This is a genomic window from Pseudomonas auratipiscis (genome assembly GCF_036324085.1).
GTDB classification, from domain to species: domain Bacteria; phylum Pseudomonadota; class Gammaproteobacteria; order Pseudomonadales; family Pseudomonadaceae; genus Aquipseudomonas; species Aquipseudomonas auratipiscis.
The window spans coordinates 57,672-115,342 of sequence record NZ_JAZDCU010000010.1 but is presented as its reverse complement, the minus strand read 5'-3'; the positions used below and the strand labels follow the sequence as shown (position 1 = coordinate 115,342).

The window sequence follows — 57,671 nt, the reverse complement described above, 5'->3', positions numbered from 1 at the left end:
CCGACTGTGCCTTGCGCTGCACGCGCGCTACCGCTGAAAACGATCGTTGCTCGGCCACCGCGACAAACAATCGAAGCTGCTCCAGATTCCACTGCTGCGCCATGCAACCTATCTCCAATAAAGATAGGTAATGACTTTACCCCATTCAGGCTTGCTCTAGAATGCTCAGCCAGATCAGAGGAACATCACATGAATGCCTACACCTACCTGGCTATCGCCATCTGCGCCGAAGTCATCGCCACCGCCTCGATGAAGGCCGTAAAAGGGCTGAGCACTCCCCTGCCCTTGTTGCTGATGGTGTGTGGCTATGCCGTGGCGTTCTGGATGTTGACCCTGGTGGTACGCAGCATTCCGGTGGGCATCGCCTATGCCATCTGGTCGGGACTGGGCATTGTGTTGATCAGCATCGCCGCGCTGGTGATCTATGGTCAGAAACTCGACATCCCAGCGATGCTCGGCATGGCCATGATCGTGGGCGGCGTGGTGGTGATCCAGGTGTTCTCGAAAACCGCCGGGCATTGATTCTCCTCACAGGCTGTATACTGGGCTTCTGTCCAAGCTTGTGAGGTGCATGCATGCCATCCGTTATTTCCACCGACGTCTTGATCGTCGGCGCAGGGGTCGCAGGCCTCTGGCTCAATGCTCGCCTGCGTCGCCTGGGCTATTCGACGGTTGTGGTGGAACGTGCCAGCCTCGGTGGCGAGCAGACCCTCAAATCCCAAGGGATCATTCATGGCGGCGCCAAGTATGCCCTGCATGGTGCGTTGACGGGCGCCTCCGAAGCCATTGCCGACATGCCGCGACGCTGGAGCGAAGCCCTGGCAGGCAACGGTGAACTGGACCTCAGCGGCGTGCGCCTGCTGTCCGACGCCCATTACCTATGGTCACCCGGCACCCTTGCCGGCAACCTGACCAGCTTCTTCGCCAGCAAGGCAGTGCGTGGACGGGTCGACCAGGTCAAGGGCGAGCAATTGCCAGCGGCCCTGCAGGACCGCGCATTCAAGGGCAAGGTCTATCGCCTGGCAGAACTCGTGGTTGATGTGCCGAGCCTGCTCAGCCGACTCGCCGAGCTTGCCGGAGACAGCCTGCTTGCCGGGCAGCAGATCGAGCCGCTGCAGGAAAATGGTGTTCTGCTTGGCTTGCGTGTCGATGGCCGCGAGATCCGCGCCCAGCGCATCGTGCTCAGCGCTGGCGCCGGCAATGCCGGTCTGCTCGAAAGCATCGGCCTGACCCAACCCGCCATGCAACGCCGCCCACTGCACATGGTCATGGCCAAGGGTGCCAGCCTCAAGCCCTTGTATGCCCATTGCCTGGGCGGTGGCCCCAAGCCACGCATCACGGTTACCAGCCATCCCGCAGCCGATGGTCAGTGGGTCTGGTACCTGGGTGGCGACCTGGCCGAAGCAGATGGCGTGGCCCGCGAGCCAGAGGCGCAGATTGCGGCCGCAAAAAAAGAAGTCGCCAGCCTCCTGCCCTGGGTCGACTTGAGCCAGGTGCGCTGGGCTACCGTGCGCATCGACCGCGCCGAGCCTGCCCAATCTGGTCTGGTACGCCCGGACAACGCCTTCCTCGCCGAGCAGGACCGCCTGCTGGTTGGTTGGCCGACCAAACTGGCACTGGCACCGGATTTCGCCGACCGAGTGCTGACCAGCCTCGAGCGCGACGGCATCAAGCCGTGCGCTCAGCCCGCTGCGCTGGACCTACCTAAACCACCGCTGGCGGTGCCAATCTGGGAGCAACTGCTGCCATGAGCCTGCCGACTCTTCACGATCTGCACCGCCCCTTGGGCAGTACCGGCTTGCGCGTATCACCGCTGGGCCTGGGTACGGTCAAGCTGGGGCGCGATCAAGGCGTCAAGTACCCTAACGGCTTTACCATTCCGGACGACGACCAAGCGCGCCTGCTGTTGGCCCAGGCCCGCGAGTTGGGCATCAACCTGATCGACACGGCCCCTGCCTATGGCCGCAGCGAAGAGCGTCTTGGCCCGCTGTTGCGCGGCCAGCGCGAACAGTGGGTAATCGTCAGCAAGGTCGGTGAAGAATTCGACGAGGGTCAGTCACGTTTCGACTTCAGCGCCAGCCACACACGCTTCTCCATTGAACGCAGCCTCCAGCGCCTGGAAACCGACCACATCGACCTGGTGCTGGTCCACTCCGATGGCAATGACCTGCATATCCTTGAGCACGAAGAGGTGTACCAGACCCTCGAAGCGCTGAAGCAGGAAGGCAAGATTGGCGGCTATGGTCTTTCCGGCAAGACGGTGGAGGGCGGCCTGAAGGCACTTGAACGCGGCGACTGCGCCATGGTCACCTACAATCTGAACGAACAGGCAGAACGCCCGGTGCTCGACTATGCCGCTGCGCATGGCAAAGCCATCCTGGTAAAAAAAGCCCTCGCCAGTGGCCATGTATGCCTGAGCCCCGGGGTGGACCCGGTGCGCGCCAGCTTCGAACTGCTATTTGGCCACCCTGGTGTCAGCAGTGCTATCGTCGGCACTATCAACCCTGTGCACCTGGCCCATAACGTAGCGACTGTTGCTGCTGTATTGAATCGCTGACGCCAACGCCGCCGTCGCGGCCGACCCCAACGCAAGAAGGAGCCGACATGCCGCGAACGTTGATCCGCAAGAATCCGAGCAACTTCAAAACCCTGCCGCTGCACGTCGAGGCCAGTCCAGAGGGGCTGAGCTACCAAAGCATCGGCATGCCGCTGAACTTCGCCCAGACCCAGCAACGGCGCAAACAGATCCACCTGGCCGACAACCAGCGTTTTGCTGTCGAGTTAGCCAACCTGGGGGTTTCCGTGCGCCTGACCCTGCACTGGCAGAACCGCGATTACTGGGTACTGGTACGCCAGCGCCGCCAGGATCGGGGTGATGTCGTTCTCAAGCTGATTTCTGGCTATGTGCCGGCCCAGGAGTTGAACCTGCCGCTGCACACCGCCATCCAGGAGGTTGCTGAAGAATGCTTGCTGGAAACCCCGGAAGGCTGGCTGGGTGGCCGTTTCAACGAGACCTGGCTGCCAGCGCCCTATGCTGACGCCCTGCATTATCGCGAGGCGCTGCCGTTCATCCTGACGCCGCACTCCGGCGCGGCAAGGCCTGTGCATTGCGCCAACCTGCAACTGCTGGAGCGGCCGCGCGCATACGTGCACTTGCCCACCGCGTCGTTACAGTTGATCTATGACTTGCGCTTGCAGGTGCCGCGCGAAGCCAAATCCTTGAGCCTGTTTCATGTCGATGAACGCCTTGAGGGCGATCAGCTAGTCGCCCGTCTCAACCGTTCACGTCCAGACTTGTACCTGATGCCACTGGAGGACGGACGCCCACGCGCTGAACTGTACACCTTGAAAAAAGACCGCTTGCTGCCCGCCAGCACGCGCGGCATGTACCTCGCCGAGAGTTTTGCCCGGCAGGAAGGTTGGCTGGTCAGGGATGAGCGAATTCGCTGGAAGGATTGGGTCAGCCAGCAAGGCCTGACGGTGCCAAAGCCCGACAGCGGATTGCAACGGCTGACGGGCAAGGCGAGGGAATTGTTGCAACTGGCGCGCGGGGGGCTTGGCAAGTAACGGTTCTGGTCAGAATCCGTTACTTTTTTGTGAGAGAAGCGCTGCGGCCTAGTTCTTACGAATTTTCTCGACGATGGCCGTGGTCGAACTGTTCTCAACCAAGCCCAGCACCTTCACGGTACCGCCATAGGCATTGACGATATCGGCACCCACCACCTGGTCGATCCCGTAGTCGCCACCCTTGACCAGCACATCTGGCTTGACCTGGCTGAGCAGGTTTTCCGGGGTACCTTCAGGGAAGCTGATGACCCAGTCCACAGCACCCAGGCCAGCCAGTACGGCCATGCGCCGATCAACACTGTTGATTGGACGCCCAGGGCCCTTCAGACGGCTTACCGAAGCATCGTCGTTGACCGCAACGATCAGTCGATCACCCTGGGCCCGCGCCTGCTCCAGGTAAGTCACATGACCGGCGTGAAGGATATCGAAGCAACCATTGGTGAAGACGATCTTCTCTTTGTGCGCGCGGGCATCGTCTATGGCCAACAGAAGCTGGTCGAGACTCAACACACCACGCTCGGAACCTTCTTCACGCTGAATGGCGCGACGCAGCTCAGGTGCACTGATTGCAGCCGTACCGAGTTTGCCAACCACGATACCGGCGGCCAGGTTGGCCAAACCCACGGCATGGGGCAGTTCTTCACCGGCAGCAATAGCAGCAGCCAGGGTCGAGATCACGGTATCCCCGGCACCGGTGACGTCGAAGACTTCACGGGCACGGGCTGGCAGGTGCAAGGCTGGATGCTCGGGACGCAACAGCGTCATGCCGTGCTCGCCACGGGTCACCAACAGGGCACCCAGGTCGAGCTCGCGCATTAGTTGGCCACCCTTGGCCACCAGTTCCGCTTCATCGGCGCAACGACCGACGATGGTTTCGAATTCGCTGAGGTTCGGGGTGATCAGGCTCGCACCGCGATAGATCGAGAAATCCTTGCCCTTGGGATCGGCCAACACCGGAATCCCTCGGGCCCGGGCTGCCTCGATCAAGCTTTGATGGTTTTTCAGCGCGCCTTTACCGTAGTCCGACAGCACCAACACCTTCACGCCATCGAGCAGGCTATCGACTTCGGCGCCCAGCGACAGCGGGTCGGTGGCGAAAGGCTCTTCGAAATCGATGCGCAGCAGTTGCTGATGCCGGCTCATGACCCGCAGTTTGACGATGGTCGGCTGGTGCGCGATGCGCTGGAAAATCGAGCGTACACCTGCAGCTTGCAGGCTATTGGCGAGGCTGTCGGCAGCCTCGTCCTGACCGGTAACCCCGACCAGTGCTGCTGGAGCACCCAGGGCGGCGATGTTCAACGCAACGTTGGCCGCACCACCAGGACGGTCCTCGATCTGTTCGACCTTGACCACCGGTACCGGCGCTTCAGGCGAAATCCTAGAGGTACCGCCATGCCAGTAGCGGTCGAGCATAACATCGCCCACTACCAGTACCGGGGCTTGATCGAAACGCGGCATGGACAACTTCATGGGCAACCCATATATACAAAATTAACAGGGGCAGGATATTAGCACAGGCAAGGCAAAGGCTTGATTACCGCCTTTCTGACAAGCTATTGCAGGAAGTCTGCCGGAACCCGGGGCGGGTTCCGGCAACAGGCTCAGGTAATATCAGCCTTGACCGGCTCGTCCAGCCCCATGGCATGCAGCCGGGCATAGTAGCCATTGGCGGCCAGCAGCTCGGAATGAGTCCCACGCTCGACCAGCTTGCCCTGGTCCATGACCAGAATCATGTCGGCCTTTTCAATGGTCGATAAGCGGTGTGCGATGACCAGTGTAGTCCGGCCTTTCATTACATGATCGAGCGCAGCCTGAATATGCCGCTCCGACTCTGTATCGAGCGCTGAGGTGGCCTCGTCGAGAATCAGCAGCGGCGCATTCTTGAGCAAGGCACGGGCAATCGCCAGGCGCTGGCGCTGGCCACCGGAAAGCAGTACACCGTTCTCACCGACCTGGGTATCGAAGCCCTGCGGCAACTGGTCGACGAATTCCTTGGCATAGGCATCAGCGGCGGCAGCCTCGATATCGGCACGCGGCGCACCGGCCAGGTCGCCATAAGCAATGTTATTGGCCACGGTGTCGTTGAACAGGGTCACATGCTGGGTCACCTGCGAAACATGGCGACGCAGGTTACGCAGGCGGTAATCCTCGATTTCAACGCCATCCAGAAGGATCTGCCCCTGGTCATGGTGGTAGAAGCGTGGAATCAACCCTGCCAGAGTGGACTTGCCACTCCCCGAACGGCCGACCAGTGCAATCATCTGCCCCGGTTCTGCAGTAAAGGAAATGTCGGTCAGTACCTGACGTTCCGTACCTGGATAAGTGAAGCTCAAGTTACGCACTTCAAGGCGCCCCTCTACGCGCTCCAGCTCTACCGTTCCGTTATCGATTTCCGGGCTTTCGTCCAACTGTTCGAAGATACTTTCGGCGCCGGCCAGACCCTTCTGGATAGTCGAGCTGACTTCCGACAGCTGTCGAATCGGCTTGGGCAACAGACCCGCGGCAGTAATGTACGCAACCAGATCACCCGCCGTGGCATCGCCACGCAGGAACAGCACCAGGAACATCAGTGCCGCCATCGCGGTATAAATCACCAACTGCAGCATCGGGGTATAAACCGCCCCGGTCTTGGTCATGCGCAATTGTTTGTCGGTATTGCTCTGACTGGCGTTGGCAAACCGCTGCTGCTCGTAGTTTTCACCACCGAAACTGCGTACCACACGATAACCCTGGATGGTTTCGGACGCGACATGCGTCACGTCACCCATCGCCACCTGGATCTTCTTGCTCTGCTTGCGGAATTTCTTGCTCGCACTGCCGACCATCACGGCAATGATTGGCAGGATTGCCAACATCACCAGGGTAAGCTTCCAGTTCATCCACAGCAGGTAAATGAACAGGAAGACCACGGTCAGGCCTTCGCGAATCACGACCTTGATAGCGTCAGTGGCAGCACCCGTGACCATGGTCACGTTGAAGGTGATGCGCGAGATCAGGTGGCCAGAGTTATGGTTGTCGAAGTAACGGTTGGGCAGCACCAGCAACTTGTTGAACAACTCGACCCGCAGGTCATGCACCAGCCCCAACGAGACCTTGGCCAGAAAGTAGTTACCCAGGAACGAACCCAGCCCCTGCCAGGCCGCGATCAATACGATCAGCAGCGGCACCGCCTGCAGTAACTGCAGGTCGCGTAGGTAAGGAACATTGGGAAACAATACCGCCTGAGGATTGCTCAGGCCGTCGACGAAGTACTTGAGAATCCCAGCCAGCATGGGCTGGGTCGAGGCAAAGATGACGAAACCGAGGATACTCAGCGCAAAAATGCCGATGTACGGTTTCACATAGCTCAGAAGCCGGAAGTAGATTTTCAGGCTGGAGCTGCTCTGCTGCTCCGCGTTTAGCGGTGTTTCGGCCATCATCGAGCTCGCTGTTCAGATTGAACCGGAAATTTTATCACAGCCCGGTCAACGGGCATGCATCCTGGCCATATCAGAGGGAAACAGGCGACAACCAAGGCCTGAGCCTTGCTTGCATCACCCGCATCCTCGTCGTTTCCATAACACCGGCATGGTACATCCGGAAAAATTTCGGCATTATTGCCGGTCCTTTTGCTAGCCCGTTGGCAAGGCCATTCTCCATGCAATGTTCCCGTCTACACCAGGTCGACCTCGACAAACTCATCCTTGGCGCCCAGGTGCTCGAGGCTGATAGCTACGGCGCCAAAGTGTACCTGCTTAACGACGGCAACATTCTTAAGCTTTTCAGGCGCAAGCGCTTGATTTCATCTGCCTTGCTGCGGCCCTACTCCCAACGCTTCATCGACAACGCAGTGCAGTTGGAGAAAAAGGGTATCCCTACGCTGAAGGTTTTGAAGTATTACAAACTGGACGCACCCGGAATGACGGCAGTGCTGTACCACCCGCTGCCTGGTGAAACCCTTAGCCAGTTGTCTCGCAAAGCCGGATTCAGTTGGCAGGAGCGCCTTCCGGAGCTGGTCGGCCTGGTGCGTAAACTGCACCAGTCGGGGATCTACTTCCGCTCGTTGCACCTGGGCAATATTGTCGTGACGCCAGAGCAGGAGCTGGGCCTGATCGATGTCGCCGACATGCGCTTCATGCGAGCGCCGCTTTCCAGCCGCATGGTCAGGCGCAACGTACAACACTTCGCCCGCTACATTGCCCGCGAACGCCTTGAAGATCAGTTCCCACTGGCAGAACTGGAACGCGCCTTACTGGGCTGAGACCCAGGGGTCAATGTGCGAAAAAGCCGACGCCCACGCCCAGAATCACCCCGACTACCAAGGTCAGGAAAAGCTTGATCCGATCACGTTTGCGGCGCTGTTTTTTACGCCGACGCTCCTCGGGCAAACCGATATGCGCGCCAAATCCAGTGTGCAGCACCGCATCGGCCTCCAGGCTGACCGCAGTGAGATTCAGCTCCGCGTAGCGTTTCGATATTGCCTTCTCGCCAGAGTAGGCAGTAAACGGGGCGCAACGCTGATAATCGCTCAACCGGCGCAAACCTGGGTTCAACGAGAAGCTTTGCCACTCCGGCTTATCCGACAACATGGGATAACAGGCAACACCGGCAATGAACTGACGCTCCCCCAGATGCAGATAAGGGCTGTGTATTTTCAAGTCGTGCGCATAGCTGCGCAGCCAGACCTGCAGCAAGTGCGGGCTGACTTCGAGAATGTTGCGAGAATCCTCGACAAATCCTGGGCGATAAAACTCCCAATCATCTTCACAGTGGAAGATGTAGTGGGTTTTCACCTGTTCATAAGCAAGGTCGATCGACGCCAATTGCCCCAACTTGGGACGATTGACGAACACTTTGCAGTGCGGTTTCCAGTGCTCGGGAATAGCCTGATGGACCGCGTCATCTCCCGAGTCTTCGGTGATGAACACTTCGCGGATCGGTGCAGTATTGAAGCGATCGAAACTCTCAAGCGTAAGCTTGAGCAGATCGAAGCGCCCGCAACTGGTAACCACCAGGGTTACATCACTGTTGTCACTGAATCGCACCGGATTGTCTCCATCTTCTGTATTCGATTGCTCAAGACCACATCCCGCGTACGGGACAGACGGCTTAGATGCCCAGTCTCAAACGCAAGCGCTGCCAACCGGTCAAGGCTGGACGGGAACGCAGAGGTGGCTGCATTTTTTCAACGATACTACGGCCCACTTGGGCGAAACTGAACTGCGAAACGGCAAGATCACGACCGTTTATGCCAATACGTTCAACCAGCGCGGGGTCAGCGCGCAATACTTTCAGCTTTTCCTGCAATGTTGCAATGCTGTCATACAGCACAACGTTGTGCATATCTTGCAGACCCAAGGCGCGATTCTCTGCTTCACCTTGGTCAAACGCCAGCAAAACACAACCACAGGCCATTGCCTCGAAGTTCTTGATCATGTACTCGCCCATGCCGACATCGGCACTGACGAAGAAGCGAATACGGTTCAGCGTGTCGCAGTACTCTTCACCGGACTTGGTCCGGGTAACCAACAGGTTCTCGACCTGGGCAAGCTCGTCGAGCAATGCTTTGCGCCCACTGTAGGCAACGCTATTGGTGCTGCCGACAAATGCCAGTTCGATGTCGCGTTCGCGGCCCTGATCGGCGAGCAGTTGCTGATCGTAGCCTTTGGGGACGAACTCGGCGTCGAAGCCTTCCTGGCGAAGGCGTTCACTGACCATGTAACCAGAGCTGATCACTCGCACCCACGGCATCTGGCGATAATGCGCACTGAACTTGCCGGTGTACTTGCACGGGATATAGTTCTGGTAGGCGTCGTGCTCGAGGATGACCAGATTCGGCACCGTTTGAATGAAGCCGACCTGACGGATCTCTTGCTTGAAGCGCAAGAAGAACACGATCCGATCATACTTTTCGACGTCGACTTCGCGACGGAAATAGCTGCGCAGGTTGCGCTGATCGGCACTGCTCAACCAGCGCAGATCACATTCGCAATGGGCTGCAACACCGTCATACAGACGGTCCAGAATTGCCCGTTGTTCTTTCTGCACCAGAAATAGAACTTTCATTGTTTTCCTTGCGGTCTTTGCTCGACCGCTAACAGTCATGCGCCGGTATTAGAGATCACGACGCCAGAACAATTCATGTCGACGCACCGCTTTGCGGAAAAACTCGTTTTCTCCATACGGTGATGCGCGACGTCCAGCCAACCAACGTTGCAGCAGGCGGCGAATACGACGCTTGAATGGGGCGGGCGGTTGCAGGTCATGCATCATGCCAAGCGCCATCGCCTTGTCACGCTGGGTCGCCAGGTCCAGCGTCAGGCTGTACGGAGACCATCCTTCGCCGCCCTCAAGTTGTGGCGGCAACGCAACACCGGCGCCACTGTCACCCATCGGCCAGCGGTCGTTGTCGTGCAGGTGATTGGCATAGCCCAGAATGGTTTCCGGCTGCCACTCCAACCCCTGCAACGCTTCGAGCACAGCGGCCTGGGCGCAGATATGATCGGGATGCGGGTCAAGAACCGGATGTGGCATCACCAGAACCTGGGGACGCGCCTTGAGCAGCAAGGCGCGCAAATCGGCCAATAAGTTGTTCCAGGTAGGCGCGCCATTCTCATCTGCCGGTAACATCATGCTGTTGAACTGCCGGAACAACCGGATATCGTCCAGCCCCGCCTCGCGTGAAGGCACTACCTGATCCGGCGCTGCTTGCATGGCAGGGAGCTGCAAGCAGAAATAGCCCAGTTGCACGCACTGCGATTCCGGCACACCCGCCCAGCGTGGCACAGCAATACTGTCCCAGGCACGCAGACGGCCCTTCAAGCGAGCAGCCTCGGCCTGAGCCAAGCCCATTTGTTGATAATGCTCTGCCTCGATTTCACCGGCAGTCAGCGTCACCACCCAGGTTTCCTCGGCCTGGCTATAAAGGCCAAAAGCAGCGAGTTCGGCATCATCGGCGTGCGGGGCGATAACCATCACCCGCTTCATGCGCAGATCATTACCCGGAACAACCCACAATTGCCCTTCACCAGCCAAGCGACAATGGCGTCCACGCAAACGCAGGCGCCCTGCCGCCAGTGGCTCGCCAAGACCGGTCAAATTCAGGTAACGAAGACCGGCCACACCCCGTTCAAAGGTTTGGCAATCGACGTCATCTACGACCACAGCAGGATCGAGGAAGCGGCCAAGCCAGCGGCTTTTCAAGCGCAATGCCAGGACCAGGGTTTCGTCACCGACCAGTTGCAAGGGCGTTTGCACCTGCACAACGCCGTCCACCAACGCCACCGGCTGCGCCGCACATGCCTGGGGAAACTGATATTGATAGTCTTCACCGGGCGAGTAGAACAAATGGTCGGCAAACCAGGCCTCGTGTGCAGCCCACAGCAACGGCAGCAGCAACAGCGGCAACCACCAATGCACGAAAATACCCAAGGCCAGCAACACCACCAGGCCGACCAGCAGCCCCAGCCGCTTGTTGCGCCGGTGCTGGCGGAGCAGCTGTTGCTTGCGGCTCACACCTGAAATACCGGCACGGGGTTGCACCAGCGATCCTTGTACTCGCGATCAGCGCGACCAAAGGAAAAGCGCAGTGGCTTGTTGCGTGCCCGTGCATCCTCCCAGGCTGCCTGGGTGTTGAGGAAACTCAACACGCTTCCCGGGCTGAAGGCCTTGGTTTGCGGGTCAACGCCACCATTGATGTACTCGACGCTGATCCACTCGGGCGCTTCCACCCGGTAAACCAGTTGAATGGCAATGGCCGCACCGTCAAGAAACAGCACCGAACCCACCAACAATTCGCGCAAGCGTTCGATCACTTCATGCATGCGCTCAGCACCGGTCGCCGGGAACTCCCAGCGGCGCTGGAACAGGTCGCAATAGATGGCCGCCAGCTCAGTGCTGGTAAAATCGCTGACCGGGCGCACCTGGCCACCCGCCTCTTCCAGCAAACGCAACTCGCGGCGCTGGTTGTAGCGGAATTTCTTCGACAGGTCCTCAGGCGTACGCGCCATTGCCAATGCTTCGGCCTGGGGCTTGAGGTTGGCGAAACGGCCCCGATTGAGCTCGGACAGATAACGTCCGGCATGGCGCAGGGGCGCCTGAGCGTCGGCGGCTGCCGGCAGGATCAGCTCGGCATTGCCCAAGTCGTACAGGCCTTTTTTGCCCTGACGCTTGAGCACGTCCTTGGACAGCGCCAGATGGCGCCCCCAGGTGGGAATCGCCGCCTTGAGCTCGCCATTGTGCGACCAGCCCAGATAGCGCACCGGGATCTGCGCAAGATCAGCCAGTTGTTCGATCACCAGCGGATGCGTGGCGACACTGCCGCCAAATTTTTCCCATGCCTGCGCATAGGCCGCCGCATCGATTGGCGCCCAGCCTCGCTCGCGCCAGCCTTGAATATGATTGAGCATCAAGCCTCCGCTGTTAGCGCACGGACGTGGGGCAATTGCCAGAAGGCCTCGCGCACTGCCGAGTCGGAGAAACGCTCACGCAGGCGCTGGAGCATGCGCTCGGCACACTCCCGACGCTGGTCTTCGTCCAGCGCAGCCAGATGCTGCAGACCCTGCCCCAGATGCTCGGCGTCGCCGAGCGGAAAGAGGATGCCGACGCCCTCGACCACTTCCACCGCACCACCGCAAGCTGTCGCCAGAAGCGGCACTCCGGCCACCATCGCCTCAAGCAGAACCATACCGAATGGTTCGTGATCAGAGCTCAGGGCAAAGGCATCAAAGGCGCGAAAATAGCGACGCGCATCAGGTACCTGACCGAGAAAATCCACCTGCGCCGCAATACCCAGCTCGGCGGCCAGATCCTTGAGCGATTGCTCAAGACGGCCCTTCCCGAGAATGGCCAGACGCGCGCCCGCCGGCAGCCCTGGCAATGCCTGGGAGAAGCCGCGCAACAAGGTAGCCTGGTCTTTGTCCGGGTGCAGTCGACCGACATTGCCGACAATCCATGCCTGCGGCTCCAGCCCCAGCACCTCACGGGCCTGCGCAGCGGATACCTGGATGGCCTGCAGCGCTTCAACGTCGATACGGTTGTAGAGGGTCTGGATACGCTCGACCGGCCATTTCGGCAGACACTTGCGCATATCGTCACGTACCGCGTCGGAAACGCCCAGCAAACTCAGGCGCCGACGGAACAGATTGGCAAACAACTGGCGACTGGAACGCTGATAGTCGCCAAACGCATGGTGCACACCAATCACCGGCAGGCGACTGGCAAGCAGGGTGATATAAATCGGCTTGAAGCGGTGGGCGATGCAGAAACTGAAGTCACGCGTGGCCACGATCCGTCGTAGTGCACGGATCGCCCCCAGCTTGAGGCCTCTGATGGCCTTGGAGCTGAATTCCAGGAAGATCACTTCGTCCGAGGCACAGCCAGCAGCGACCTGAGGGTCGGCAGCGCCGGTAAGAAACACCGTGGTGACCTTATAGCCGCTACCGCTGAACAGGCTGGCGTACTGCCGCGCACAGTCCAAGAACGGACCGTCATAGCCGTGGCAGAACTGCAGAACGCGCTTGTCAGCCTTGGACGTCATAACTGTTCGCGCCGTCCTTGACTACCAGGATGTCTTCCATGATCAGGTATTGCAGATCCGAGCCGAAGAACATGTTCAGCGCGTCGGTCGGCGAACAGATCATCGGTTCACCACGACGATTGAGCGACGTGTTCAACGAAACACCGTTGCCGGTGAGGTTTTCCAAGGCCTTCATCATGTCGTAGTAGCGCGGGTTGTATTCGCGCTTGAGCACCTGGGCACGTGAAGTGCCGTCCTCGTGAACGACCTCGGGTACGCGGGTTTTCCACTCTTCGGAAACTTCGAAGGTGAAGGTCATGAAGGGTGCCGGATGATCGATCTTGATCATTTGCGGTGCAACCGTGTCGAGCATCGACGGGCAGAAAGGCCTCCAGCGCTCGCGGAACTTGATTTGATGGTTGATGCGGTCGGCAACGCCGGCAACGCTTGGGCAACCAATGATCGAGCGGCCGCCCAGAGCACGCGGACCAAATTCCATGCGCCCCTGGAACCAGGCCACCGGATTGCCGTCGACCATGATCTTGGCGATCTGCTCAGGCATGTTGTCGAGCTTGCGCCATTTCGGCTGGCTCGGGTGACGGGCACACGCCGCGATCACGTCTTCGTTGGAGTATTCAGGGCCGAGGTAGACGTGCTCCATCTTCTCGACCGGCACGCCACGGGCGTGGGAAACGTAGGCTGCCGCACCGACCGCAGTACCAGCGTCGCCGGAGGCCGGCTGGACGAACAGTTCCTTGAGATCGGGACGGGCGATGATTTTCTGGTTGAGCTTGACGTTCAGCGCGCAACCGCCAGCAAAAGCCAGCTTGCCGGTTTCCTTGAGGATGTCGCCCAGGTAGTGGTCGATCATCTGCAGGGCGATCTTCTCGAATAGCGCCTGCATGCTGGCTGCGTAGTGGATGTAAGGCTCGTCGGCGATGTCGCCTTCGCGCTTGGGACCCAGCCACTCGATCAGCTTCGGTGAGAAGTAGAAGCCTTTGCCCTTCTCTTTGTAACGGCGCAGGCCGATGACGTTGGCGTAGTCGGTGTTGATCACCAACTCGCCGTTCTCGAACGAAGCCAGGCGCGAAAAGTCGTACTTGCTGGCATCGCCATACGGCGCCATGCCCATGACCTTGAACTCGCCATCGAGCATTTCAAAGCCAAGGAACTCGGTGATTGCACCGTACAGGCCACCCAGCGAATCCGGATCGAAGAATTCCTTGATCTTGTGGATCTTGCCGTTTTCGCCATAGCCAAAGAAGGTCGTGGCGTACTCGCCCTTGCCGTCAATGCCGAGGATCGCGGTTTTTTCCTTGAAGCCCGAGCAGTGATAAGCGCTGGAGGCGTGAGCCAGGTGATGCTCGACCGGCTCGATCTTGACCTTTTTCGGGTCAAAACCCAGCTGTTCCAGGCACCAGACGATTTTTTTGCGATAGCGCTTGTAGCGACGGTTGCCCATCAGAATCGCGTCCAGGGCGCGATCCGGGGCGTACCAGTAGCGTTTGGCATAGTGCCAGCGGGCCTTGCCGAACAAGCTGATCGGGGCGAACGGAATGGCCACCACGTCTACGTCGGACGGCTTGATGCCAGCCTGCTCCAGGCAGAACTTCGCCGATTCGTAGGGCATGCGGTTCTTTGCATGTTTGTCGCGCACGAAGCGCTCTTCTTCAGCGGCGGCAATCAGCTTGCCGTCGATGTACAGGGCCGCGGAAGGATCATGGCTAAGGGCGCCGGACAGGCCAAGAATCGTCAATGCCAAGGGTCTAGCCTCTTCAAACTGTAAATATGCGCCCAGGCCCGGTGGGGCGAGCGGCAATGAAAGAGCGGGATTATAACGTAAAGTGCGGGCGCCGGCTGGGCTCACTGCATTTGAGCCGACCGCCATTTCTACTCGGCGATTAGCCAATCCATGCGCCAGCTTCCCTGGGTCTGCGCCAGCACCTGGGACAACCATGGCAGCAAGGCACGCAACTCTTCCTCCAGGCCCCACGGCGGGTTGGCAATGGCCAAGCCCGAGCCGTTCAGGCCCTGCGGGCTGTCCTGGGGATGCACATACAGCTCCACTCGCAGCAACTTCGGTGCGCCGGTGCTGGTCAGGTCCTGATAGAAGCGCACCAGTTGGCGCTGATCCTTGATCGGGTACCAGATCGCTGCGACCGTCTGGCGCATACGACTGATTGCCTCTTTCATGGCAACCGTACAGCGCTTGAGCTCGTCAGCCTGCTCGAACGGCGGATCAATCAGCATCACCGCACGCTTTTCCTGCACCGGCAACAGCGCACGCGGAACGTGCCAGCCCTCACCCAGGTGCACGGCAACGCGCGGATCTTTCTTCATGTTGTCCTTGAGCATGGCCCCGTCTTCAGGGTGCTTCTCGTTGAGCAACACGCGATCCTGCTGGCGCGCCAGGCGCCGGGCCAACTCGGGCGAGCCCGGGTAGTAACGCAGCTCACCGTCAGGGTTCATCTTGCGCAGGATTTTCAGGTAATCCGCGGTAACTTCCGGCAAGTCATCCCGCCCCCAAAGCCGGCCAACACCCTCCAACCACTCCCCGGTGCGCGTCGCCTGGTCGCCCTGCAGGTCGTACAACCCCAGGCCAGCATGAGTATCCAGGTAAGCGAACGGCTGTTCCTTGCGCGTCATCAGCGCAATCAGTCGGGTTAATACCAGGTGTTTGAAGACGTCGGCGTGGTTGCCGGCGTGAAAGGCGTGACGATAGTTCATGGCAACTCCTGCAAGACCGTGCAGTTTACCTTGCAAAACCGCCTTATGGGAGCTGGCTTGCCCAAGGATGCGATCGGCTGAAATGACAACGGCCCGACTACTGATAAGTAGCCGGGCCGTTGTCAGACACCGATCAAACCGCCATTACTTGCCGGCGTGATAGGCCGCGTCGGCATTTTCGAAACGCGTAACCATCGACTTGGATGGGCTGCCGAACTTGCTGAATACGAAGATTGCCAGGCTGGCGAAAATAAAGCCTGGAATGATTTCGTACAGACCCATGGTATCGAATCGTTTCCACAGGATCACAGTCACTGCACCGACCACGATACCGGCCAACGCGCCGTTACGGGTCATGCCTTTCCACAACACCGAGATCAGCACTACCGGACCGAAGGCCGCACCGAAACCAGCCCAGGCGTATGCCACCAGGCCCAGTACACGGTTGTCAGGATCGGCAGCCAGGGCGATGGCGATCAGCGCAACGGCCAGCACCATCAGGCGACCCACCCATACCAGCTCAAGCTGGGAGGCGCTCTTGCGCAGGAAAGTCTTGTAGAAGTCTTCGGTCAGGGCGCTCGAGCACACCAGCAGCTGGCAGCTCAGGGTACTCATTACCGCCGCCAGGATGGCCGACAGCAGTACACCGGCGATCCATGGATTGAACAGGATCTTGGCCAGTTCGATGAACACACGCTCGTGGTTCTCGGTAACCGGGCCTGCAAGCTCCGGGTGCGCCGAGAAGTAGGCGATGCCGAAGAAACCAACAGCGCAGGTACCCGCCAGGCACAGGATCATCCAGGTCATGGAGATGCGACGGGCATTGGCAATGGACTTGACCGAGTCGGCGGCCATGAAGCGCGCCAGAATGTGCGGCTGGCCAAAGTAGCCCAAGCCCCAGCCCATCAGCGAGATGATGCCGATGAAGGTTGCGCCTTTGAACATGTCGAAGTTGCCAGCACCTTTGGCTTCAATGGCCAGGAAGGTGGTGTCGACACCGCCGGTGGCGATCAATACGATCACCGGGGTCAGGATCAGGGCAAAAATCATCAAAGTCGCCTGGACGGTATCGGTCCAGCTTACTGCCAGGAAGCCACCAACGAAGGTGTAGGCGATAGTCGCCGCAGCACCGGCCCACAGCGCGGTTTCATAGGACATGCCGAAGGTGCTCTCGAACAGACGAGCGCCAGCAACGATGCCGGAAGCGCAGTAGATGGTGAAGAACACCAGAATAACGACGGCAGAGATAATGCGCAGCAGACCGCTGTTATCTTCGAAACGGCTGGCGAAGTAATCCGGCAGGGTCAGCGCGTCACCATTGTGCTCAGTCTGTACACGCAGACGACCGGCAACGAACAACCAGTTCAGGTAAGCACCGACGGTCAGGCCGATGGCAATCCAGGCCTCCGACAGACCCGACATATAGATGGCACCCGGCAGACCCATCAACAACCAGCCGCTCATGTCCGAGGCGCCAGCCGAAAGCGCAGTCACCACGCTACCGAGGCTGCGGCCACCGAGAATATAGTCGGACAGGTTGTTGGTGGCACGATAGGCCATGAAGCCGATCATCACCATTGCTGCGATATAGATCACGAACGTGATCGTAATAGGATTGCTAAAACTCATTGTTGCGCCCTGGCGTTTGTTTTTATGTAGTGACAGCCTTCGAGAAGGTTGCACCCAGGCCGCGAATCCTATGCAACAACGCAAAGTAGGTGCAACCTGTTTTTGCGCTGAAGTTGCACCTCGTCGGATTTTTTGCGCTACAACGGCTTTTTGCTCCTTTTTGGAGCAAAAAGCGCAACCAACAGAAGAAATCGCACCATAAACAGCCATTTTGCTCGTGTGGTTTTAATCACCGGACGAGTTGCACTTTTTTCCTACATATTTTGGGTTGCACTAGGTTGCACCCGAATTCGCGCACGGCTAATCTTGGCGCCAGCTTAAGCCACAGCCCTGTGGCAATAATGAGGATAAGAAATGGCGACGACCACCCTTGGGGTCAAACTTGACGACCCAACCCGTGAGCGACTCAAAGCAGCTGCGCAGTCCATTGACCGCACGCCGCATTGGTTGATCAAGCAAGCGATCTTCAATTACCTGGAGAAACTTGAGGGTGGCGCCACCTTGACCGAGCTCAACGGTCAGGCCATTGGTCACGGCGACGAAGCCGGCGAAGTACAGGGCGACCATAGCCACCAGTGCTTCCTCGAGTTCGCCGAAAGCATCTTGCCGCAATCGGTCCTGCGCTCGGCCATCACCGCAGCCTACCGCCGTCCTGAGCCGGAAGTGGTGCCGATGCTGCTCGAACAAGCACGTCTGCCGGTCGCCATGGCTGAAGCCACCAACAAGCTGGCCGCCGGCATCGCTGAAAAGCTGCGTAACCAGAAGAGCGCCGGTGGCCGCGCCGGTATCGTCCAGGGGCTGCTGCAGGAATTCTCCCTGTCGTCGCAGGAAGGCGTTGCACTGATGTGCCTGGCCGAAGCCCTGCTGCGCATCCCCGACAAAGGCACCCGCGACGCCCTGATCCGCGACAAGATCAGCACCGGTAACTGGCAGCCGCACCTGGGCAATAGCCCGTCGCTGTTCGTCAACGCTGCTACCTGGGGCTTGCTGCTGACTGGCAAGCTGGTCTCGACCCACAACGAATCCGGCCTGACCTCCTCGCTGAGCCGCATCATCGGCAAGAGCGGCGAGCCGATGATCCGCAAGGGCGTCGACATGGCCATGCGCCTGATGGGCGAGCAATTCGTTACCGGCGAAACCATTGCCGAAGCCCTGGCCAACGCCAGCAAGTTCGAATCCAAGGGTTTCCGCTACTCCTATGACATGCTCGGTGAAGCGGCACTGACCGAGCACGACGCGCAAAAATACCTGGCCTCCTACGAGCAGGCGATCCACTCGATCGGTAAAGCTTCCCACGGCCGCGGTATCTATGAAGGCCCGGGTATCTCGATCAAGCTCTCGGCGCTGCACCCACGCTACAGCCGCGCCCAGTACGAGCGCGTAATGGAAGAGCTGTACCCACGCCTGCTGTCGCTGACCCTGCTGGCCAAGCAATACGACATCGGCCTGAACATCGACGCTGAGGAAGCTGACCGCCTGGAGCTGTCGCTGGATCTGCTCGAGCGCCTGTGCTTCGAGCCACAGCTGACCGGCTGGAACGGTATCGGCTTCGTGATCCAGGCTTACCAGAAGCGCTGCCCGTACGTGATCGATTACGTCATCGATCTGGCTCGCCGCAGCCGTCATCGCCTGATGATCCGGCTGGTTAAAGGCGCCTACTGGGACAGCGAGATCAAGCGCGCCCAAGTCGAAGGACTGGAAGGCTATCCGGTATACACCCGCAAGGTGTACACCGACGTGTCCTACATTGCCTGCGCGCGCAAATTGCTGTCGGTGCCTGAAGTCATCTATCCGCAGTTCGCCACCCATAACGCCCACACCCTGTCGGCCATCTACCACATTGCCGGTCAGAACTACTATCCAGGCCAGTACGAGTTCCAGTGCCTGCATGGCATGGGTGAGCCGCTGTACGAGCAGGTTGTCGGCAAGGTTGCCGATGGCAAGCTGAACCGCCCGTGCCGCGTGTACGCACCGGTCGGCACGCATGAAACCCTGCTTGCCTACCTGGTTCGTCGCCTGCTGGAAAACGGCGCCAACACCTCGTTCGTCAACCGTATTGCCGACCAGTCGATCTCGATTCAGGAACTGGTTGCCGATCCGGTCGCGACCATCGAGCAAATGGCCACTCAGGAAGGCAATTTCGGTCTGCCGCATCCGCGCATTCCACTGCCGCGCGATCTGTACGGTGCCGAGCGCGCCAACTCCGCCGGCATCGACATGGCCAACGAGCATCGCCTGGCGTCGCTGTCCTGCGCCCTGCTGGCCAGTGCCCACAATGATTGGAAAGCCGCGCCGATGCTTGGCTGCGCTTCCAGCAACGAAGCCGCTGCCCCTGTTCTGAACCCGTCCGATCACCGCGATGTGGTGGGACATGTGCAGGAAGCCACAGTCACTGACGTCGACAACGCCATTCAGTGCGCCCTCAATGCCGCGCCTATCTGGCAGGCCACGCCGCCCGCCGAGCGTGCCGCGATCCTGGAGCGCGCTGCCGACCTGATGGAAGCCGAAATCCAGCCGCTGATGGGCCTGCTCGCTCGTGAAGCGGGCAAGACCTTCGCCAACGCCATCGCCGAAGTCCGTGAAGCGGTCGACTTCCTGCGTTACTACGCCGTACAGGCCCGGAACGACTTCAGCAATGATGCCCACCGCCCACTGGGCCCTGTGGTGTGCATCAGCCCATGGAACTTCCCGCTGGCTATCTTCAGCGGCCAGGTCGCTGCTGCCCTGGCAGCCGGCAACCCGGTATTGGCCAAGCCAGCCGAGCAAACGCCACTGGTAGCAGCCCAGGCTGTACGCCTGCTGCTCGAAGCGGGTATCCCTGAAGGCGTGGTGCAGTTGCTGCCAGGCCGCGGTGAAACCGTCGGCGCCCGCCTGGTGGGTGATGATCGCGTCAAAGGCGTGATGTTCACCGGCTCCACCGAAGTTGCGCGCCTGTTGCAACGCAACATTGCCGGTCGCCTCGACGCTCAAGGCCGTCCAATCCCACTGATCGCTGAAACCGGTGGCCAGAACGCAATGATCGTCGACTCCTCGGCGCTCACCGAACAAGTGGTCATCGACGTAGTGTCCTCGGCCTTCGACAGCGCCGGTCAACGCTGCTCGGCACTGCGCGTGCTGTGCCTGCAGGAAGACTCGGCCGATCGCGTTATCGAGATGCTCAAGGGCGCCATGGCTGAAAGTCGCCTGGGTAACCCAGAGCGCCTGTCCGTGGATATCGGCCCGGTCATCGACGCCGAAGCCAAGGCCGGCATCGAGAAGCACATCCAGGGCATGCGCGACAAAGGTCGCTCGGTGTACCAGGTAGCAATCGCCGACGGCGAAGAGATCAAACGCGGCACCTTTGTAATGCCAACGCTGATCGAACTGGAAAGCTTCGACGAACTGCAACGCGAGATCTTCGGCCCGGTACTGCACGTGGTGCGCTACAACCGCAAGAACCTCGACCAACTGATCGAACAGATCAACGCTTCCGGTTACGGCCTGACCCTGGGTGTTCACACCCGGATCGACGAAACCATCGCCAAGGTCATCGACAACGTCAATGCCGGTAACGTCTACGTCAACCGAAACATCGTCGGTGCCGTGGTCGGCGTCCAACCGTTCGGTGGTGAAGGCCTCTCCGGTACTGGCCCGAAAGCAGGTGGCCCGCTGTACCTGTACCGCCTGCTGTCGACTCGTCCAGCCGATGCGATCGAAAAAACGTTCCAGCGCACTGATGGCGAGCACACCCCTGATACGCGTATGCGTGATGAGCTGAGCAAGCCTCTGCAAGCACTCAAGACCTGGGCGGCTAGCAACCAGCTGAACGAACTCGGCAGCCTCTGCGACCAGTTCGCCCAGCAGTCGCAGAGTGGTATCAGCCGTCTGCTGGCCGGTCCAACCGGTGAGCGCAACAGCTACACCATCCTGCCGCGCGAACACGTGCTGTGCCTGGCCGAGGTCGAGGCCGACCTGCTGACTCAACTGGCTGCGGTCCTGGCCGTTGGCAGCTCGGCGGTATGGCCGGAAGGTGAACTGAGCAAAACCCTGCGCAATCGTCTGCCCAAAGAAGTACAGGCTCGCATCACCTTGGTAGGTGACTGGACCAAGGATGAAGTCGTGTTCGACGCCGTCCTGCACCATGGTCATTCCGATCAGTTGCGCGCAGTCTGCGAGCAAGTGGCCAAACGCGCCGGCGCAATCGTCGGTGTTCACGGCCTGTCGTCGGGTGAAACCTCGATTGCTCTGGAGCGTCTGGTGATCGAGCGCGCGCTGAGCGTCAACACTGCTGCCGCAGGTGGTAACGCAAGCTTGATGACTATCGGCTGATAGTCGGCGGCACCTCTATCGCGGGGCAAGCCTTCTCCCACCGAGCAGTGGGAGCGGGCTTGCCCCGCGGTGCTTTCAAGACCATGGGTTACGGGTTTTAACTCACTATCAACCGCATCAATTTAGCTGTGCAGCTTTCGCCTCCCTGCCTAGACTCGGCCATCCCCGAACAGGAATGCCGTCATGTCCGAGACCCTGCTCTGCGCCCGCAACCTGGCCTTTGAACTCTACGAAGTGCTCGATGCCGAGGCCCTTACCCAACGCCCGCGCTTTGCCGAGCACAATCGCGAGACCTTTGACGCCGCCCTGAACACGGCACGCACCATCGCCGAGAAATACTTCGCGCCGCACAACCGCAAGGGCGACGAACATGAGCCGCGTTTCGAAAATGGCGAAGCGGTGTTGATCCCAGAGGTGAAGCCGGCAGTTGATGCCTTCCTTGAAGCCGGTTTCCTCAATGCCAGCCGCGACTTCCACGCTGGCGGCATGCAGTTACCTACCCTGCTCTCACAAGCCTGCTTTGCCCATTTCCAGGCCGCCAACGCCGGAACAACGGCCTACCCGTTCCTGACCATGGGCGCGGCAAACCTGATCGAAAGCTTTGGTAGCGATGAACAAAAACACCTGTTTCTGCAGCCGATGATCGAAGGTCGCTATTTCGGCACCATGGCCCTGACCGAACCACACGCTGGCTCTTCCCTGGCCGATATCCGCACCCGTGCCGAGCCGGCTGCCGATGGCAGCTATCGACTGCGCGGCAACAAGATCTTTATCTCCGGCGGTGATCACCCACTGTCGGAAAACATCGTGCACATGGTTCTGGCCAAACTGCCTGATGCACCAGCGGGGGTGAAGGGAATTTCCCTATTCATCGTTCCCAAGTTTCTGGTCAATACCGATGGCAGCCTGGGACCTCGCAACGATGTGCTCTTGGCAGGGCTATTCCACAAGATGGGGTGGCGCGGCACGACGTCGACGGCGCTGAATTTCGGCGACAACGGCGAATGCGTTGGCTATCTGGTCGGCAAGCCGCATCAGGGTCTGGCATGCATGTTCCAGATGATGAACGAGGCGCGCATCGGTGTTGGTATGGGCGCGGTGATGCTGGGCTATGCGGGCTATCTGTATTCACTTGAGTACGCACGCCAGCGCCCGCAGGGACGCCTGCCGGACAACAAGGATCCGGCGGCCCCCGCCGTATCGATCATCGGGCACACTGATGTGAAACGCATGTTGCTGACGCAAAAAGCCTATGTTGAAGGCGCCTTCGACCTGGGCCTGTACGCAGCTCGGCTTTTTGATGAAACCCAGAGCGGCGAAACTGAAAGCCTGCGCCAGCAAGCCCATGAGCTGCTTGACCTGCTGACGCCGATTGTCAAATCCTGGCCTTCCGAGTTCTGCCTCAAGGCCAATGAACTGGCGATTCAGATCCTCGGTGGCCATGGCTACACCCGCGAATACCCGGTCGAGCAGTACTACCGCGACAACCGCCTGAACCCTATCCATGAAGGCACCCATGGCATCCAGTCACTCGACCTGTTGGGCCGCAAGCTGGCGCAGAACGACGGCGCTGGTCTCAAGCAACTGGTACGCCTGATAGCCGGCACCTGCAAACGGGCAAGCGGCTATCCCGGCCTGGACCCTCTGCGTACCCCCCTCGAAAAGCTGCAGGTACACCTTCAGAGCGTCACCCTGGGGCTACTCACTGACTTGGCCCAAGGTCAGGTCAGCAGTGCCCTGGCCAACTCGGCGCTGTACCTCAAAGCCTTCGGTCACTGCGTGATTGGTTGGCGCTGGCTGGAACAAGCGATCCATGCCGAGCAAGGACTGGCTGGTGGCCAGCCCGCCGATCGCGACTTCTATCAAGGCAAGCTTCAGGCCGCACGTTATTTCCTGACCTGGGAAGTGCCGGGCTGCCATAATGAGCTGGCATTGCTCGAGGCCCGCGACGACACCTGCCTGAGCATGCGCGACGAGTGGTTCTGAGGGGGAACCACCGTACACACGGAGGTTCTTGCATGTTCGAGATGACCGCATTGTTGCGCCAGCGCTTTGCCGCCCTGCGCAGCGATGCCGAATTTTTTTCCCTGCGCTATGTGCAGCAGTCCCAGCAGCAACTCTCAGTGCGCAAGAATGTCGCCGAGCCGCCGTTCTTCTACCGCGACGAAGGCGTAATGCTCACCGTGCGCATGCAGGGTGTCGAAACCTATGCCGCTACGGCCGACCTGTCGCAGTCCGGCCTGCAGCGGGCCCTGGAGCAAGCGCAAGTGCTGGCCAGGCAGATATCCACGCGCGCCCTGCTCGACCTCAGCGAGCAACCGGTTGCCACTGAACGCAACGATTATTGCTCGCCAAACCTGGAGCAAGCCTTTGCATCTCTGGCCGAGTGCTATGACTTGCTCGCGCGCGAATCGAGCAGCGTGCCCGCCGACAGTCGTCTGGTGAACTGGCAGGCCAGCCTTGGCATCAGCGACGTCGAGCAGATTTACCTGAACAGCGCGGGTGCCGAGCTACGCCAGGCACAACGCTTTGTTTACCCTGGCTTCAGCGTCACGGCTTTCGATGGCCAGGACAGCCAGAGCCGCACCCTGGGCCGGGAGAACTTCGGCCAGCAAGGCGGCCTCGATGTCATCCAACGCTGCGGTTTGATCGGCGCCGGGGCCAAGGTCGCCGACCAGGCCCTGCAGCTGTTGCTTGCGCCGAATACCCCCAGCGGTGTGCGTGACCTGCTGCTGATGCCGGACCAGATGATGCTGCAGATTCACGAATCCATCGGCCACCCGCTGGAAATGGACCGAATCCTCGGTGATGAGCGCAACTACGCCGGCACCAGCTTCGTCAAAGCCAGCGACTTCGGCACCCTGCAGTACGGCTCGAAATTGCTCAACGTCACCTTCGACCCCACTATCAGCGAAGAACTGGCCAGTTACAGCCATGACGATGACGGCAGCGTCGCCGATAAAGCATTCCTGATTCGCGACGGTTTGCTGCTGCGTCCGCTGGGCGGCGCGCTGTCGCAGTTTCGCTCGGGCCTGGACGGTGTCGCCAACAGCCGCGCCTGTGGCTGGAATCGCGCGCCGATTGATCGCATGGCCAATCTCAACATCGAACCCGGCGACCAGAGTCTCGATCAACTGATCCATGGTATCGAGCACGGCATCCTGATGCGCACCAACCGCTCCTGGTCCATCGATGATGCGCGCAACAAGTTCCAGTTCGGCTGCGAATGGGGTCAATTGATCGAGAACGGCGAACTCAAGGGCGTGGTGAAGAACCCCAACTACCGCGGTGTTTCCGCTCGGTTCTGGGGCAACCTTAGTGCGGTTGGCGATGCCAGCACCTTGCAAGTCCTGGGCACACCCAACTGCGGCAAGGGCGAGCCCAACCAGGTGATTCGTGTCGGCCATGCCTCACCCGCGTGTGTGTTCAGCCAGATCGACGTATTCGGAGGGGACGCCTGATGGCTGCCACCGCACAGCAAAGTTTTCAACGCCTGATGTCCAGCCTGCTAGAACAGGTACGCGCACCCGAGCACTTCACCCTCAGCTACAGCGCCGAACAATCGCAGTTCATTCGTTTCAACCATGCCAAAGTTCGCCAGGCGGGCGAGGTACAGCAGGCCAATTGCGTATTGAAACTGGTCAAGGACGGGCGTCAGGCCGAACTGCAATTCACCCTCGGCAACGACACGAAGGTAGATCAACAACGTCTGGCCCAGGCACTGGAACAGCTGCGCGCCACCTTACCGCTGCTGGAAGCCGACCCTTACTTGCAATTCAACGACAGCGCCTGGCAGAGCCATAGTGTGCAGGACCAGGCACTGCCTGCCATCGATCAGGTGCTGACGCAGATCGATCAAGGCGCCGGAGACCTGGATCTGGTCGGCATTTATGCCGCCGGCCCGATCTACCGCGGCTTTGCCAGCTCGTTCGGCGCTTTTGGCTGGCACCAGGCCAACAGCTTCAACTTCGACTGGAGCCTGTTTCACAGTAACGGCCAAGCAGTCAAAGCCAACTATGCCGGCCAGCACTGGGACAGCGACACCTTCGCCTTGCGCCTACGCCAGGCGCGTGAACAACTGGAATACCTTGGTCGTCCGCTCAAAACCCTGCTTCCGGGCGAGTACCGTGCCTACCTGGCGCCAGCGGCAATGGACGAAATCATGGGCATGCTGTGCTGGGGAGGCTTCTCCGCACAGTCACTGGCGAACAAGAACAGTCCACTGCAACGCCTGTACGCTGGCGATGCGCGCCTTAATCAGCAGGTGAGTATCGCCGAGCAGGTCAGCGGCTCGTTGAGTCCGAGCTTTTCTGACGAGGGTTCGCCTCGCAACGATCTGCGCCTGATCGAGCAAGGCCAAGGCCTGGACCGCCTGGTCTGCGCCCGCAGCGCCGCCGAGTTCGAATTGGCCGCCAACGGTGCAGATGGGCATGAATCTCCCTGCGCGCTAAGCATGGCCGCGGGTGATTTATCAGCGCACGAGGTCCTGGCACGCCTGGGTACCGGGCTGTACATCAGCAACCTCTGGTACCTGAACTTCTCCGACCTGCCGGCAGCGCGCATGACCGGTCTGACCCGTTTCGCCACATTCTGGGTCGAAGACGGAAAGATCCAGGCGCCAGTCAGCACCATGCGCTTCGATGACAGCGTCTACAGTTTGTTGGGTTCTCAGTTGGAAGCGTTGACCACAGAGCGCGAGCTGATTCTGTCGACCAGTACCTACGGTCAGCGACAAACCAGCTCGAGCCATTTGCCAGGAGCATTGGTCAAACGCCTGACGTTGACATTGTGATGTGCCTGATGGCGGGACGAGCCAGCTCCCACAGGGCCCTCAAGGATTGATAACTACCATGCCCAACCGCGCCCCGCTGGACCCTGTCACCGCCCGCTGGATTCCGTGGGTGGTGGCGATCGCCTTCTTCATGCAGTCGCTGGACGGCACGATCCTCAACACTGCGCTGCCAGCCATGGCACGGGATCTTGCCGAGGATCCACTGCGCATGCAATCGGTGATCATCGCCTACATGCTCACCGTGGCCCTGCTGATCCCGGCCTCTGGCTGGATCGCCGACCGTTTCGGTACCAAGCGGATTTTCTTCGGCGCCATCCTCCTGTTCAGCCTCGGTTCGCTCCTCTGTGCTCTGGCTGAAAGCCTGAGCATGCTGGTCGCCGCGCGCGTGGTTCAAGGCCTGGGCGGTGCCCTGATGTTGCCCGTCGGGCGGCTGGTGGTGCTGCGCGCCTACCCCCGCTCCGAACTGGTACGAATCATGAGTTTCATCACCATTCCCGGCCTGCTCGGTCCATTGCTCGGCCCGACCATGGGCGGCTGGCTGGTGGAGATTCTCAGTTGGCACTGGATCTTCCTGCTCAATCTGCCGGTCGGCGCCATTGGCTGTTATGCCGTGTGGCGTTTTATCCCCGATTTACGCGGCAGCGAACGCACACGATTCGACGGTGTGGGCTTTGTGTTGTTCGGTGCCGCGATGGTGCTGATCACCATCGCCATGGAGGGGCTGGGCGAACTTCACCTACCGCATCTGCGCGTAATGTTGCTGCTGTTTGCCGGTATGGCCTGCCTGGCCGCGTACTGGCTGCGAGCAGGCAGCATCGACAACCCGCTGTTCTCGCCGAAACTATTTCGCACCCGGACCTTTTCCGTCGGCATCCTTGGCAACCTCTTCGCACGCCTGGGCAGCGGCGCACTACCGTTCCTCGTACCGTTGCTGCTGCAGGTTGCCCTTGGCTACTCACCAGCCCAGGCCGGCATGAGCATGATTCCCCTGGCAGCGGCAGCAATGCTGGCCAAATCGATCGCACGCCCGCTGATCGAGCGTTTCGGCTACCGCAACATTCTTACCGCCAACACCTTGCTGCTCGGTGTGCTCCTGGCGAGCCTTGGACTGGTAGACGAAAACACGCCCTATGGCTTGTTACTGTTCCAGTTGGCCCTGCTCGGTGCGGTCAACTCCATGCAGTTCACAGCGATGAACACTGTCACCCTGATCGACCTTGACGACGCCAGTGCCAGCAGTGGTAACAGCTTGCTCTCGGTGGTGGCGCAACTGGCGCTAAGCCTTGGGGTAGCCTGTGCTGGCGCCCTGCTCGGCGGCTTCAGTGCTGCGGGTAGCGCCGAAGGCGTGGAGAGCACCCTGGGCGCCTTCCAGCTGACCTTTCTGACCATCGGCCTGATGTCCATGCTGGCGGCGGCGATCTTCATGCAGCTGGCCAGGACAGACGGAAGGCGCGCTCCTCGTCCGGAACCGGAGATGGAGCCTTAGGGGTAATGGCTTCGAGGCTGGTACACTGCGCGACATTTTGTTTTGCAGGCCCGCCTCGTGACCACCATTGCCACCGCCTTTGCCACTTTGCCGCTGTCCGCCGCCATGCTGGCCAACCTGGACGCCCTCGGCTACGCCCAGATGACCCCGATCCAGGCCCAGAGCCTGCCGGTCATTCTCAAGGGCCTGGACCTGATCGCCCAGGCCAAGACCGGTAGCGGCAAGACTGCCGCGTTCGGCATCGGTCTGCTCAACCCGATCAACCCGCGTTACTTCGGTTGCCAGGCGTTGGTCCTGTGCCCGACTCGCGAGTTGGCCGATCAGGTGGCCAAAGAGCTGCGGCGCCTGGCCCGCGCTGAAGACAACATCAAGATCCTGACCTTGTGCGGTGGTGTGTCCCTCGGCCCACAGATCGCTTCGCTGGAGCACGGTGCGCACATCATCGTTGGTACCCCAGGCCGTGTTCAGCAGCACCTGAGCAAGGGCACCCTGGTGCTCGATGGCCTGAACAAACTGATTCTCGACGAAGCCGACCGTATGCTCGACATGGGCTTCTACGACGCCATCGCCGATATCATCGAACAAACACCGAAGCGTCGTCAGACCTTGCTGTTCTCGGCCACCTACCCGGCGGGCATCAAGCAATTGGCCGCGGCCTTCATGCGTGACCCACAGACGGTCAAGGTCGAAGCGCTGCATGCCGACAGCCAGATCGAACAACGCTTCTACGAGATCGCTCCCGAGCAACGCATGGAAGCCGTCAGCAAGGTGCTCGGACACTTCCGCCCGCAGTCCTGCGTAGCGTTCTGCTTCACCAAACAGCAGTGCCAGGAGCTGGTCGAACACCTGCAAGCCAAAGGCGTCGCCGCCCAGGCCCTGCACGGCGATCTGGAACAGCGCGACCGTGACCAGGTGCTTACCCTGTTCGCCAACCGCAGTCTCTCGGTGCTGGTAGCCACCGACGTGGCCGCCCGCGGCCTGGACATCGATGCACTGGACATGGTCATCAACGTCGAACTGGCCCGTGATGCCGAAATTCACGTCCACCGTGTCGGCCGTACCGGTCGCGCTGGCGAGAAAGGCCTGGCGGTAAGCCTGGTGGCACCGGCCGAAGGTCATCGCGCCAAGGCGATCGAAGAGATGCAGAAAGCCGACCTGCGCTGGGAGCAACTGGACAGTCTCAAGGCCCAGAGTGGCGCACCGTTGCTGCCGACCATGAGCACCCTGTGCATCGCTGCCGGTCGCAAGGACAAACTGCGCCCAGGCGATATTCTCGGCGCCCTGACCGGCGATGCCGGGCTACCGGGAACCCAGGTCGGGAAAATCGCGATTTTCGACTTCCAGGCCTTCGTTGCCGTCGAGCGAGCAGTGGCCAAACAAGCACTGCAACGCCTCAACAGCGGCAAGATCAAGGGCCGCTCGTTGCGCGTGCGCATCGTTTGAGTTGATGGTTCAGTTTGCCTGATTTATCGCGGGGCAAGCCCGCTCCCAGCGGAGCGAGCTTGCCCCGCGATAGTTTCACTCCCGTATCTTGAGGATTTCGCAGTGCGCTCCACCGAAGTGATCATCATTGGCGCAGGCGCCGCCGGCCTGATGTGTGCCTTGACTGCTGCAGGTCGCGGCCGTCAGGTGCTGCTGCTCGACCACGCCAATAAACCGGGCAAGAAAATCCTGATGTCCGGTGGTGGCCGCTGTAACTTCACCAATATGTACACCGAACCTGCCAACTTCCTGTCGCAGAACCCGCACTTCTGCAAGTCGGCGCTGGCCCGTTACACCCAGTGGGATTTCATCGAGATGGTCGGTAAGCATGCCGTGCCGTATCACGAGAAAAAGCTTGGCCAACTGTTCTGCGATAACAAGTCCAGTGACATTCTCGACATGCTCCTCACCGAGTGCGCGAACGCCGGCGCCGAACTGCGCATGGACACCCGCATTGACCAGATCGAGAAAGTCGACGCAGGCTATCTGCTGGAAACCAGTGCTGGGCAGTTCCGCTGCCAGTCGCTGGTAATTGCAACGGGGGGCCTGTCGATTCCAACCCTGGGCGCCACCGGCTTCGGCTATCAAGTGGCTCGCCAGTTCGGTCACAACCTGCTGCCAACGCGCGCAGCGCTGGTGCCGTTTACCATCACCGAGCCGGTGCTCAAGGGGATCTGCACAGAGCTGTCCGGCAGTTCCGTGGACTGCATCGCCAGTTGCAATGGCACCAGCTTCCGCGAAAACCTCCTGTTCACCCACCGTGGCCTGAGCGGGCCGGCAATCCTGCAGATCTCGTCGTTCTGGGAAGCGGGCGACACGGTTGAAATCAACCTGCTACCGGATCACGACGCCTTGAGCTGGCTGCAACAGCAACAGGCCGAACGCCCCAACAGCGAATTGAAAACCCTGCTGGGCGAAGTCTTCACCAAGAAAATGGCCAACCTGCTCAGCGAGCACTGGTTCGACTCCAAGCCAATGAAGCAATACACCCCTGCGGAACTGGCCAAGGTCAGCGACAAGCTTGGCGCCTGGCAGGTGGTTCCGGCTGGAACCGAAGGCTATCGCACCGCAGAAGTGACCCTGGGCGGCGTCGATACCCGGGAAGTGTCCTCCAAAACCATGGAGTCGCTGAAAAGCCCTGGCCTGTACTTTATCGGTGAAGTACTCGATGTCAGCGGTCACCTGGGCGGTTTCAACTTCCAGTGGGCCTGGGCATCGGCCTATGCGGCCGCGCAGTTCGTCTAACCTTCGCGATAGAATCAGCGCATCAAGGAACAAATTTTGCTGGTCAGAGGCATCCGTAATACGGTCGCCATCTGACTGGCTCAATTTCGATCATCGCCCAAGGCCTGCCTACCCGACATGTCATCCTCCTCGTTCAGCCAATCGTTGCGCCGTATCTGGGCGCTGGACAAGTTCAGCTATGCCATCCGCGTACTCATCGCTCTGACCGGCAGCATGTTGCTGTGCTGGTATCAGGATGAGATGAATCTGCTGATCCCGTTGTTCCTGGGCATTATTGCCAGTGCCCTGGCTGAAACCGACGATAACTGGCAAGGCCGCTTGAATGCCTTGGCGGTGACCCTGGTGTGCTTCACGGTTGCCGCACTGGCAGTGGAGTTGCTGTTCCCCTACCCGCTCATATTTGTCTGCGCCCTGGCATTGGCCAGCTTTGCCCTGACCATGCTCGGCGCTTTGGGTGAACGCTATGGCGCAATTGCCTCGGCCACCCTGATTCTATCGGTCTATACCATGATCGGCGTGGACCAGCGCGGCGGCGAAGTCACCGATTTCTGGCATGAGCCTCTGCTGCTGGTGGCCGGTGCCGCCTGGTACGGCTTTCTTTCCGTGTTGTGGCAGGCGCTGTTTTCCAATCAACCGGTACAGCAAAGCCTGGCGCGGCTGTTCCGGGAACTGGGGCGTTACTTGAAACTCAAGGCCAGCCTGTTCGAACCCATCCGCCAGTTGGACGTGGAAGCGCGGCGCCTGGAACTTGCCCAGCAAAATGGCCGGGTAGTGGCCGCACTCAATGCCGCCAAGGAAGTCATTTTGCACCGGGTCGGCAACGGTCGCCCAGGCTCAAAGGTCAGCCGCTACCTGAAGTTGTATTTTCTCGCTCAGGACATTCATGAGCGAGCCAGCTCATCGCACTACCCTTATAACGCCCTGACCGAAGCGTTCTTCCACAGCGACGTACTGTTCCGCTGTCAGCGCCTGCTGCGCCAACAAGGTGTAGCCTGCCAGCAACTGTCCGAGTCGATCCAGTTACGCCAGCCGTTCACCTACGACACCGGTTTTGCCCAGGCCCTGGAAGACTTGAACGCCTCCCTCGAACACTTGCGTATCCAGAGCAACCCCGCCTGGCGCGGTCTGCTGCGCTCGCTGCGCGCGCTGGCAGCAAACCTGGCAACGCTCGACCGCCTGCTCAGCGATGCAAGTAACCCCGACACCCTGGCCGATGCCAGCGACAGCAGCCTGCTCGACCGTTCGCCGCGAAACTTGGCCGATGTCTGGAATCGCCTGCGTCAGCAACTGACGCCCACCTCGCTATTGTTCCGCCACGCGCTGCGACTGCCACTGGCCTTGTCGATTGGCTATGGCATGGTGCATCTGATTCACCCGACCCAAGGCTACTGGATCATCCTCACAACCTTGTTTGTCTGCCAGCCCAACTACGGTGCAACCCGGCGCAAGCTGGTGCAGCGAATCATGGGCACCGGCATTGGCCTGACCGTTGGCTGGGCGCTGTTCGACCTGTTCCCGAGCCCGATTATCCAGTCGCTGTTCGCGGTTGCAGCAGGCGTGGTGTTCTTCGTCAATCGCACCACCCGCTATACACTGGCCACCGCTGCAATTACCCTGATGGTGCTGTTCTGCTTCAATCAGGTCGGCGATGGCTATGGGCTGTTTCTTCCACGCCTGTTCGATACCCTGGTTGGCAGTCTGATCGCGATCCTCGCGGTATTCCTGTTTCTTCCGGACTGGCAGGGCCGGCGCCTGAACAAAGTGCTGGCCAATACCCTGAGCTGCAACAGCACCTACTTGCGCCAGATCATGCAGCAGTACGCCCAGGGTAAAAGCGACGACCTGGCCTATCGCCTGGCCCGGCGCAACGCCCACAATGCCGATGCGGCACTGTCGACCACCTTGGCCAACATGCTGATGGAGCCTGGGCATTTTCGCAAAGAGGCCGATGTCGGCTTTCGCTTCCTGGTGCTGTCGCATACGCTGCTCAGCTACTTGTCAGGACTGGGTGCGCACCGCGAGACTACATTGCCTGCCGACGTCCACGAACAACTGATCGATGGCGCCGGGGCCAGCCTGGCCAACAGCCTGGATGAAATCGCCGAAGGACTGGCCAGTAAACTGCCTGTGGCGATTCACAGCGATGCCGAAGAGGCGCTGGCCAATGAGCTTGAGCAAATGCCCGAAGAGCTTGAGGAAAACCAGCGACTGGTGCAGACCCAATTGGCGCTGATCTGCCGTCAGTTGGGCCCGCTGCGCACCTTGGCGGCGCACCTGATCAAAGATACGCCGCAGTGATCAGAACCCTGAACGCTTGAGAAGTCGATCGTAGCTGCCATCTGCCCTCATCTCTTTGATGGCTCGATTGAAACCGGCAATGATTTGCTCATGCCGGGGATTTTTCAGACTCACCAATATGTGCAGGGTGTTTTCGCCAAGCGGCTTGTCGACGAACTCGACACTGTCGCGCAGCGAACGGGGCTCGCGTTGCAGCATGTAGCGGGCTACCTGCTCGTCTTCGACCGTCAGCCCCACCCTGCCAGCAGCCAGCATGCGTACCGCAACAGAAAAGTTGCGCACCGGTATCTTCTGCAAACGCGCATCCGTATCGAACGCAGGCGAATAGGCGTAGTCGCGAACAACTGCAATGGGATAGGGGGAAAGGTCACCCAGGGTCTTGAACTTCAGCGGATCGCCCTTACGCTTGAGCAGACGAATACGGTTGGTCAGATAGCTGGTGGAAAACGCGCCGATAAGGGTGCGGCTGTCATTGAACCAAGCATTTACCAACACGTCGTAACGCCCTTCCTCCACCCCCATCAACGCCCGTGCCCAGGGTGCTTGCTCGAACTCGCTGTCGTAGCCGGCGCGGTGCAAAGCGGTGGTGACGATAACTGTCGCCAGACCACCGCCGGGCAAATCAGCGCCGGTAAAAGGTGGCCAGACATCCGCAACCAAGCGCAGCTTTTGCGCATGCGCGGTGTTCAACGCCAACAGCAATCCAAGCAAACCCAAGACTCGAAGCAGTGCTGCCATGCCCAAATCCTTCAGTAAACGCGTCAATACACGTCATTGATTTCAACTGCTTGAGAGATAACGCTGGAAGCGCATCTGCGCAGATTACACAAAGATAAAGCTTCGAGGCAGAGGCAATGATATCAAATGGCCTCTATCTTGAGCCGCGTCATTTCCTGTGTTGAATTATGGCAATTTCACCCTCGTCCTTGCTCTTGCCTTCTGCGATGATCAAGTCAATCAACCGTTCGGGAACCCTCTATGTCCATTGACTGGATCTGCAAACATCACAGCGACCTTGGCAAGGAACAACTTTATGCAATTCTGCAGCTTCGTACCGAAGTCTTTGTAGTCGAGCAAAGGTGTGCCTACCTGGAAGTCGACGGCCAGGATCTGGTAGGTGATACCTGTCACCTGATGGGTTGGCAGAACGATGAGCTCAAAGCCTATCTGCGCCTGCTAGACCCCGAATCCCAGGGTGGCGACGTGGTCATCGGCCGCGTGGTTACCGCGCCCTCGGCGCGAGGCCAGGGGCTGGGCAACAAGCTGCTGGAAGAGGCGCTCGAACGGGCGGAAAAAAACTGGCCCGGTGTGCCCGTCTACCTGTCGGCGCAATCGCACCTGCAGGACTATTACGGGCGCTATGGCTTCCTGGTGGTAGGCGAGGAATACCTCGAAGACGACATTCCCCATATCGGCATGCGCCGCGGCTGAATCGCGGCGGCGGCACATTTTGCAGAAGCGGGCTCGGCCGTTTCTGCAATGCCTGCTCAGGGGTAACCGAGCACTTCTCGAATCTGGCGTAAATGCTGGATGATCCACTCTTTGTCGATCGCTCCCCAATCACGGATCCGGTAATGTCCGGCGTGATTTCGAGCGCCGTCCTGCTGCTCGAACTCGCACACGATATCCAGGTCGGCCAACGCGGCAATCGTGTCCTGGGCGGTGCGTCGCGGCATGCCGGTGGCTTCCATCAAGGCCGGCACACTGCTGGCAGTCTGGCTGTCGATCAACCAGGCAACGTACAAGCGTCGATAGAAGCTGGTCTTGGTCTTGCTCACATCCATTGGCAGGTCCTCGCGGCTCACCCTATGACAGGCAGCTCGCGGTAAGTCAGGTAGACACGCAGGTCGAACTCAAGTTGATGGTAGCCCGGCTGCATGTGTTCGCAGAGCTGGTAAAAGGCTTTGTTGTGCTCGGCTTCTTTCAAGTGAGCCAACTCGTGCACCACGATCATCTTCAGGAACTCCGGCGCCGCGTCCTTGAACAGCGAGGCGATACGGATTTCTTTCTTCGCCTTCAACTTGCCGCCCTGCACGCGTGAAACCGCGGTATGCAGGCCCAGTGCGCGATGGGTCAGGTCCAAGCGGTTGTCGAACAGCACTTTGTCCAGGTTTGGCGCATTTCGCAGGTATTCCTGCTTGAGGCTCTGGGCATAGCTGTACAACGCCTTGTCACTCTGCACGTCATGGCGTTGCGGGTAGCGCTGCTGCAAGTAGTCGCCCAGCCGATTGCTGGCAATCAATTGGCGGACCTGGTCTTGCAGGGCGGGCGGATAGGCTTGCAGGTATTTGAGCGCGTTCATGATTCAGGCAGCAGAGGAGCAAAGCAGCAGTTTACCCAACTACACCTGCTGCCAGTCAAAAAAGCGCGGGAACTCGCTCGCATCGCCTTCGGTCAAGGGATGAGCCAACAGAAAGCCCTGGACGTAATCACAGCCGTTGGCGCGCAGCCAATCAGCCTGCTCCGTTGTCTCGACCCCTTCTGCAACAACAGTGATCCGGTACTCCCGGCATAATTCGATCACACACCGGACCATCGCCGCATCCGTTGTGGAACCTGGCAATGGCGCGATCAGTTGTCGATCGAGCTTGAGCGTATCGATGGGTAGATCGCGCAGCATGCGCAACGAACAGGCATTGGCACCGAAGTCGTCCAGGGCAATCCTCACCCCCAGCGCTTGCAGTTTTTCCAGCTGTTTTACACCATCCTCGAGGTTGTATTGCAGCGAAGTCTCGGCAATTTCCACCTCCAACTGGTGGGGTTGAAGCTCCTGGCCGGCAATTACCCGTGTCAACTCATCAACCAGGTTGGGCATGCTGAACTGCACTTGGCTCAAGCTGATTGCTACCACCAGATCGGCATCGTAACGCTCGTACCAGGCTCGCCGTTGTGCCGCGCCGTTGAGGTATATCCAGCTGGCTAGTCGGGTGATCAGACGAGCTTCTTCAAGCAGCGGAATGAACAAACCCGGCGGCACATCACCGACGCTGGGATGGCGCCAGCGCAGTAACGCCTCAAAACCTCGCAGCCGGCCATCGGCCAGGGCCACCTGGGGCTGGTAGACCAGACTGAATTCCTTGTGTTCGATGGCACCACGCACGCTGTCTTCAAGCATCAGGCGCGAACGTGCGCGACCATTGAGGTCCTTGTCATAGTAGCGATACTGCTGACGACCCGACTGCTTGGCCGCATACATCGCCGCATCGGCAGCGCGAAGAAGCCCATCGAGGCTGCCGCCGCACTCAGGGTAAGTAGCAATCCCGATACTTACCCCAAGCGTAACCTCAAGGCCATCGATCTCTTGGTAGATCGACATCCGTTCGATGAGCTTTTCGGCAAAACGCGCAGCCTGCTCGGGGTATTCCAGCAAATCGAGCAATGCGGTGAATTCATCGCCGCCCATGCGCGCGAGAATCGCACAGGTGCCCAGACAATCCTTCAATTGTCCGGCCACCCAGTTGAGTACGCGATCACCGGCTTCATGCCCCAATGAGTCGTTGATACGTTTGAAACCGTCCAGGTCCAGAAACAACAATGCCTGTGGCCGCTCAGAACGTTCATTGAGCAACAGCGCACTCTCCGCCACCTGATAGAAGCCACGCCGATTGAGCAGGCCGGTCAGCGGATCGGTGATGGCCTGGTACTCGAGTTGTTGATGCAGGTTGCGCACCACGGACATGTCCAGCACCGTGACCACCAGGGCGCGTTGCTCAGTTGGCAACGGCGCACACGACAGCGCCACAGGAATTGGATGTCCGCCCGCAGTACGCAGCACGGCATCATGGATACGCAGGGTTTCGCGCTGCAAAAAAGCCTGATAGAACGCCGAATCGGCCCACAGGGTCGAATCTGGCGACTGGATGAAGTTCAGCAGGCTCATTCCCTCAAGTTGATCGAAGGGTGCATCGAGCAAGAAGGATATGGCCGGGTTGGCAAAACGGATCAAGCCATCATCGGCGACTACCAGAATGCCCTCGGCGGCATTTTCGAGTACCGACGCGTTGAAGGCCCGTTCTGTTTCAAGGTCGTGACTCAAACGCTGCAGCGAACGACGGTTGTGCTGTTGCTCCAGCAAGGCCTGTACCTTAGGCCTGAGTATCTGCGGGTCGAAGGGTTTGAACAGGTAATCCACCGCACCGCTGGCATAGCCCTTGAGTACGGCAGCGTGGGACTGCTCGTTGGCGGTAAGGAAAATGATTGGGGTATGGCGCGTACGTTTGCTTCCGCGCATCAGCCGGGCCACTTCAAAGCCATCCATCCCGGGCATCTGTACGTCCAGCAGCACCAGATCGACATCATGCTCAAGCAGCGCGCTCAATGCTTCCGTTCCGGAGCTTGCGGTAAGTACTTGCCAGTCCTGACGGGCCAGCAGGGCACGCATGCTGATCAGATTTTCAGGATAATCGTCGACGACCAGTAAAACAGAACCGCCATCGGTTGAATGAGGTTGCGCGCAATCCATGCTGCTTCTCTTTTGAAACTGACATCGGATTTCGGCTGAAATCCGAGATTAACTCTAGACCTGACGGGCCTGATTCTGAAGTCATCAGATTGCCATCACCGGTGTAAAGTTCCAGAAGCCGACTAACGGTCTGACTGCTCAGGCCATTAATTACCTATTACTGCCGTGAAAGACACAAAAAACCCGCATTTCTGCGGGTTTTCGTTTACTCGGGGCTCAGTTGACCTTGGCGGCCAGCTCACCCTTGAGGTAACGCTGGAACATGCCTTCCAGAGAGATCGGCTTGATCTTCGAAGCGTTGCCGGCGGTACCGAAGGCTTCGTAACGGGCGATGCAGACATCGCGCATGGCAGTTACGGTGGCGCCGAAGAACTTGCGCGGGTCGAACTCGCTTGGGTTCTGGGCCATCAGGCGACGCATTGCACCTGTAGACGCCAGGCGCAGGTCAGTGTCGATGTTGACCTTGCGAACGCCGTACTTGATGCCTTCAACGATCTCCTCGACTGGCACGCCGTAGGTTTCCTTGATGTCGCCGCCGTACTGGTTGATGATCGCCAACCACTCTTGCGGGACCGAAGAGGAACCGTGCATGACCAGGTGAGTGTTAGGAATGCGCTTGTGGATTTCCTTGATACGGTCGATCGCCAGGACATCACCGGTAGGTGGCTTGGTGAACTTGTAAGCGCCGTGGCTGGTGCCGATGGCGATAGCCAGGGCATCGACCTGGGTCTTCTTGACGAAGTCGGCCGCTTCTTCCGGATCGGTCAGCATCTGGCTGTGATCCAGGATCCCTTCAGCGCCGATACCGTCTTCTTCGCCAGCCATGCCGGTTTCCAGCGAACCCAGGCAACCCAGCTCACCTTCGACCGAAACACCGCAAGCGTGGGCCATGGCCACGGTTTGCTGAGTTACACGAACGTTGTATTCGTAGTCGGTTGGGGTTTTGCCGTCTTCGCCCAGCGAGCCGTCCATCATGACCGAGCTAAAGCCCAGTTGGATCGAACGCTGACAAACGTCAGGGCTGGTACCGTGATCCTGATGCATGCACACCGGAATGTGCGGGAACTCTTCGATGGCAGCCAGGATCAAGTGGCGCAGGAAAGGGGCTCCCGCGTATTTGCGGGCACCGGCCGATGCCTGGACAATTACCGGGGAGTCGGTCTTGTCGGCAGCTTCCATGATGGCGCGCATCTGCTCGAGGTTGTTGACGTTGAAAGCTGGAACGCCGTAGCCGAACTCGGCGGCGTGGTCCAGCATCTGGCGCATACTGATGAGTGCCATTGTGTATCTCTCTCCCGACAAGCGTCGTTTTTCGTGCAAGCCTGCCGCAGTGGCGGTTGCTATTCAAGTAGTGTGGGCCGCGTCATGCGGCCCGGCCAGTCACGGCGCCTTGCAGCCGCGCCCTATCAAATCGTTGGTGGCGACCCAGTAAACCAGGCCTTCGTCACCTTTGTTGTGGAACGCCAGGACGCCATCGCTATACAGCGCACCCGACGCACCCGGCTCGGCGTCCAGCCGATAGACCTGGTCACCGCCACCCAGACGAACGTCCAGGCTCTGCCGACTGCTGTCGGCAAAACGCCAGAGCACTTCGGCCTGACTGTCACACACCCAGCGGGTCCAATTGTCGGTCGGCGCCGGGGCAGAGGTGAAGCTTGAGCATCCGCCCAGAACTGCCAGGGCCATCAGGGCCACGACACCTTTCATGCAATATCCTCTAGCAGACCACAAACTGGCCGGTAGGTTGCCGTCAACCGATCAAGGGCAACCCGGAGCCAGGCGCTGATGTTCGTCGTCATATTTTTCCAGACCATCCGGGCCGAGGCGCTTGTTAATCACCGGCACAGTTTCCGCCTGCCATTGCGATTGATAGCAACCGCCTTTCGGCGCGCCCGGCTTTTCGGCCCCTTGCTCCGGCGTGCTGGAACAGGCGCCCAGCATCCCGACCAGGACAAACATCGGCAGTCGCTTGACCATCAGGTCGCTCCTTTTGCCAGGCGCTGAGCGGATCAGGCCTTGGCCCGTTGTTCCAATACTTCCACTGCTGGCAGGACTTTGCCCTCGACGAACTCGAGGAATGCACCACCACCGGTAGAAATGTAGGAGATTTGCTCGGCAACGCCATATTTATCAATGGCAGCCAAGGTGTCGCCACCACCGGCGATCGAAAACGCGGCGCTGTCAGCGATAGCCTGGGCCAGCACCTTGGTGCCGTTACCGAACTGATCGAACTCGAACACACCGACCGGGCCGTTCCACAAAACAGTCTTGGACGACTTCAGCAGCTCGGCGAAACTGGCCGCTGTTTGCGGGCCGATGTCCAGGATCATGTCGTCTTCGGCAACATCGGCAACCCGCTTGACGGTGGCAACGGCGCTTTCAGCGAACTCCTTGGCGACGACAACGTCCACTGGCAGCGGTACGTTGACCTTGGCAGCGATGGCCTTGGCGGTGTCGATCAAGTCAGGTTCGTACAGCGACTTGCCAACCGGGTGACCCGCGGCTGCCAGGAACGTGTTGGCAATGCCGCCGCCAACGATCAGCAGGTCGCAGATCTGGCTCAGGCTGTTGAGAACGTCGAGCTTGGTCGATACCTTGGAACCGGCAACAATGGCAGCCATCGGCTTGGCCGGGGCTTTCAGGGCCTTGCCCAGGGCTTCCAGCTCGGCCGCCAGCAGTGGGCCTGCGGCAGCGACTTTGGCGAACTTGGCAACGCCGTGGGTCGAACCCTCGGCGCGGTGCGCAGTGCCGAAAGCGTCCATCACGAACACGTCACACAGGGCAGCGTATTTCTGCGCCAGCTCGTCAGCGTTCTTTTTCTCGCCCTTGTTGAAGCGCACGTTTTCGAACAGCACGATGTCGCCAGCCTTGACGTCGACACCGTCCAGGTAGTCGGCAACCAGTGGCACTTCACGGCCCAACGCCTTGCTCAGATACTCAGCAACCGGCTTGAGGCTGTTCTCGGCAGAGAATTCACCTTCGCTCGGACGGCCCAGGTGCGAGCAGACCATCACGGCCGCGCCCTTTTCCAGCGCCAGCTTGATGGTCGGCAGCGAAGCCAGGATACGCGCATCACTCGCAACCACACCGTCCTTTACAGGAACGTTGAGGTCTTCGCGGATCAGTACGCGCTTACCTTGCAGGTCGAGGTCGGTCATCTTCAACACGGTCATGAATGCAGTCCTTCAGGGCTGTTTACAAGTGGAGCGGGTTTGATTGACAACGTGCAGATAGTGTTCTGCAACGTCGAGCATACGGTTGGCAAAACCCCATTCGTTGTCGAACCAGGCCAGCAGGTTCACCAGCCGAGGGCCGGACACGCGGGTCTGGCTGGCATCGACGATGGCCGAATGCGGGTCATGGTTGAAATCACAACTGGCGTGCGGCAGCTCAGTGTAGGCCAGCAGGCCCTTGAGCGGTCCGCTCAGGGCCGCATCACGCAGCACCTGGTTGACCTCGGCCGCGGTCGTGTCGCGGGCGGTCTGCAGGGTTATGTCCAGGCACGACACGTTGACGGTAGGCACACGTACCGCTTTGGCCTGAATTCGTCCGGCAAGTTCCGGCAGCAGACGTTCGATACCTCGCGCCAGCCCCGTGGAGACTGGGATCACCGACTGGAAAGCCGAACGTGTCCGGCGCAAGTCTTCATGGTGATAGGCGTCGATGACCGGCTGATCGTTCATGGCCGAATGGATCGTGGTGATCGACACATACTCAAGGCCAAAAGCCTGGTCCAGCACGCGCAACAGCGGCACGCCGCAGTTGGTGGTACAGGAGGCGTTGGAAACCAGCCGTTCACTGCCATCGAGGCAATCCTGGTTGATGCCGTAGACCACGGTTGCATCGACATCGACTTCACTGGCCATGGGCTGGGAGAACAACACCCGCGGCGCACCTGCTTCGAGGAAGCGCAGGGCATCGGCACGCGTGTTGTAGGCTCCCGAACACTCCAGGACCAGGTCGACATCCAGCGCCGCCCAGTCGATACCTTCCGGGGTAGCACTGCGTAAAACCTTCACGCAGTCGCCATTGATATGCAGACAGTCGCCATCGACCTTCACCTCACCGGGAAAACGCCCGTGGGTGGAGTCGAAGCGTGTCAGGTATTCGATACTGGCCTGATCGGCCAGGTCGTTCAGTGCAACGATCTCGAAGCCCGCCTTCGCCCCTCGTTCAAAGAGCGCGCGTAAAACGCAACGACCAATACGGCCGTAGCCGTTGAGTGCAACTTTGTAAGGACGCGGTTGGGGCATGGGGATGCTCACGGAACAGAACGTTTTCTCGGGTGAGGCCATCGCGGGGCAAGTCCACCCCCACAGCAGAGAGCTGTGGGAGCGGGCTTGCCCCGCGATTAAGCCGACACCGCCAGGATCAGTCTTCCAGCAGCTCTTCAGCAGTACCCAGGATGTTGTCCAGGGTGAAACCAAACGCTTCGAACAAAGCCGGCGCAGGCGCCGATTCGCCGTAGGTGGTCATGCCGATGACGCGGCCTTCAAGACCGACATACTTGTACCAGAAGTCCGCATGGGCAGCTTCGATAGCGATACGCGAACCGACTTGCAGAGGCAGAACCGACTGCTTGTAGGCGGCATCCTGAGCGTCGAACACGCTGGTGCATGGCATCGACACGACGCGAGCCTTGCGGCCTTGCTCAGTCAGCTTGTCGAAAGCCTGAACCGCCAGGCCCACTTCGGAACCGGTGGCGATCAGGATCAGCTCAGGCTCGCCTGCGCAGTCCCTCAGTACATAACCACCGCGGCTGATGTCAGCGATCTGCTGGGCATCACGGTCCTGGTGCTGCAGGTTCTGACGCGAGAAGATCAGCGCCGAAGGGCCGTCCTTGCGTTCCAGAGCGTGCTTCCAGGACACCGCCGATTCGACGGCGTCGGCTGGACGCCAAGTGTCCAGGTTCGGCGTACTGCGCAGGCTGGTCAGTTGCTCGATCGGCTGGTGCGTCGGGCCGTCTTCGCCCAGACCGATAGAGTCGTGGGTGTAGACGTGAATCACACGCTGCTTCATCAACGCCGACATGCGTACTGCGTTGCGGGCATATTCCATGAACATCAGGAAGGTCGCGCCGTAAGGCACCAGGCCGCCGTGCAGGGCAACACCGTTCATGATTGCGGTCATGCCGAACTCGCGCACGCCGTAGAACATGTAGTTGCCACTGGCATCTTCAGCGCTGACACCCTTGCAACCTTTCCACAGGGTCAGGTTGGAGCCGGCCAGGTCTGCCGAGCCACCGAGAAATTCAGGCAACAACGGGCCGAAGGCGTTCAGGGTGTTCTGGCTGGCTTTACGGCTGGCGATGGTTTCGCCTTTGGCGGCGACTTCAGCGATGTAGGCAGCAGCCTTCTCGGAGAAATCAGCCGGCAGCTCGCCACTCAGACGACGCTTGAGCTCGCTGGCCAGCTCAGGGAAGGCGGCCGCGTAGGCAGCGAAGCGCTTGTCCCACTCGGCTTCGACAGCCTTGCCGGCTTCCTTGGCATCCCACTCGGCGTAGATGTTGGCCGGGATTTCGAACGGGCCATGGTTCCAGTTCAGCTCTTTGCGTGCCAGGGCGATTTCATCGTTGCCCAGTGGGGCACCGTGGCAATCTTCCTTGCCTTGCTTGTTTGGCGATCCGAAACCGATGATGGTCTTGCAGCAGATCAAGGTCGGCTGCTCACTCTTGCGAGCGGTGTCGATGGCGGTCTTGATCTCGTCGGCGTCATGGCCGTCGACGTTGCGGATTACCTGCCAGTTGTACGCTTCAAAACGCTTTGGCGTGTCATCGGTGAACCAGCCTTCGACTTCGCCGTCGATGGAGATACCGTTGTCATCGTAGAAAGCGATCAGCTTGCCCAGGCCCAGGGTGCCAGCCAGGGAAGCGACTTCGTGGGAAATACCTTCCATCATGCAACCGTCACCCAGGAATACGTAGGTGTGGTGGTCGACGATGTTATGGTTTGGGCGGTTGAACTGGGCGCCCATGACTTTTTCGGCAAGTGCAAAACCAACAGCGTTGGCCAGACCTTGGCCGAGCGGACCGGTGGTGGTCTCGACGCCTGCGGTATAACCGAATTCCGGGTGACCCGGGGTGCGGCTGTGCAACTGACGGAAGCTCTTCAGGTCGTCAATCGACAGGTCGTAGCCGGTCAGGTGCAGCAGCGAATAGATCAGCATCGAGCCGTGGCCGTTGGACAACACAAAGCGGTCACGGTCAGCGAAATTCGGGTTGCTTGGGCTGTGTTTCAAATAGTCGCGCCAAAGAACCTCAGCGATATCCGCCATGCCCATAGGGGCACCTGGATGGCCGCTGTTGGCCTTTTGCACGGCATCCATGCTAAGGGCACGAATGGCGTTGGCACGTTCACGACGGCTGGGCATCGCTTATCTCCTGGGGCTTGAATTAATTATGAAACGAAAAAAGGCGGCCATTTTCGCCCAGGCACGTGCTCGGGGGCAATGACGGATGGTCGATGCAGCATGATTTTCCTGTGATTGAGACAAGAATCAGGCGTTAATCAGGGCAAACAGCAGGATCCGTCGTACGCGCTGCGACGAATTGACCCGCTCATCACGCAATATCAAAACTTTTTGATATTGCCCTTGCGACGATGCCGCCGCCTGACTAGACTGCGGCCCCATGAACCTTCCTGCGTCGTCGATCCGCCTCGAGCAAAATGACGAACTGGCTGCCTTGTGCAAAGCCAGCGGCGATCCGCTGCGCCTCAATGTACTGCGGGCATTGGCCAGCGATTCCTTCGGCGTACTGGAATTGGCGCAGATATTCGCCATTGGCCAGTCCGGCATCAGCCACCACCTCAAGGTCCTGGCCCAGGCCGGACTGGTAGCGACCCGGCGCGAAGGCAACGCAATTTTCTACCGCCGCGCTCTGCCCGATGCCTTGCGTCTTGGCGGCAAGTTGCATGCGGCACTGCTCGAAGAAGTCGATGCGCTGAGCCTGGCGCAAGAAGTGCAGGATCGCATCGGCCAGGTCCAGCAACGCCGGGCCGTGACCAGCCAGGATTTTTTCCTGCGCACTGAAGAAAAGTTTCGTGCACAGCAAGACCTGATCGCCGGGCTGCCGCAATATCGCGAAAGCCTTTTGGCATTGATCGACAAACTCAGCTTCGCCCATGACGCCAGCGCACTTGAAGTGGGCCCTGGCGATGGCGAATTTTTGCCCGAGCTGGCCCGACGCTTCCATCGGGTCACCGCACTGGACAACAGCCCGACCATGCTCGAGCTGGCACGCCAGGTCTGTCACCGCGAAGGCCTGGTCAATGTGAACCTGCAGTTGGCCGATGCACTCAGTGCAACGGATGTGGAAGCCGACTGCGTAGTGCTGAACATGGTCCTGCACCATTTCAGCGCCCCGGCCGAAGCCCTGCGGCAGTTGGCCAACCGTGTGAAGGCAGGCGGTAGCCTGTTGATAACAGAGTTGTGCAGCCACGACCAAAGCTGGGCCAGAGAGGCCTGTGGCGATATCTGGCTAGGCTTTGAGCAGGACGACCTGGCCCGTTGGGCCAGCGCAGCGGGACTGGCTCCCGGGGACAGCCTATATGTGGGCTTACGTAATGGTTTCCAGATTCAGGTCCGCCACTTTCAGCGACCGACTGGCGACACTCAACATCGGTAAATTTTAGGAACCCGTCGAGATGAGCGAATACTCCCTTTTCACCTCCGAGTCCGTGTCTGAAGGGCATCCGGACAAAATCGCCGACCAGATTTCGGATGCAGTGCTGGACGCCATCATTACCCAGGACAAATACGCACGTGTAGCGTGCGAAACCCTGGTTAAAACGGGTGTTGCGATCATCGCCGGTGAAGTCACCACGTCGGCTTGGGTAGACCTGGAAGATATCGTCCGCAAGGTTATCGTCGACATCGGCTACAACAGCTCCGACGTCGGCTTCGACGGCGCGACCTGCGCGGTCATGAACATCATCGGCAAGCAATCGGTAGACATCGCTCAAGGCGTTGACCGCAGCAAGCCGGAAGACCAGGGCGCTGGCGACCAGGGCCTGATGTTCGGTTATGCCAGCAATGAAACCGACGTGCTGATGCCTGCACCGATCTGCTTCTCCCACCGTCTGGTCGAGCGCCAGGCTGAAGCACGCAAGTCCGGCCTGCTGCCATGGCTGCGCCCGGATGCCAAGTCCCAGGTGACCTGCCGCTATGAAGGCGGCAAAGTCGTCGGCATCGACGCCGTGGTCCTGTCCACCCAGCACAACCCTGAAGTGTCGCAAAAAGACCTGCAGGAAGCGGTCATGGAGCTGATCGTCAAACAGACCCTGCCTGCGGAGTTGTTGCACAAGGACACACAGTTCCACATCAACCCGACTGGCCAGTTCATCATCGGTGGTCCGGTGGGCGACTGTGGCCTGACCGGCCGCAAGATCATTGTCGACTCCTACGGCGGTATGGCCCGTCACGGCGGCGGCGCTTTCTCCGGCAAGGATCCATCCAAGGTTGACCGTTCTGCCGCCTACGCTGGTCGCTACGTGGCCAAGAACATCGTCGCTGCTGGCCTTGCCGAGCGCTGCGAGATCCAGGTGTCCTACGCTATCGGTGTAGCTCAGCCAACCTCCATTTCGCTGAACACCTTCGGCACCGGCAAGATCTCCGACGACAAGATCGTTCAACTGGTGCGTGAGTGCTTCGACCTGCGTCCGTACGCCATCACCACCATGCTCGACCTGTTGCACCCGATGTATCAGGAAACTGCAGCCTACGGCCATTTCGGCCGTACTCCGCAGCAGAAGACAGTGGGTGACGACACCTTCACGACCTTCACCTGGGAACGTACTGACCGCGTTGACAACCTGCGTGCTGCTGCCGGTCTCTAATTAGAAGCCGCAAGCGCTCAGTTGCGAGAGAGCCCCAGCCGAGTGATCGGCTGGGGCTTTTTCATGACATATCGACTGACAAGTGAGGAACGCACCGAACGCGGTGATTGCCTAGGCTGAGGATTCGTTCTCGCCATGCAAGGATGCTGGCCATGTTGCCCAAGCTGCTCGCTGTTCTTTTCGCGCTGTATTTATCCACAACCCAGGCGCAGGAGTGCCCAACGTGGACATCCGAGCGCGCGCGTATTGAAGTGACCCAGTTACGCGAATCCCTGACCAGATGGGATGAACACTACCATCGCTTGGGCATCTCGCTGGTGGCCGACGAAATCTATGACCAGAGCCGTGAATACCTGAAGTACCTGCAAGGTTGTTTCAGTCTGCACGGCGTCGATAATCCGCTCGCCAGCGCTCGTGGTCCGATAGACCATCCCATTGCACACACAGGCGTTGCAAAACTGATTGATGATCAAGCAGTCGCTCGCTGGATGAACGGCAAACAGGACATCTGGATTCAACCCAAGGTAGACGGCGTCGCGGTCACGCTGATCTACCAGCAGGGCCAACTGGTGCAACTGCTCAGCCGTGGCGATGGTCGCCAGGGCCATGACTGGAGCCGACATGTTCCTTACCTCGCCAGCATCACCCGAACCCTACCGCAGCCCCTCGACATCACCCTCCAAGGGGAGCTTTATTGGCGCCTCGACAGCCATGTGCAATCGACTGCTGGAGGAATCGGCGCCCGCGGTACCGTGGCCGGACTGATGGCCCGCAAACAGTTGACCGATGATCTGGGCGCCGGTGTTGGTTTATTCGTCTGGGACTGGCCCGAGGGTCCCGCGACGCAACTTGAGCGCCTGGCCAAGCTGGCCGAGTTGGGTTTTGCCGACAGCCAGCGCTACAGCGTTGCCATCGCAAGCCAGGAAGAAGCCGCCCATTGGCGCCGGCAGTGGTACCAATCGGCGCTGCCGTTTGCCACTGACGGCGTGGTCCTGCGCCAGGACAGTCGACCGCCGGCGCAACGCTGGCAAGCCAAAGCACCCCACTGGATTGCTGCCTGGAAATATCCCTTTCGCCAAGCCTTGGCTGAAGTACGTGATGTGCACTTCAGAATCGGTCGCACTGGCAAGATCACGCCAGTCCTGCAGTTAAAGCCCATCACCCTGGATGATCGGCGTATCACTCAAGTCAATGTCGGCTCGCTGGCTCGATGGCAGTCCGCAGACATCCGCCCCGGCGATCAGGTCGCAATAAGCTTGGCCGGCCTGACCATCCCTCGCTTGGAGCAAGTGGTTCATCGAACTGTTCAGCGGGTGCCAGTCTTGTCACCGGCCAGTGAGCAGTTTCACCCGTTGAGCTGCTGGCAGCCCAGCCACGACTGCGAGGAACAATTCATCGCTCGGCTTACCTGGTTAAGCGGTAAGCATGGGCTGGATATGCCGCACGTGGGCGTCGCGACATGGCGCAAACTGGTAGAGGCAGGACTGGTAAACAACCTTGCCGACTGGCTGGCCCTGACCCACGCACAATTGCATCCGCTACCGGGGCTAAGTACGGCTAGCGCAGCACGACTGCTGCAAGGGGTTGGACATGCACGCGCACGCCCTTTCCATCAATGGTTGCGCGCCTTGGGAGTACCGGCAACGCTAAACGTCGAGCTGAATACTGACTGGTCCTCACTGACCGCGAGAACTTCCAGCCAGTGGTCCGCCATGCCCGGCATCGGGTCAACGCGCGCCGAGCAGTTGCAGGCATTTTTCAATCACCCTCAGGTGCAGGCGCTGGCTGCGCAATTGGTGGCGCAGGGTATCGAAGGATTTCACCGCGCACAGTAAAAGTGCCGAGCTGAAAATTGTAGGAATTTTCTTTTCGTGCCATCGAATTGCCCACCAAGGGTTCCTTAATTCAGGAAATCAGGGCAGGATTTCCCCAACTTTTTTCTGCCATGCCCCGAATGGAGGCGCTCATGAAATTTTTTTCCAACCTCGTCCTGTTGACCGCTATTGGCTTCGGCGCAACTTCGCTGCAGGCCGCCGAGTCAACTGAAGCACTGACTGGTTGCGCGGCTAAAAAGGCCGATATCCAACAACAAATTGATAAAGCCGTTAACCCTTATCAAAAAGCCGGCCTTGAAAAAGCCCTGAGTGAGGTTAACGAGCATTGCACTGATAGCAGCCTACGCAAAGAACGCGAACAGAAAGTCCTCGACGCCCGCCACGAAGTGACGCAGCGCACCAAGGACCTGGACAAGGCCATGAAAAAGGGTGACGCCGAGAAGATCAACAAGCGCAAGGACAAGCTCGCCGAATCCAAGAAAGAACTGCAAGAAGCGCTGGATCAACTCGAGAAGTAGGTTTTTTTCGCGAGGCTTGCCCCCTGCCACAGGGCTAGCTGAACTGTCTCTGAGAGTGGACTCGCCTCGCGCTGGCCGTATTCAATGGTTACGAAATTCGGTGTGACAGGCTTTGCACGCTGCCTCAACCTTGTCCGTCGGCGCCGCCAGGTCGGCAGCCTTCAGTGGCTGGGTTCGGGTGACGGCAACCAGTTCACCGGTAGCTGTTTCCAACTGACGGGCCAAGTCCTGGAAACGCGCCTGTTTTTCCCAGACCTCTGCTCGAGCGCTGGTTTCATCGTCTTCGCGAACCTGCGGAAAATGCTTCCACGGTTCACGGGACAAGTTATCAAGCTTGACCGCACCATCGGCGAACTTCTGCCCGTCAAAGGGCAGTCGTCCTCGCAACATGCCGCCCAGGTCTTCACTGGTCTTGAGCATCTGTTTGAAAATGGTCTTGCGCTGGCCCAATGGCGAGTTGGGATCAACACCGCCGCAGGCGGTCAGAGTCAGGCAGGCCAGCAATACAACAGAGAGTCGCTTGAGCATCATGGTAACGTCGGCTCACGGGAAAAAAGGCGGCCAGTATCCTCGCCTCGTCGCCAAAGACCAATACCCTTATTAAATCTACGGTTTGCCCAGGCAGCTGAACCCCAGGCAAACCGCCAAGGAAACCCTGTTTATGAAATTTTCCCTGCGCCATCTGGGATTGGCGTTCTCGGCACTGGCGCTGCTCGCCGGTTGCAACGGCGGCGGTCCGGAGAAACCCAAACCGCACGCGCTTGCCACTTACGTCAGCGGCACTTGGAAAGACCTGCCACAAGTAAGCGACAGCGATCTGCTGGCGGGCTTCGAAGCCTGGCGCAGTGCCTGCGAGCGCCTCAAGCGCGACGCCATCTGGGCCAACACCTGTAGTGCCGCAGCAAACGTACCGAGCGACAGCAGCCAGGTCCGCAGCTTTCTCCAATCGCAGTTGGATGTCTACAGCATGCGCTCAGGTGAAAACAGTGCCAACGGCCTAATCACCGGTTACTACGAGCCGGTCTACCCCGGCAGCCTGACTCGGACCGACAGCGCACACGTGCCCGTTTACGGCGTGCCGGACGACATGATCGTGGTGGCGCTGGACAGCGTCTACCCGGAACTCAAGGGCAAGCGCCTGCGTGGCCGCCTGGATGGCCGGACACTCAAGCCCTATGACACTGCCGAAGTTATCAATCAACAAGGTGTGCCTGCGCCGGTCCTGGCCTGGCTGACCGACCCCATGGACTTGCAGTTCCTGCAGATCCAGGGCTCCGGGCGGATCCAGCTCGACAGCGGTCGACAGTTGCGGGTCGGTTACGCCGACCAGAACGGCCACCCCTATCGTCCGGTGGGCCGCTGGCTGGTCGAGCAGGGTCAGCTGAAAAAAGATGACGTGACCATGGGCAGCATTCACGCCTGGGCACAGGCTAACCCGACGCGTGTGCCGGAACTGCTGGCGAGCAACCCCAGCTACGTATTCTTCAGTGGCCGCCCAGACAGCAATGAAGGTCCGCGAGGCTCGCTGAACGTGCCGCTGACTGCAGGTTACAGCGTGGCGATTGACCGCAAGGTCATTCCTTTGGGCAGCTTGCTGTGGCTATCGACCACCCGCCCCGACGGTGCCCCAGTGGTTCGACCGGTTGCCGCCCAGGATACCGGTGGCGCGATCACCGGCGAAGTACGCGCCGACCTGTTCTGGGGCACAGGCGCCGAAGCAGGCGAGCTTGCTGGCAACATGAAGCAGCAGGGACAGATCTGGCTGCTTTGGCCCAAAGGCACACCCTTGCCAGAGGTGCCAAAGGCTCTCTAGGCGGACACCACGAAGAACGACACGATCAGTCCCACGCCAACGAACCAGACCAACGAGCGAACTGCGGCCCAGTCAGCCAGGTAGCAGATGATGTAAAGCAGGCGACTGGTGATATACAGCACAGCCAGCACATCCTGGGTGACCTGCTCAGCATTGCCGACAATGTCGGCAATGATGACCGCTGCAGCAAAGGCAGGGAACGCCTCAAAGCTGTTCAACTGCGCGGCATGGGCGCGCCGCGGCAAGCCTTCGAGCTTGTCGAGAAAAGCACGCGGGTCGTGGTTCTGGCGCAGATTGAATCGCCCACTGCTGAATTTGGCGATGCTGGTACACAGAATCGGCAGGAACAACGCAATCAGTACACACCAAAGAGCTACGGTCATGGCAAAGTCCTTGTCGATTGGACGGTCAGAATTTCATGATCAGCATGCCGATCAATACCAAAGCACAAGCTAAGAGCCTGGGGCCGCCGAAAGGTTCTTTGAGATAGCGCATTCCAAACAGCACCACCAGTATTACGCTGACCTCACGCAATGCCGCCGCCTCGGCCACCGAACCCAACTGCATTGCCCAGAGCACCAGGGCGTAGCTCAACAGCACGCACAACCCCACCGCCAGGCCCAACCGCCACTGCAAGCGCCAGAACAGAATGAAAGGCGCGCGCCGAGCGACGCTGGCCAACAACGGAAAGGGCCAGGCACTGAGCAGTGTCAACCAGACAAGATAGTCCAACGGCTGCGACCAGAGGCGGATCGCCTGGCCGTCGAACCAGGTGTAGCAGCCAATGCACAAGCCGATCAACGCCACCACAGGCAACATCGACCAGGGCAAGCGCTCACCGCCACCGCCCTGCCACAGCAGGCAAGCCATGCCACACGGAATCAGCATGATGCCAATGATCTGCTGATTGCTTAACGTTTCGCCAGCGAACGTCAGTGTCAGCGCCAATACCACCAACGGTGATAGGCCACGCATCAGCGGATAGACCAGCCCCAGGTCCCCCGCCCGATACGCCTGAATCAACAAGAAACGATAGAACTGCTCGAACAGGGCAGAAGCCAGCAGCCATGGCCAGACTTCGGCAGGCGGGTACTGCACGAAAGCGACCATCACCAGTGCAAACACCAATGCCACGGCATCCATGCTGGCGATGACCAGCAAGCGCTCGCCGCTGAATTTGATCAAGGTGTTCCAGGTTGCATGCAGCAGTGCGGCAACCAGAACCAGAGAAGTGGCTAACACGCGAAAGTCCTTGGCAGTGCAGGTCGGGTCATCAATGGCCAGCCGCTATATAAGCACTTAGCTCAGCCCCACGTCGCGCATTATTGCGTACTGGAGAAACGAAATGCGTCGATCGTGGTCAACGCATGCAAGCAAAAAACTGTGTCCCCAAACCATCGAAAAACCATCAAAAGGATGCCCGATGGGATCGGGTACCGAATCAAAGCCACTACAGGACCCGGAATGCTTGAGCTTGTCGCTGCGTTTATCTGTTTGACCACCCTGCTTACTTACCTCAACTACCGCTTCATTGGCCTGCCACCGACCATCGGCGTCATGGTCACTGCACTGTTCTTCTCCCTATTGCTGCAAGGCTTGAGCGTCATTGGCTACCCGGGACTGGAAGATCGCGTACAGGGCCTGATGAGCCAGATCGACTTCAACGATTTGCTGATGCACTGGATGTTGTCGTTTCTGCTGTTTGCCGGAGCCCTGCACGTAAACCTCGCCGACCTGCGCAGCTATCGCTGGCCAATTGGCCTGCTGGCGACCGTTGGGGTACTGATCGCGACCGTGGTTATCGGTTACCTGGCCCATTGGATCTTCGCCCTGTTCGGCTGGCACGTGAGCCTGCTCTACTGCTTGCTGTTCGGCGCGCTGATTTCGCCTACCGACCCGATTGCCGTGCTCGGTGCCCTGCGTACCGCTAACGCGTCCAAACCGCTGAAAACCACCATCGTTGGCGAGTCGCTGTTCAACGACGGTACCGCAGTCGTGGTGTTCACCGTGCTGCTGGGAATCGCGCAACTGGGTGAGACGCCGACGGTAACCGACACCGCGATCCTCTTTGCTCGCGAAGCAATCGGCGGGGCACTGTTTGGTGGCCTGGTCGGCTATATCACCTACCGCATGATCAAAAGCATCGAGCAGTACCAGGTTGAAGTCATGCTCACCCTGGCGTTGGTCATCGGCGGTTCGGCGATGGCCTATGAGCTGCATGTTTCAGCTCCGATCGCGATGGTGGTGGCGGGTTTGATCATCGGCAACCTGGGCCGCAACCTGGCGATGAACGACATGACCCGACGCTACCTGGACGGTTTCTGGGAACTGATCGACGACATGCTCAATGCCCTGTTGTTCGCCTTGATTGGCCTGGAACTGTTGCTGCTACCGTTCTCGTGGATGCACCTGGCAGCGGCCGGGGTTCTGGCCGTGGCCATCCTTCTGTCGCGCTTGCTGACAGTGGCACCTGCGATAGTCTTGCTGCGGCGCTGGCGCAGCGTGCCACGCGGCACCGTCCGGGTCCTGACCTGGGGTGGTTTGCGCGGTGGTGTATCGGTAGCCCTGGCCCTGTCGCTGCCGCCAGGCACCGAACGTGACTTGCTGCTGAGCATCACCTACATCGTGGTGCTGTCGTCGATCCTGCTACAGGGCTTGACGATTGGTCGCGTGGTGCGCGGGGTTACCGAGCAGCCTTGACGGCCGTTACGCGGCAAGCCCACGCCCTGGGTATCAATGGGCGCGGGCTTGCGCGGCGATGCTGTGTTACTCCACAGCGGTGTCCGGGAACTGATCCTGGACGTACTTGATCTCGGTCCGTCCATGAGCTGCCGGGAGTCCATCTTCACCAAGGTTGACGAAGACCATCTTGTCCACCGTCAGGATGCTCTTGCGGGTGATCTTGTTACGCACTTCGCACTTGAGGGTGATTGAGGTACGGCCAAACTCGGTTGCCGTGATACCCAGCTCAATGATGTCGCCCTGGCGCGAAGCGCTGACGAAGTTGATTTCCGAAATGTACTTGGTCACCACACGCTGGTTGCCCAATTGCACGATCGCGTAGATCGCCGCTTCCTCATCGATCCAGCGCAGCAAGCTGCCGCCGAACAAGGTGCCGTTAGGGTTGAGGTCTTCGGGCTTGACCCATTTGCGGGTGTGAAAATTCATATCTACTCCTGACCGTCTTGCCAATCGATGCCGCTAATGATGGCAGAGCCTTCCGTGATCCTCCATTTAACATCGACTATGGTCTCGATTAATCGACAGAAAACCTTGGGCAGATGCCACGACGCAGCTATAATCGCCGACGCTTCAAAACGGTCATCTGCACTTGATACCGTTCCCGCCACCTGTCCGAGGGGCGCTGCAGCAGGTTCAACCTGTCAGGCTCGGATAGGGCGTTGTCTGGCCAGGCTTGCCTGCAGGCACTAAACGCACAACGGCGCCCATTCGCACATTACGAATGGAGGCTCTTCATGAGCGCTGTAATTACGCCTGCCGGTTTTACCGATTTCAAAGTCGCTGACATCTCCCTGGCTGCCTGGGGCCGTCGCGAAACCATCATCGCCGAATCGGAAATGCCTGCACTGATGGGCCTGCGCCGCAAGTACCTTGAAGAGCAACCGCTCAAAGGTGCCAAGATCCTCGGCTGCATCCACATGACCATTCAGACTGCCGTGCTGATCGAAACCCTGGTTGCCCTGGGTGCCGAAGTACGCTGGTCGTCCTGCAACATTTTCTCCACCCAGGACCAGGCCGCTGCCTCTATCGCCGCTGCCGGCATTCCTGTGTTCGCCTGGAAAGGCGAGACCGAAGAAGAGTACGAGTGGTGCCTGGAGCAAACCATCCTCAAGGACGGCGCCCCATGGGACGCCAACATGATCCTCGACGACGGTGGTGACCTGACCGAACTGCTGCACAAGAAATACCCAGCCGTGCTCGAGCGCGTTCATGGCGTCACCGAAGAAACCACCACTGGCGTACATCGCCTGCTGGACATGCTGGCCAAGGGCGAGCTGAAAATCCCGGCCATCAACGTCAACGACTCGGTCACCAAGAGCAAGAACGACAACAAGTACGGCTGCCGTCACAGCCTCAACGACGCCATCAAGCGCGGCACCGACCACCTGCTGTCGGGCAAGCAAGCCCTGGTAATCGGCTACGGTGACGTGGGCAAGGGCTCGGCGCAGTCGCTGCGTCAGGAAGGCATGATCGTCAAGGTCACCGAAGTCGACCCGATCTGCGCCATGCAAGCCTGCATGGACGGCTTCGAGCTGGTCTCGCCATTCATCGACGGTATCAACAACGGTACTGAAGCAAGCATCGACAAAGCGCTGCTGGGCAAGATCGACCTGATCGTGACCACCACCGGCAACGTCAATGTTTGCGATGCGAACATGCTCAAGGCCCTGAAAAAGCGTGCCGTGGTGTGCAACATCGGCCACTTCGACAACGAGATCGACACCGCTTTCATGCGCAAGAACTGGGCATGGGAAGAGGTCAAGCCTCAGGTCCACAAGATCCACCGTACCGGCGCTGGCGATTTCGACCCGCAAAACGATGACTACCTGATCCTGCTGGCTGAAGGCCGCCTGGTAAACCTGGGTAACGCCACCGGCCACCCAAGCCGCATCATGGATGGCTCGTTCGCCAACCAGGTACTGGCGCAGATCTTCCTGTTCGGCCAGAAGTACGCTGACCTGTCGCCAGTTCAGAAAGCCGAGCGCCTCACGGTTGAAGTACTGCCGAAGAAGCTGGATGAAGAAGTGGCCCTGGAAATGGTCCGCGGCTTCGGCGGCGTAGTGACCCAACTGACCCCTCAGCAAGCCGAATACATCGGCGTGACTGTCGAAGGTCCGTTCAAGCCAAACGCCTATCGCTACTAAAGCCGATGGCGGCAAGCTTCAAGGGGTAAGCAGGCGCGGCTCGCGCTGCCCTGCTTTTACCCTGTCGCTTGCCGCTTGTAGCTAGCCGCCCAAGGAATCTTGTATGTCTCAGGAACGTCGTTACAGCTTCGAGTTCTTCCCGACCAAGACCGATGCTGGACATGAAAAACTGCTCGCCACTGCTCATCAGCTGGCCAGCTACAACCCGGATTTCTTCTCCTGCACCTACGGTGCCGGTGGGTCTACCCGCGACCGCACGCTGAACACTGTGCTGCAGCTGGAAAGCGAAGTTAAGGTCCCGGCCGCGCCGCACCTGTCCTGCGTCGGTGACAGCAAGGAAGACCTGCGCAGCTTGCTGGCCCAGTACAAGGCCGCCGGTATCAAGCGTATCGTTGCCCTGCGCGGTGACCTGCCTTCGGGCATGGGCATGGCCAGCGGCGAACTGCGCTACGCCAACGAACTGGTCGAATTCATTCGCCAGGAAAGCGCCGATCACTTCCATATCGAAATCGCCGCCTACCCGGAAATGCATCCTCAAGCGCGCAACTTCGAGGATGACCTGGCCAATTTCGTCCGCAAAGCCAACGCCGGTGCCGACAGCGCCATCACCCAGTACTTCTTCAACGCCGACAGCTACTTCAACTTCGTCGAGCGCGTGCAGAAACTTGGGGTGAACATTCCTGTGGTGCCGGGGATCATGCCGATCACCAACTACAGCAAGCTGGCACGTTTCTCCGACGCTTGCGGTGCCGAGATACCTCGCTGGATTCGCAAACAACTGGAAGCCTATGGCGATGACGTCAAGAGCATCCAGTCGTTCGGTGAAGAAGTCATTACCCACATGTGCGAACAACTGCTGCAAGGTGGCGCACCCGGGCTGCACTTCTACACCCTGAACCAGGCCGATCCAAGCCTGGCGATCTGGAACAACCTCAAGTTGCCTCGTTGATCGATCCGCTCCACCGCTGGATACCCGGCACGCGTATTGCGCACGTCTACTAGCCATGGGCGTGCGCACGTCGTACTCTCCAGATATGCCCGATTTCACCCGCCTATTGACCGCCCTGCTGCTTACTTGCCTGAGCGCGTTTGCCCATGGCGAGAAGCTTCGCATCGTCACCGAACCCTGGGCACCCTATGTGTACCTTGAGAACGGTCAGGCAAAAGGTATCGATTACGATGTCACCGTCGAAGTCTTCAAGCGCCTTGGCGTTGAAGTGGAATGGCAGTTCCTACCCTGGAAGCGCTGTCTGGCGATGATCGATCAAGGCCTGGCGGATGGCATCCTGGATATCTTCCAGACGGAGCAACGCGGCACCCAGCTGTTCTATCCCAATGAACCGCTATCGGACGTAGAGTTTGTCCTTTTCTATGCCAATGCCCGCCCCCATTCGATCAACAGCCTGCAGGATCTTCGCGGCCTGACTGTCGGTACCTCCCCTGGCTACGCGTACGCCTCGGCCTTCAGTGAGTCGCCGCTGTTCACCCGTGAACCTGCGCCAACCCATGAAGCGAATTTCGGCAAACTGCAGCGAGGACGCATTGATTTGCTGATAACCGACCGCCGCGTAGGCCGCCACCTGCGAAAGGACCTGGGGCTCGACCGAGAAATCAGCGAACTGCCGCTGGTGGTCAGCACCCAAAGCCAGTACCTGGCCGTACGCCGCAACGCCGGTATGCAGGAACTCATGCAACGCTTTGCCGTCGAACTACGAAATTTCAAGCAAGAACCCGCCTTTACGGCGCTGAATGCCCGCTATGCTGGCATTCCAGAAAATTTTCCAGCCACCGTTGAGCAGCAGGAACGCAGCACGCCTTGATTGCTCTGTTATACTCTGGCCTTCCCGCCAGGCTTACGCCCGGACGCTCGGCCTTGCAAAAGGCATCCCGATCGGCAGGACTGCGCGGCCAAGAGCCCGCCCGCCGCAATCCGGATGTGCATTGAAGACCCTGCTGGACCGGACGCGAGTGCATCAGCCGATGCCTACCGCGCCAGGCAAGATTATCCCATCGGGCTTAGCCCCCACTAAGAACAGGATTACTCATGTCCTTTGCTTCCCTCGGTCTCTCCGAGGCTCTAGTCAGCGCCATCGAGGCTGCTGGCTATACCCAGCCCACTCCGGTGCAACAGCGGGCCATTCCCGCCGTGTTGCAAGGTCGCGACCTGATGGTCGCCGCCCAGACAGGTACTGGTAAAACCGGCGGCTTCGCACTGCCAATCCTCGAGCGCCTGTTCCCAGGTGGTCACCCAGACAAGTCCCAGCGTCATGGCCCTCGCCAGCCGCGGGTTCTG

At 59.6% G+C, this 57,671-nt stretch carries 49 protein-coding genes and 1 riboswitch (2 of these 50 cut by a window edge); of the genes, 24 read left to right on the top strand and 25 right to left on the bottom strand.

The annotated features are described in order from the left end of the window. A protein-coding gene (locus tag V0R60_RS15565) for a LysR family transcriptional regulator (RefSeq protein WP_330080383.1) crosses the window boundary here: on the bottom strand, positions 1-103 show its start. 788 nt of this gene lie to the left of the window's left edge; 103 of the gene's 891 nt are visible here — the first part of the coding sequence; it begins with the start codon at positions 101-103; its stop codon lies beyond the left edge, outside the window. Between the two features lie 86 nt (positions 104-189). On the opposite strand from V0R60_RS15565, the gene V0R60_RS15560 reads away from it, so the two are divergent. The 4 genes from V0R60_RS15560 to V0R60_RS15545 are packed head-to-tail and all read left to right on the top strand — an operon-like array spanning position 190 to position 3,567. Further along, positions 190-522, top strand: a complete 333-nt coding sequence (locus tag V0R60_RS15560; protein ID WP_136478440.1) for a DMT family transporter — start codon at positions 190-192, stop codon at positions 520-522. 53 nt (positions 523-575) lie between these two features. Beyond that, entirely contained in the window at positions 576-1,751 is a 1,176-nt protein-coding gene (locus V0R60_RS15555) for an NAD(P)/FAD-dependent oxidoreductase (protein WP_136478441.1), read from the top strand. After that, complete coding sequence (locus tag V0R60_RS15550; RefSeq protein WP_136478442.1) at positions 1,748-2,557, top strand: aldo/keto reductase; 810 nt, start codon at positions 1,748-1,750, stop codon at positions 2,555-2,557. The genes V0R60_RS15555 and V0R60_RS15550 overlap by 4 nt, the downstream gene beginning before the upstream one ends. A 47-nt stretch (positions 2,558-2,604) precedes the next feature. Beyond that, positions 2,605-3,567 carry a metal ABC transporter ATPase gene (locus V0R60_RS15545; RefSeq protein ID WP_136478443.1) on the top strand — a complete coding sequence of 321 codons (963 nt, stop codon included), beginning with the start codon at positions 2,605-2,607 and terminating at the stop codon, positions 3,565-3,567. A 48-nt stretch (positions 3,568-3,615) separates the two neighbouring features. Here V0R60_RS15545 and hldE read toward each other — a convergent pair whose 3' ends face one another. Next, complete coding sequence (hldE, locus tag V0R60_RS15540; protein ID WP_136478444.1) at positions 3,616-5,037, bottom strand: bifunctional D-glycero-beta-D-manno-heptose-7-phosphate kinase/D-glycero-beta-D-manno-heptose 1-phosphate adenylyltransferase HldE; 1,422 nt, start codon at positions 5,035-5,037, stop codon at positions 3,616-3,618. 131 nt (positions 5,038-5,168) lie between these two features. Beyond that, entirely contained in the window at positions 5,169-6,983 is a 1,815-nt protein-coding gene (gene msbA, locus V0R60_RS15535; RefSeq protein ID WP_330080384.1) for a lipid A export permease/ATP-binding protein MsbA, read from the bottom strand. Between the two features lie 221 nt (positions 6,984-7,204). On the opposite strand from msbA, the gene V0R60_RS15530 reads away from it, so the two are divergent. Beyond that, a complete protein-coding gene (locus tag V0R60_RS15530; RefSeq protein WP_330080385.1) occupies positions 7,205-7,807 on the top strand; it encodes a BUD32 family EKC/KEOPS complex subunit in 603 nt (200 codons plus the stop codon). 10 nt (positions 7,808-7,817) lie between these two features. Here the strand turns inward: V0R60_RS15530 and V0R60_RS15525 are convergent, their stop codons facing one another. The 8 genes from V0R60_RS15525 to putP form a co-directional block, all read right to left on the bottom strand. Continuing rightward, a complete protein-coding gene (locus V0R60_RS15525) occupies positions 7,818-8,591 on the bottom strand; it encodes a glycosyltransferase family 2 protein (protein WP_136478447.1) in 774 nt (257 codons plus the stop codon). A gap of 64 nt (positions 8,592-8,655) precedes the next feature. Beyond that, positions 8,656-9,612, bottom strand: coding sequence for a glycosyltransferase family protein (locus V0R60_RS15520; protein WP_330080386.1), 957 nt, complete (start codon positions 9,610-9,612; stop codon positions 8,656-8,658). A 48-nt stretch (positions 9,613-9,660) separates the two neighbouring features. Continuing rightward, complete coding sequence (locus V0R60_RS15515) at positions 9,661-11,061, bottom strand: PIG-L deacetylase family protein (protein WP_330080426.1); 1,401 nt, start codon at positions 11,059-11,061, stop codon at positions 9,661-9,663. Beyond that, positions 11,058-11,954, bottom strand: a complete 897-nt coding sequence (locus V0R60_RS15510) for an antimicrobial resistance protein Mig-14 (protein WP_330080387.1) — start codon at positions 11,952-11,954, stop codon at positions 11,058-11,060. The genes V0R60_RS15515 and V0R60_RS15510 overlap by 4 nt, the downstream gene beginning before the upstream one ends. Next, positions 11,954-13,084, bottom strand: coding sequence for a glycosyltransferase (locus tag V0R60_RS15505; RefSeq protein WP_330080388.1), 1,131 nt, complete (start codon positions 13,082-13,084; stop codon positions 11,954-11,956). Before V0R60_RS15505 ends, V0R60_RS15510 begins: the two co-directional genes overlap by 1 nt. Continuing rightward, positions 13,068-14,825 (bottom strand): carbamoyltransferase family protein, encoded by a 1,758-nt coding sequence (locus V0R60_RS15500; protein ID WP_136478451.1) that lies wholly within the window; start codon positions 14,823-14,825, stop codon positions 13,068-13,070. Before V0R60_RS15500 ends, V0R60_RS15505 begins: the two co-directional genes overlap by 17 nt. Positions 14,826-14,953: 128 nt before the next feature. Further along, the gene (locus V0R60_RS15495) at positions 14,954-15,790 is read right to left on the bottom strand and encodes a 23S rRNA (adenine(2030)-N(6))-methyltransferase RlmJ (RefSeq protein ID WP_136478452.1); all 837 of its coding nucleotides are present in this window, start codon (positions 15,788-15,790) and stop codon (positions 14,954-14,956) included. A gap of 144 nt (positions 15,791-15,934) precedes the next feature. After that, positions 15,935-17,419, bottom strand: a complete 1,485-nt coding sequence (putP, locus tag V0R60_RS15490) for a sodium/proline symporter PutP (protein WP_136478453.1) — start codon at positions 17,417-17,419, stop codon at positions 15,935-15,937. 354 nt (positions 17,420-17,773) lie between these two features. Between putP and putA the strand changes: the two genes are divergently transcribed. From putA to yccS, 8 genes are all read left to right on the top strand, one after another. Further along, positions 17,774-21,727, top strand: a complete 3,954-nt coding sequence (gene putA / locus V0R60_RS15485; protein ID WP_330080389.1) for a trifunctional transcriptional regulator/proline dehydrogenase/L-glutamate gamma-semialdehyde dehydrogenase — start codon at positions 17,774-17,776, stop codon at positions 21,725-21,727. Between the two features lie 183 nt (positions 21,728-21,910). Further along, a complete protein-coding gene (locus tag V0R60_RS15480; RefSeq protein ID WP_136478456.1) occupies positions 21,911-23,713 on the top strand; it encodes an acyl-CoA dehydrogenase in 1,803 nt (600 codons plus the stop codon). Positions 23,714-23,745: 32 nt separating this feature from the next. Then, entirely contained in the window at positions 23,746-25,188 is a 1,443-nt protein-coding gene (locus tag V0R60_RS15475; protein WP_330080390.1) for a TldD/PmbA family protein, read from the top strand. 35 nt (positions 25,189-25,223) lie between these two features. Next, complete coding sequence (locus tag V0R60_RS15470; RefSeq protein WP_375547288.1) at positions 25,224-26,519, top strand: TldD/PmbA family protein; 1,296 nt, start codon at positions 25,224-25,226, stop codon at positions 26,517-26,519. 58 nt (positions 26,520-26,577) lie between these two features. Continuing rightward, positions 26,578-28,005, top strand: a complete 1,428-nt coding sequence (gene mdtD / locus V0R60_RS15465; protein WP_136478459.1) for a multidrug transporter subunit MdtD — start codon at positions 26,578-26,580, stop codon at positions 28,003-28,005. Positions 28,006-28,110: 105 nt separating this feature from the next. Further along, positions 28,111-29,448: an ATP-dependent RNA helicase DbpA gene (gene dbpA, locus V0R60_RS15460; protein WP_256658398.1), complete on the top strand. Its 1,338-nt coding sequence runs from the start codon at positions 28,111-28,113 to the stop codon at positions 29,446-29,448. 102 nt (positions 29,449-29,550) lie between these two features. Next, a complete protein-coding gene (locus tag V0R60_RS15455; RefSeq protein WP_136478461.1) occupies positions 29,551-30,732 on the top strand; it encodes a BaiN/RdsA family NAD(P)/FAD-dependent oxidoreductase in 1,182 nt (393 codons plus the stop codon). A 117-nt stretch (positions 30,733-30,849) separates the two neighbouring features. Then, a complete protein-coding gene (gene yccS / locus V0R60_RS15450; RefSeq protein WP_330080392.1) occupies positions 30,850-33,030 on the top strand; it encodes a YccS family putative transporter in 2,181 nt (726 codons plus the stop codon). On the opposite strand, the gene V0R60_RS15445 is transcribed toward yccS, so the two are convergent. Continuing rightward, complete coding sequence (locus V0R60_RS15445) at positions 33,031-33,768, bottom strand: substrate-binding periplasmic protein (RefSeq protein WP_136478463.1); 738 nt, start codon at positions 33,766-33,768, stop codon at positions 33,031-33,033. Positions 33,769-34,008: 240 nt separating this feature from the next. Between V0R60_RS15445 and V0R60_RS15440 the strand changes: the two genes are divergently transcribed. After that, positions 34,009-34,461 (top strand): GNAT family N-acetyltransferase, encoded by a 453-nt coding sequence (locus V0R60_RS15440; RefSeq protein ID WP_330080393.1) that lies wholly within the window; start codon positions 34,009-34,011, stop codon positions 34,459-34,461. A gap of 56 nt (positions 34,462-34,517) precedes the next feature. On the opposite strand, the gene V0R60_RS15435 is transcribed toward V0R60_RS15440, so the two are convergent. The 9 genes from V0R60_RS15435 to tkt all read right to left on the bottom strand — a co-directional run bounded on the left by V0R60_RS15435 (position 34,518) and on the right by tkt (position 43,861). Continuing rightward, complete coding sequence (locus V0R60_RS15435) at positions 34,518-34,814, bottom strand: winged helix-turn-helix domain-containing protein (protein ID WP_330080394.1); 297 nt, start codon at positions 34,812-34,814, stop codon at positions 34,518-34,520. Positions 34,815-34,831: 17 nt separating this feature from the next. Further along, positions 34,832-35,332, bottom strand: a complete 501-nt coding sequence (locus V0R60_RS15430; RefSeq protein ID WP_330080395.1) for a M48 metallopeptidase family protein — start codon at positions 35,330-35,332, stop codon at positions 34,832-34,834. A gap of 39 nt (positions 35,333-35,371) precedes the next feature. Continuing rightward, the gene (locus V0R60_RS15425) at positions 35,372-37,492 is read right to left on the bottom strand and encodes a putative bifunctional diguanylate cyclase/phosphodiesterase (RefSeq protein WP_330080396.1); all 2,121 of its coding nucleotides are present in this window, start codon (positions 37,490-37,492) and stop codon (positions 35,372-35,374) included. Between the two features lie 216 nt (positions 37,493-37,708). After that, positions 37,709-38,773 (bottom strand): class II fructose-bisphosphate aldolase, encoded by a 1,065-nt coding sequence (gene fba, locus V0R60_RS15420; RefSeq protein ID WP_045182031.1) that lies wholly within the window; start codon positions 38,771-38,773, stop codon positions 37,709-37,711. A 99-nt stretch (positions 38,774-38,872) separates the two neighbouring features. Then, the gene (locus V0R60_RS15415; RefSeq protein WP_136478468.1) at positions 38,873-39,199 is read right to left on the bottom strand and encodes an MliC family protein; all 327 of its coding nucleotides are present in this window, start codon (positions 39,197-39,199) and stop codon (positions 38,873-38,875) included. Positions 39,200-39,250: 51 nt separating this feature from the next. Then, the gene (locus tag V0R60_RS15410; protein ID WP_136478469.1) at positions 39,251-39,469 is read right to left on the bottom strand and encodes a hypothetical protein; all 219 of its coding nucleotides are present in this window, start codon (positions 39,467-39,469) and stop codon (positions 39,251-39,253) included. Positions 39,470-39,501: 32 nt separating this feature from the next. After that, a complete protein-coding gene (locus V0R60_RS15405; protein WP_330080397.1) occupies positions 39,502-40,665 on the bottom strand; it encodes a phosphoglycerate kinase in 1,164 nt (387 codons plus the stop codon). A 12-nt stretch (positions 40,666-40,677) separates the two neighbouring features. Next, a complete protein-coding gene (epd, locus tag V0R60_RS15400) occupies positions 40,678-41,745 on the bottom strand; it encodes an erythrose-4-phosphate dehydrogenase (RefSeq protein ID WP_136478471.1) in 1,068 nt (355 codons plus the stop codon). 118 nt (positions 41,746-41,863) lie between these two features. Next, complete coding sequence (gene tkt, locus V0R60_RS15395) at positions 41,864-43,861, bottom strand: transketolase (RefSeq protein WP_136478472.1); 1,998 nt, start codon at positions 43,859-43,861, stop codon at positions 41,864-41,866. A 259-nt stretch (positions 43,862-44,120) separates the two neighbouring features. On the opposite strand from tkt, the gene V0R60_RS15390 reads away from it, so the two are divergent. From V0R60_RS15390 to V0R60_RS15375, 4 genes are all read left to right on the top strand, one after another. After that, positions 44,121-45,116, top strand: a complete 996-nt coding sequence (locus V0R60_RS15390) for an ArsR/SmtB family transcription factor (RefSeq protein ID WP_330080398.1) — start codon at positions 44,121-44,123, stop codon at positions 45,114-45,116. A 19-nt stretch (positions 45,117-45,135) separates the two neighbouring features. Further along, positions 45,136-46,326, top strand: a complete 1,191-nt coding sequence (gene metK, locus V0R60_RS15385) for a methionine adenosyltransferase (RefSeq protein WP_136478474.1) — start codon at positions 45,136-45,138, stop codon at positions 46,324-46,326. A 155-nt stretch (positions 46,327-46,481) separates the two neighbouring features. Continuing rightward, the gene (gene ligB, locus V0R60_RS15380; protein WP_330080427.1) at positions 46,482-48,161 is read left to right on the top strand and encodes an NAD-dependent DNA ligase LigB; all 1,680 of its coding nucleotides are present in this window, start codon (positions 46,482-46,484) and stop codon (positions 48,159-48,161) included. 131 nt (positions 48,162-48,292) lie between these two features. After that, positions 48,293-48,679 carry a DUF1090 domain-containing protein gene (locus tag V0R60_RS15375; protein ID WP_136479044.1) on the top strand — a complete coding sequence of 129 codons (387 nt, stop codon included), beginning with the start codon at positions 48,293-48,295 and terminating at the stop codon, positions 48,677-48,679. An 81-nt stretch (positions 48,680-48,760) separates the two neighbouring features. Here the strand turns inward: V0R60_RS15375 and V0R60_RS15370 are convergent, their stop codons facing one another. After that, a complete protein-coding gene (locus V0R60_RS15370) occupies positions 48,761-49,210 on the bottom strand; it encodes a c-type cytochrome (protein WP_330080399.1) in 450 nt (149 codons plus the stop codon). 130 nt (positions 49,211-49,340) lie between these two features. On the opposite strand from V0R60_RS15370, the gene mltA reads away from it, so the two are divergent. After that, on the top strand, positions 49,341-50,492 hold the full coding sequence (mltA, locus tag V0R60_RS15365) for a murein transglycosylase A (protein WP_330080400.1): 1,152 nt from the start codon (positions 49,341-49,343) through the stop codon (positions 50,490-50,492). Here the strand turns inward: mltA and V0R60_RS15360 are convergent. Together V0R60_RS15360 and V0R60_RS15355 are read right to left on the bottom strand one after the other, a co-directional pair. Beyond that, positions 50,489-50,875: an MAPEG family protein gene (locus tag V0R60_RS15360; RefSeq protein WP_136478477.1), complete on the bottom strand. Its 387-nt coding sequence runs from the start codon at positions 50,873-50,875 to the stop codon at positions 50,489-50,491. The two genes, mltA and V0R60_RS15360, sit on opposite strands and share 4 nt — an antisense overlap. Before the next feature lie 25 nt (positions 50,876-50,900). After that, positions 50,901-51,734, bottom strand: a complete 834-nt coding sequence (locus V0R60_RS15355) for an EamA family transporter (RefSeq protein WP_136478478.1) — start codon at positions 51,732-51,734, stop codon at positions 50,901-50,903. Between the two features lie 222 nt (positions 51,735-51,956). Between V0R60_RS15355 and V0R60_RS15350 the strand changes: the two genes are divergently transcribed. Then, entirely contained in the window at positions 51,957-53,192 is a 1,236-nt protein-coding gene (locus V0R60_RS15350) for a cation:proton antiporter (protein WP_136478479.1), read from the top strand. A gap of 66 nt (positions 53,193-53,258) precedes the next feature. Here the strand turns inward: V0R60_RS15350 and V0R60_RS15345 are convergent, their stop codons facing one another. Next, the gene (locus V0R60_RS15345; protein ID WP_136478480.1) at positions 53,259-53,660 is read right to left on the bottom strand and encodes an acyl-CoA thioesterase; all 402 of its coding nucleotides are present in this window, start codon (positions 53,658-53,660) and stop codon (positions 53,259-53,261) included. A 182-nt stretch (positions 53,661-53,842) separates the two neighbouring features. Beyond that, a riboswitch (S-adenosyl-L-homocysteine riboswitch) is annotated at positions 53,843-53,947 on the top strand. A gap of 21 nt (positions 53,948-53,968) precedes the next feature. On the opposite strand from V0R60_RS15345, the gene ahcY reads away from it, so the two are divergent. From ahcY to V0R60_RS15325, 4 genes are all read left to right on the top strand, one after another. Continuing rightward, the gene (gene ahcY, locus V0R60_RS15340) at positions 53,969-55,378 is read left to right on the top strand and encodes an adenosylhomocysteinase (RefSeq protein WP_330080401.1); all 1,410 of its coding nucleotides are present in this window, start codon (positions 53,969-53,971) and stop codon (positions 55,376-55,378) included. Between the two features lie 103 nt (positions 55,379-55,481). Beyond that, positions 55,482-56,327, top strand: coding sequence for a methylenetetrahydrofolate reductase [NAD(P)H] (gene metF, locus V0R60_RS15335; protein ID WP_330080402.1), 846 nt, complete (start codon positions 55,482-55,484; stop codon positions 56,325-56,327). Positions 56,328-56,412: 85 nt separating this feature from the next. Further along, entirely contained in the window at positions 56,413-57,198 is a 786-nt protein-coding gene (locus V0R60_RS15330; RefSeq protein WP_330080403.1) for a substrate-binding periplasmic protein, read from the top strand. Between the two features lie 224 nt (positions 57,199-57,422). Next, positions 57,423-57,671, top strand: partial view of a DEAD/DEAH box helicase gene (locus V0R60_RS15325; protein WP_330080404.1) — the beginning only. It continues 1,629 nt past the right edge of the window; 249 of the gene's 1,878 nt are visible here — the first part of the coding sequence; it begins with the start codon at positions 57,423-57,425; its stop codon lies beyond the right edge, outside the window.

Coding starts and splice junctions, on each gene's coding strand:
- mltA (WP_330080400.1), top strand. CDS start 49,341: ATGAAATTTTCCCTGCGCCATCTGGGATTGGCGTTCTCGGCACTGGCG.
- V0R60_RS15405 (WP_330080397.1), bottom strand. CDS start 40,665: ATGACCGTGTTGAAGATGACCGACCTCGACCTGCAAGGTAAGCGCGTA.
- epd (WP_136478471.1), bottom strand. CDS start 41,745: ATGCCCCAACCGCGTCCTTACAAAGTTGCACTCAACGGCTACGGCCGT.
- metF (WP_330080402.1), top strand. CDS start 55,482: ATGTCTCAGGAACGTCGTTACAGCTTCGAGTTCTTCCCGACCAAGACC.
- V0R60_RS15345 (WP_136478480.1), bottom strand. CDS start 53,660: ATGAATTTTCACACCCGCAAATGGGTCAAGCCCGAAGACCTCAACCCT.
- V0R60_RS15390 (WP_330080398.1), top strand. CDS start 44,121: ATGAACCTTCCTGCGTCGTCGATCCGCCTCGAGCAAAATGACGAACTG.
- V0R60_RS15430 (WP_330080395.1), bottom strand. CDS start 35,332: ATGAACGCGCTCAAATACCTGCAAGCCTATCCGCCCGCCCTGCAAGAC.
- V0R60_RS15545 (WP_136478443.1), top strand. CDS start 2,605: ATGCCGCGAACGTTGATCCGCAAGAATCCGAGCAACTTCAAAACCCTG.
- yccS (WP_330080392.1), top strand. CDS start 30,850: ATGTCATCCTCCTCGTTCAGCCAATCGTTGCGCCGTATCTGGGCGCTG.
- tkt (WP_136478472.1), bottom strand. CDS start 43,861: ATGCCCAGCCGTCGTGAACGTGCCAACGCCATTCGTGCCCTTAGCATG.
- V0R60_RS15555 (WP_136478441.1), top strand. CDS start 576: ATGCCATCCGTTATTTCCACCGACGTCTTGATCGTCGGCGCAGGGGTC.
- V0R60_RS15510 (WP_330080387.1), bottom strand. CDS start 11,954: ATGCTCAATCATATTCAAGGCTGGCGCGAGCGAGGCTGGGCGCCAATC.
- V0R60_RS15425 (WP_330080396.1), bottom strand. CDS start 37,492: ATGGATTGCGCGCAACCTCATTCAACCGATGGCGGTTCTGTTTTACTG.
- V0R60_RS15330 (WP_330080403.1), top strand. CDS start 56,413: ATGCCCGATTTCACCCGCCTATTGACCGCCCTGCTGCTTACTTGCCTG.
- metK (WP_136478474.1), top strand. CDS start 45,136: ATGAGCGAATACTCCCTTTTCACCTCCGAGTCCGTGTCTGAAGGGCAT.
- V0R60_RS15550 (WP_136478442.1), top strand. CDS start 1,748: ATGAGCCTGCCGACTCTTCACGATCTGCACCGCCCCTTGGGCAGTACC.
- V0R60_RS15505 (WP_330080388.1), bottom strand. CDS start 13,084: ATGACGTCCAAGGCTGACAAGCGCGTTCTGCAGTTCTGCCACGGCTAT.
- V0R60_RS15520 (WP_330080386.1), bottom strand. CDS start 9,612: ATGAAAGTTCTATTTCTGGTGCAGAAAGAACAACGGGCAATTCTGGAC.
- putP (WP_136478453.1), bottom strand. CDS start 17,419: ATGAGTTTTAGCAATCCTATTACGATCACGTTCGTGATCTATATCGCA.
- V0R60_RS15480 (WP_136478456.1), top strand. CDS start 21,911: ATGTCCGAGACCCTGCTCTGCGCCCGCAACCTGGCCTTTGAACTCTAC.
- msbA (WP_330080384.1), bottom strand. CDS start 6,983: ATGGCCGAAACACCGCTAAACGCGGAGCAGCAGAGCAGCTCCAGCCTG.
- V0R60_RS15410 (WP_136478469.1), bottom strand. CDS start 39,469: ATGGTCAAGCGACTGCCGATGTTTGTCCTGGTCGGGATGCTGGGCGCC.
- hldE (WP_136478444.1), bottom strand. CDS start 5,037: ATGAAGTTGTCCATGCCGCGTTTCGATCAAGCCCCGGTACTGGTAGTG.
- mdtD (WP_136478459.1), top strand. CDS start 26,578: ATGCCCAACCGCGCCCCGCTGGACCCTGTCACCGCCCGCTGGATTCCG.
- V0R60_RS15440 (WP_330080393.1), top strand. CDS start 34,009: ATGTCCATTGACTGGATCTGCAAACATCACAGCGACCTTGGCAAGGAA.
- dbpA (WP_256658398.1), top strand. CDS start 28,111: ATGCTGGCCAACCTGGACGCCCTCGGCTACGCCCAGATGACCCCGATC.
- V0R60_RS15350 (WP_136478479.1), top strand. CDS start 51,957: ATGCTTGAGCTTGTCGCTGCGTTTATCTGTTTGACCACCCTGCTTACT.
- V0R60_RS15415 (WP_136478468.1), bottom strand. CDS start 39,199: ATGAAAGGTGTCGTGGCCCTGATGGCCCTGGCAGTTCTGGGCGGATGC.
- putA (WP_330080389.1), top strand. CDS start 17,774: ATGGCGACGACCACCCTTGGGGTCAAACTTGACGACCCAACCCGTGAG.
- V0R60_RS15360 (WP_136478477.1), bottom strand. CDS start 50,875: ATGACCGTAGCTCTTTGGTGTGTACTGATTGCGTTGTTCCTGCCGATT.
- V0R60_RS15530 (WP_330080385.1), top strand. CDS start 7,205: ATGCAATGTTCCCGTCTACACCAGGTCGACCTCGACAAACTCATCCTT.
- V0R60_RS15435 (WP_330080394.1), bottom strand. CDS start 34,814: ATGGATGTGAGCAAGACCAAGACCAGCTTCTATCGACGCTTGTACGTT.
- V0R60_RS15560 (WP_136478440.1), top strand. CDS start 190: ATGAATGCCTACACCTACCTGGCTATCGCCATCTGCGCCGAAGTCATC.
- fba (WP_045182031.1), bottom strand. CDS start 38,773: ATGGCACTCATCAGTATGCGCCAGATGCTGGACCACGCCGCCGAGTTC.
- V0R60_RS15470 (WP_375547288.1), top strand. CDS start 25,224: ATGTCCAGCCTGCTAGAACAGGTACGCGCACCCGAGCACTTCACCCTC.
- V0R60_RS15370 (WP_330080399.1), bottom strand. CDS start 49,210: ATGATGCTCAAGCGACTCTCTGTTGTATTGCTGGCCTGCCTGACTCTG.
- ahcY (WP_330080401.1), top strand. CDS start 53,969: ATGAGCGCTGTAATTACGCCTGCCGGTTTTACCGATTTCAAAGTCGCT.
- V0R60_RS15495 (WP_136478452.1), bottom strand. CDS start 15,790: ATGAACTATCGTCACGCCTTTCACGCCGGCAACCACGCCGACGTCTTC.
- V0R60_RS15375 (WP_136479044.1), top strand. CDS start 48,293: ATGAAATTTTTTTCCAACCTCGTCCTGTTGACCGCTATTGGCTTCGGC.
- V0R60_RS15445 (WP_136478463.1), bottom strand. CDS start 33,768: ATGGCAGCACTGCTTCGAGTCTTGGGTTTGCTTGGATTGCTGTTGGCG.
- V0R60_RS15475 (WP_330080390.1), top strand. CDS start 23,746: ATGTTCGAGATGACCGCATTGTTGCGCCAGCGCTTTGCCGCCCTGCGC.